The sequence below is a fragment of the Kribbella rubisoli genome (genome assembly GCF_004217145.1).
In the GTDB taxonomy this organism is placed as follows: domain Bacteria; phylum Actinomycetota; class Actinomycetes; order Propionibacteriales; family Kribbellaceae; genus Kribbella; species Kribbella rubisoli.
This window is the reverse complement of sequence record NZ_SHKR01000015.1, coordinates 1-56537: the sequence shown is the minus strand read 5'-3', so window position 1 is coordinate 56537 and position 56537 is coordinate 1. Positions and strand designations below refer to the sequence as shown.

General features: G+C 67.9%; 53 protein-coding genes. 21 read left to right on the top strand and 32 right to left on the bottom strand.

Annotated elements, in window-relative coordinates:
- Positions 1-83: 83 nt before the first annotated feature.
- The gene (locus EV645_RS29820; protein ID WP_242000751.1) at positions 84-2171 is read left to right on the top strand and encodes a M6 family metalloprotease domain-containing protein; all 2088 of its coding nucleotides are present in this window, start codon (positions 84-86) and stop codon (positions 2169-2171) included.
- Here EV645_RS29820 and EV645_RS29815 read toward each other — a convergent pair.
- From EV645_RS29815 to EV645_RS29795, 5 genes are read right to left on the bottom strand one after another with little or no spacing between them, the layout of a single operon-like run.
- A complete protein-coding gene (locus EV645_RS29815; protein WP_130447384.1) occupies positions 2139-2777 on the bottom strand; it encodes a histone deacetylase in 639 nt (212 codons plus the stop codon). The two genes, EV645_RS29820 and EV645_RS29815, sit on opposite strands and share 33 nt — an antisense overlap.
- Before the next feature lie 9 nt (positions 2778-2786).
- Positions 2787-4376 (bottom strand): peptide ligase PGM1-related protein, encoded by a 1590-nt coding sequence (locus EV645_RS29810; protein WP_130447383.1) that lies wholly within the window; start codon positions 4374-4376, stop codon positions 2787-2789.
- Entirely contained in the window at positions 4373-5503 is a 1131-nt protein-coding gene (locus tag EV645_RS29805) for an adenylate/guanylate cyclase domain-containing response regulator (RefSeq protein WP_130447382.1), read from the bottom strand. Before EV645_RS29805 ends, EV645_RS29810 begins: the two co-directional genes overlap by 4 nt.
- Complete coding sequence (locus EV645_RS29800) at positions 5500-5886, bottom strand: response regulator (RefSeq protein ID WP_130447381.1); 387 nt, start codon at positions 5884-5886, stop codon at positions 5500-5502. Before EV645_RS29800 ends, EV645_RS29805 begins: the two co-directional genes overlap by 4 nt.
- Positions 5883-8078 (bottom strand): hybrid sensor histidine kinase/response regulator, encoded by a 2196-nt coding sequence (locus EV645_RS29795; protein WP_198681941.1) that lies wholly within the window; start codon positions 8076-8078, stop codon positions 5883-5885. Before EV645_RS29795 ends, EV645_RS29800 begins: the two co-directional genes overlap by 4 nt.
- A gap of 212 nt (positions 8079-8290) precedes the next feature.
- On the opposite strand from EV645_RS29795, the gene EV645_RS29790 reads away from it, so the two are divergent.
- The 3 genes from EV645_RS29790 to EV645_RS29780 all read left to right on the top strand — a co-directional run bounded on the left by EV645_RS29790 (position 8291) and on the right by EV645_RS29780 (position 11794).
- Positions 8291-10324: a phosphocholine-specific phospholipase C gene (locus EV645_RS29790; protein ID WP_130447379.1), complete on the top strand. Its 2034-nt coding sequence runs from the start codon at positions 8291-8293 to the stop codon at positions 10322-10324.
- A gap of 94 nt (positions 10325-10418) precedes the next feature.
- Positions 10419-10913, top strand: a complete 495-nt coding sequence (locus tag EV645_RS29785; RefSeq protein WP_130447378.1) for a SigE family RNA polymerase sigma factor — start codon at positions 10419-10421, stop codon at positions 10911-10913.
- Positions 10910-11794: a hypothetical protein gene (locus tag EV645_RS29780; protein ID WP_130447377.1), complete on the top strand. Its 885-nt coding sequence runs from the start codon at positions 10910-10912 to the stop codon at positions 11792-11794. Before EV645_RS29785 ends, EV645_RS29780 begins: the two co-directional genes overlap by 4 nt.
- 15 nt (positions 11795-11809) lie before the next feature.
- Here EV645_RS29780 and EV645_RS29775 read toward each other — a convergent pair whose 3' ends face one another.
- The 7 genes from EV645_RS29775 to EV645_RS43250 all read right to left on the bottom strand — a co-directional run bounded on the left by EV645_RS29775 (position 11810) and on the right by EV645_RS43250 (position 20671).
- On the bottom strand, positions 11810-12697 hold the full coding sequence (locus EV645_RS29775; protein WP_130447376.1) for an ABC transporter ATP-binding protein: 888 nt from the start codon (positions 12695-12697) through the stop codon (positions 11810-11812).
- Positions 12694-13515, bottom strand: coding sequence for an ABC transporter ATP-binding protein (locus tag EV645_RS29770; protein ID WP_130447375.1), 822 nt, complete (start codon positions 13513-13515; stop codon positions 12694-12696). Before EV645_RS29770 ends, EV645_RS29775 begins: the two co-directional genes overlap by 4 nt.
- Positions 13508-14383: an ABC transporter permease gene (locus tag EV645_RS29765; RefSeq protein WP_242000750.1), complete on the bottom strand. Its 876-nt coding sequence runs from the start codon at positions 14381-14383 to the stop codon at positions 13508-13510. The genes EV645_RS29770 and EV645_RS29765 overlap by 8 nt, the downstream gene beginning before the upstream one ends.
- Positions 14384-14388: 5 nt before the next feature.
- Positions 14389-15483 carry an ABC transporter permease gene (locus EV645_RS29760; RefSeq protein ID WP_130447373.1) on the bottom strand — a complete coding sequence of 365 codons (1095 nt, stop codon included), beginning with the start codon at positions 15481-15483 and terminating at the stop codon, positions 14389-14391.
- Positions 15480-17318 (bottom strand): ABC transporter substrate-binding protein, encoded by a 1839-nt coding sequence (locus EV645_RS29755; RefSeq protein ID WP_130447372.1) that lies wholly within the window; start codon positions 17316-17318, stop codon positions 15480-15482. The genes EV645_RS29760 and EV645_RS29755 overlap by 4 nt, the downstream gene beginning before the upstream one ends.
- A gap of 250 nt (positions 17319-17568) precedes the next feature.
- On the bottom strand, positions 17569-20526 hold the full coding sequence (locus tag EV645_RS29750; RefSeq protein ID WP_130447371.1) for a sacsin N-terminal ATP-binding-like domain-containing protein: 2958 nt from the start codon (positions 20524-20526) through the stop codon (positions 17569-17571).
- Between the two features lie 16 nt (positions 20527-20542).
- Positions 20543-20671 carry a hypothetical protein gene (locus EV645_RS43250; RefSeq protein WP_277877115.1) on the bottom strand — a complete coding sequence of 43 codons (129 nt, stop codon included), beginning with the start codon at positions 20669-20671 and terminating at the stop codon, positions 20543-20545.
- Between EV645_RS43250 and EV645_RS29745 the strand changes: the two genes are divergently transcribed.
- Positions 20662-21456, top strand: coding sequence for an SGNH/GDSL hydrolase family protein (locus tag EV645_RS29745; RefSeq protein WP_198681940.1), 795 nt, complete (start codon positions 20662-20664; stop codon positions 21454-21456). The two genes, EV645_RS43250 and EV645_RS29745, sit on opposite strands and share 10 nt — an antisense overlap.
- Entirely contained in the window at positions 21453-22031 is a 579-nt protein-coding gene (locus tag EV645_RS29740) for a GNAT family N-acetyltransferase (RefSeq protein ID WP_130447369.1), read from the top strand. Before EV645_RS29745 ends, EV645_RS29740 begins: the two co-directional genes overlap by 4 nt.
- On the opposite strand, the gene EV645_RS29735 is transcribed toward EV645_RS29740, so the two are convergent.
- From EV645_RS29735 to EV645_RS29730, 3 genes are all read right to left on the bottom strand, one after another.
- Complete coding sequence (locus EV645_RS29735; RefSeq protein ID WP_242000749.1) at positions 22028-22816, bottom strand: GNAT family N-acetyltransferase; 789 nt, start codon at positions 22814-22816, stop codon at positions 22028-22030. The genes EV645_RS29740 and EV645_RS29735 overlap by 4 nt on opposite strands.
- Positions 22813-22977 carry a hypothetical protein gene (locus EV645_RS41960; RefSeq protein WP_157997180.1) on the bottom strand — a complete coding sequence of 55 codons (165 nt, stop codon included), beginning with the start codon at positions 22975-22977 and terminating at the stop codon, positions 22813-22815. The genes EV645_RS29735 and EV645_RS41960 overlap by 4 nt, the downstream gene beginning before the upstream one ends.
- A gap of 73 nt (positions 22978-23050) precedes the next feature.
- Positions 23051-23545: a MarR family winged helix-turn-helix transcriptional regulator gene (locus EV645_RS29730; protein ID WP_242000748.1), complete on the bottom strand. Its 495-nt coding sequence runs from the start codon at positions 23543-23545 to the stop codon at positions 23051-23053.
- 66 nt (positions 23546-23611) lie between these two features.
- On the opposite strand from EV645_RS29730, the gene EV645_RS29725 reads away from it, so the two are divergent.
- Entirely contained in the window at positions 23612-24388 is a 777-nt protein-coding gene (locus EV645_RS29725) for a hypothetical protein (protein WP_130447368.1), read from the top strand.
- Here the strand turns inward: EV645_RS29725 and EV645_RS29720 are convergent.
- The 9 genes from EV645_RS29720 to EV645_RS29680 all read right to left on the bottom strand — a co-directional run bounded on the left by EV645_RS29720 (position 24327) and on the right by EV645_RS29680 (position 33729).
- Positions 24327-25043 (bottom strand): YqjF family protein, encoded by a 717-nt coding sequence (locus EV645_RS29720; protein ID WP_130447876.1) that lies wholly within the window; start codon positions 25041-25043, stop codon positions 24327-24329. The two genes, EV645_RS29725 and EV645_RS29720, sit on opposite strands and share 62 nt — an antisense overlap.
- Positions 25044-25046: 3 nt before the next feature.
- Positions 25047-25367, bottom strand: coding sequence for a hypothetical protein (locus EV645_RS29715; RefSeq protein WP_130447367.1), 321 nt, complete (start codon positions 25365-25367; stop codon positions 25047-25049).
- 39 nt (positions 25368-25406) lie between these two features.
- Positions 25407-26408 carry a sugar phosphate isomerase/epimerase family protein gene (locus EV645_RS29710; RefSeq protein ID WP_130447366.1) on the bottom strand — a complete coding sequence of 334 codons (1002 nt, stop codon included), beginning with the start codon at positions 26406-26408 and terminating at the stop codon, positions 25407-25409.
- A gap of 12 nt (positions 26409-26420) precedes the next feature.
- Positions 26421-27581: a xylose isomerase gene (gene xylA, locus EV645_RS29705; protein ID WP_130447365.1), complete on the bottom strand. Its 1161-nt coding sequence runs from the start codon at positions 27579-27581 to the stop codon at positions 26421-26423.
- A complete protein-coding gene (locus EV645_RS29700) occupies positions 27578-28741 on the bottom strand; it encodes a Gfo/Idh/MocA family protein (RefSeq protein ID WP_130447364.1) in 1164 nt (387 codons plus the stop codon). The genes xylA and EV645_RS29700 overlap by 4 nt, the downstream gene beginning before the upstream one ends.
- A 10-nt stretch (positions 28742-28751) precedes the next feature.
- On the bottom strand, positions 28752-29792 hold the full coding sequence (locus tag EV645_RS29695; protein ID WP_130447363.1) for a substrate-binding domain-containing protein: 1041 nt from the start codon (positions 29790-29792) through the stop codon (positions 28752-28754).
- Positions 29793-29802: 10 nt separating this feature from the next.
- Positions 29803-30867: an ABC transporter permease gene (locus EV645_RS29690; RefSeq protein ID WP_130447362.1), complete on the bottom strand. Its 1065-nt coding sequence runs from the start codon at positions 30865-30867 to the stop codon at positions 29803-29805.
- Positions 30867-32369 (bottom strand): sugar ABC transporter ATP-binding protein, encoded by a 1503-nt coding sequence (locus EV645_RS29685; protein WP_130447361.1) that lies wholly within the window; start codon positions 32367-32369, stop codon positions 30867-30869. Before EV645_RS29685 ends, EV645_RS29690 begins: the two co-directional genes overlap by 1 nt.
- A 97-nt stretch (positions 32370-32466) precedes the next feature.
- Positions 32467-33729 (bottom strand): ROK family transcriptional regulator, encoded by a 1263-nt coding sequence (locus tag EV645_RS29680; protein WP_130447360.1) that lies wholly within the window; start codon positions 33727-33729, stop codon positions 32467-32469.
- Between the two features lie 157 nt (positions 33730-33886).
- Between EV645_RS29680 and EV645_RS29675 the strand changes: the two genes are divergently transcribed.
- Complete coding sequence (locus EV645_RS29675) at positions 33887-35110, top strand: glycoside hydrolase family 99 protein (RefSeq protein WP_242000747.1); 1224 nt, start codon at positions 33887-33889, stop codon at positions 35108-35110.
- Here EV645_RS29675 and EV645_RS29670 read toward each other — a convergent pair.
- The 3 genes from EV645_RS29670 to EV645_RS29660 form a co-directional block, all read right to left on the bottom strand.
- Positions 35107-35727, bottom strand: coding sequence for a hypothetical protein (locus EV645_RS29670; RefSeq protein ID WP_130447359.1), 621 nt, complete (start codon positions 35725-35727; stop codon positions 35107-35109). The genes EV645_RS29675 and EV645_RS29670 overlap by 4 nt on opposite strands.
- A 379-nt stretch (positions 35728-36106) precedes the next feature.
- Positions 36107-36904, bottom strand: coding sequence for a dienelactone hydrolase family protein (locus EV645_RS29665; protein WP_130447358.1), 798 nt, complete (start codon positions 36902-36904; stop codon positions 36107-36109).
- A 9-nt stretch (positions 36905-36913) separates the two neighbouring features.
- Complete coding sequence (locus EV645_RS29660; RefSeq protein ID WP_242000798.1) at positions 36914-37282, bottom strand: YciI family protein; 369 nt, start codon at positions 37280-37282, stop codon at positions 36914-36916.
- A gap of 163 nt (positions 37283-37445) precedes the next feature.
- On the opposite strand from EV645_RS29660, the gene EV645_RS29655 reads away from it, so the two are divergent.
- Positions 37446-40316: a S8 family serine peptidase gene (locus EV645_RS29655; RefSeq protein ID WP_242000746.1), complete on the top strand. Its 2871-nt coding sequence runs from the start codon at positions 37446-37448 to the stop codon at positions 40314-40316.
- A 49-nt stretch (positions 40317-40365) separates the two neighbouring features.
- Here EV645_RS29655 and EV645_RS29650 read toward each other — a convergent pair whose 3' ends face one another.
- Both EV645_RS29650 and EV645_RS29645 read right to left on the bottom strand, forming a co-directional pair.
- Positions 40366-41691 carry an amidohydrolase gene (locus EV645_RS29650; RefSeq protein ID WP_242000745.1) on the bottom strand — a complete coding sequence of 442 codons (1326 nt, stop codon included), beginning with the start codon at positions 41689-41691 and terminating at the stop codon, positions 40366-40368.
- 5 nt (positions 41692-41696) lie between these two features.
- Positions 41697-42098 carry a VOC family protein gene (locus EV645_RS29645; RefSeq protein WP_130447355.1) on the bottom strand — a complete coding sequence of 134 codons (402 nt, stop codon included), beginning with the start codon at positions 42096-42098 and terminating at the stop codon, positions 41697-41699.
- Between the two features lie 210 nt (positions 42099-42308).
- Here EV645_RS29645 and EV645_RS29640 point away from each other — a divergent pair, with 210 nt between their 5' ends.
- The 3 genes from EV645_RS29640 to EV645_RS29630 all read left to right on the top strand — a co-directional run bounded on the left by EV645_RS29640 (position 42309) and on the right by EV645_RS29630 (position 44904).
- Positions 42309-43133, top strand: coding sequence for a MarR family winged helix-turn-helix transcriptional regulator (locus tag EV645_RS29640; protein WP_130447354.1), 825 nt, complete (start codon positions 42309-42311; stop codon positions 43131-43133).
- Positions 43134-43277: 144 nt separating this feature from the next.
- Positions 43278-44183: an aminoglycoside phosphotransferase family protein gene (locus tag EV645_RS29635; RefSeq protein ID WP_130447353.1), complete on the top strand. Its 906-nt coding sequence runs from the start codon at positions 43278-43280 to the stop codon at positions 44181-44183.
- A gap of 67 nt (positions 44184-44250) precedes the next feature.
- Positions 44251-44904: an alpha-ketoglutarate-dependent dioxygenase AlkB gene (locus EV645_RS29630; protein ID WP_130447352.1), complete on the top strand. Its 654-nt coding sequence runs from the start codon at positions 44251-44253 to the stop codon at positions 44902-44904.
- A 243-nt stretch (positions 44905-45147) separates the two neighbouring features.
- On the opposite strand, the gene EV645_RS29625 is transcribed toward EV645_RS29630, so the two are convergent.
- On the bottom strand, positions 45148-45627 hold the full coding sequence (locus EV645_RS29625; protein ID WP_130447351.1) for a hypothetical protein: 480 nt from the start codon (positions 45625-45627) through the stop codon (positions 45148-45150).
- A 120-nt stretch (positions 45628-45747) separates the two neighbouring features.
- On the opposite strand from EV645_RS29625, the gene EV645_RS29620 reads away from it, so the two are divergent.
- The 7 genes from EV645_RS29620 to EV645_RS29590 all read left to right on the top strand — a co-directional run bounded on the left by EV645_RS29620 (position 45748) and on the right by EV645_RS29590 (position 52815).
- The gene (locus EV645_RS29620) at positions 45748-47004 is read left to right on the top strand and encodes an MFS transporter (protein WP_130447350.1); all 1257 of its coding nucleotides are present in this window, start codon (positions 45748-45750) and stop codon (positions 47002-47004) included.
- Positions 47004-47642 carry an MSMEG_1061 family FMN-dependent PPOX-type flavoprotein gene (locus EV645_RS29615; protein ID WP_130447349.1) on the top strand — a complete coding sequence of 213 codons (639 nt, stop codon included), beginning with the start codon at positions 47004-47006 and terminating at the stop codon, positions 47640-47642. The genes EV645_RS29620 and EV645_RS29615 overlap by 1 nt, the downstream gene beginning before the upstream one ends.
- Before the next feature lie 78 nt (positions 47643-47720).
- Entirely contained in the window at positions 47721-48860 is a 1140-nt protein-coding gene (locus tag EV645_RS29610) for a sensor histidine kinase (RefSeq protein ID WP_242000744.1), read from the top strand.
- Positions 48861-48967: 107 nt separating this feature from the next.
- On the top strand, positions 48968-49882 hold the full coding sequence (locus EV645_RS29605; RefSeq protein WP_130447348.1) for an ABC transporter ATP-binding protein: 915 nt from the start codon (positions 48968-48970) through the stop codon (positions 49880-49882).
- Positions 49879-50643 carry an ABC transporter permease gene (locus EV645_RS29600; RefSeq protein WP_130447347.1) on the top strand — a complete coding sequence of 255 codons (765 nt, stop codon included), beginning with the start codon at positions 49879-49881 and terminating at the stop codon, positions 50641-50643. The genes EV645_RS29605 and EV645_RS29600 overlap by 4 nt, the downstream gene beginning before the upstream one ends.
- A 22-nt stretch (positions 50644-50665) precedes the next feature.
- Positions 50666-51352 (top strand): response regulator transcription factor, encoded by a 687-nt coding sequence (locus tag EV645_RS29595; RefSeq protein ID WP_130447346.1) that lies wholly within the window; start codon positions 50666-50668, stop codon positions 51350-51352.
- Positions 51349-52815, top strand: coding sequence for a sensor histidine kinase (locus tag EV645_RS29590; protein ID WP_130447345.1), 1467 nt, complete (start codon positions 51349-51351; stop codon positions 52813-52815). The genes EV645_RS29595 and EV645_RS29590 overlap by 4 nt, the downstream gene beginning before the upstream one ends.
- On the opposite strand, the gene EV645_RS29585 is transcribed toward EV645_RS29590, so the two are convergent.
- On the bottom strand, positions 52759-53970 hold the full coding sequence (locus tag EV645_RS29585) for an alpha-hydroxy acid oxidase (RefSeq protein ID WP_130447344.1): 1212 nt from the start codon (positions 53968-53970) through the stop codon (positions 52759-52761). The genes EV645_RS29590 and EV645_RS29585 overlap by 57 nt on opposite strands.
- A 74-nt stretch (positions 53971-54044) precedes the next feature.
- On the opposite strand from EV645_RS29585, the gene EV645_RS29580 reads away from it, so the two are divergent.
- Positions 54045-54764: a FadR/GntR family transcriptional regulator gene (locus tag EV645_RS29580; RefSeq protein ID WP_198681938.1), complete on the top strand. Its 720-nt coding sequence runs from the start codon at positions 54045-54047 to the stop codon at positions 54762-54764.
- Here the strand turns inward: EV645_RS29580 and EV645_RS29575 are convergent.
- Positions 54729-55172, bottom strand: coding sequence for a DUF6069 family protein (locus tag EV645_RS29575; RefSeq protein WP_130447343.1), 444 nt, complete (start codon positions 55170-55172; stop codon positions 54729-54731). The two genes, EV645_RS29580 and EV645_RS29575, sit on opposite strands and share 36 nt — an antisense overlap.
- Before the next feature lie 134 nt (positions 55173-55306).
- Here EV645_RS29575 and EV645_RS29570 point away from each other — a divergent pair, with 134 nt between their 5' ends.
- On the top strand, positions 55307-56452 hold the full coding sequence (locus EV645_RS29570) for a sensor histidine kinase (protein ID WP_130447342.1): 1146 nt from the start codon (positions 55307-55309) through the stop codon (positions 56450-56452).
- Positions 56453-56537: the final 85 nt, after the last annotated feature.

Sequence of the window (56537 nt, the reverse complement as noted above, 5' to 3'; positions counted from 1 at the left end):
CCGAGCTGTTGTGGTCAGGCCTCTCGCCAGGCATGCTCATGACTTGTTCGATGTCCCGCCCTTCGTCGATCGGATGCCCGCCCGTGTCTGAGCAACGGAAACTTCGTCGTGTCCTGCGGCTGGTCGCAGTGCTTGCCGCTGTCTCGGTGCCTTCGATGGCGCTCGCCGCACCGAGCGATCCTCCTGACCCCGTGAACGCCTGGCAGTACCCGCACTGGCCGCAGAAGCAGCCGTGGCAGGAGTCGGGGCAGGATCAGCGTGTCGCGAGGACCGTGTCCAACGGTCTGCCGGGTCCGATCGACCCGCAGAACTGGGAGAACCCGGACCACATGACGTGGGACGACTACACCAAACCGCCGGGGACGAACTGGGCCGACCCCGCGGTGAAGGGATCGCAGCGGACCTTCAAGGGGGCGCTCGTACTGCTCGACTACCCGAACCAGGACTTCGTCATCACCAAGCCCAAGGGGTCGACCGTGTTCGGCAACCCGAGCGCGGCGGCGAACGGCGTACCGCCGGATCAGGTCGCGTCGTTCTACCACGACTTCCTGAACAAGCCCGAGCCGCTGAACCACGGGCACACGCTGCACGAGTACTGGATGGAGGACTCCGGCGGCCGGTACGGCGTCGACCTCACCGCGTTCGGCCCGTACCGGATGCCCGGTAAGTCGCACGAGTACGGCATGGAGTTCCAGAGCCCCGCGGAATGCCCGGCCGGCGACAACTGCGAACGCGACATCCGGACAGACGGCAAGGCCGCGTGGGTCGCCGACCAGGGTCCCGAAGTACCGGCCGGCTATGACTTCGTGTTCTTCCTCAGCGCCGGGCAGGACGAATCGTCCACCTGGCAGGAGTTCGGGATGATGAAGTTCCCGACCAAGGAGGACGTCACCGACGACTTCGGTCCGCCGGACCCGGCACTGCCGAACTGGTCCGACACCCGGTACGTCGACTGGACGTCGTGGGCCGCCGGCTCGTCGATCTGGCCGAACGCCGGCGGCGGCTCGTCGACGCAGGCCGAGAGCTCGGGGATGGCGGTCTTCGCGCACGAGTTCAGCCACATCCTCGGGATCGGCGACAACTACAACAACCCGTACGGCGTACCACCGAGACGCGCGTACACCGGCATCTGGGAGATGCTGTCCCGAGGCAGCTTCAACGGCCCGGGCGGTCCACACAGCCGGTGGATGATCCCCGCGACCGGCGGCGCCTCGATGGGCGCGCAACACATGCTGCGCAACAAGATCAAGCTGCAGATGGTCGATGAGCAGAACGTGCTCAGACTCTCCCGCGAAACCCTCGCGTCGTCAGGGGTCGTGATCGCGAACGTCACCGCGCGCAGCGTGAACCCGGGCGCGAAGGACCTGTCCGGTATCAACATCGAGCTCGGCGGCCCCGGTGATCTCGACGCGCCGTGCGACGCTGCGACGGACCCGTTGTGCGACGGTCGCGGGTACCAGAACTACACGGTCGAGGTCGTCGATCGGATGGGCACGGATTCGTTCACGCCCGATTCCGGCGTACTGCTGGCGAAGACGAAGAACCAGGACCGGGCGCCGTTCGAGTGGGTCGTCGACGCGAACCCGCAGGACATCAACCTGACCGACTACGTCCTGCCCGACGGCACCAAGGTCCCGATCACGATCGGCGACTACCGCCAACTGTCGGACGCGCTCTTCCACGCGGGCACGAACTCCGGCAGCGAGTACGAGTACACCGACGCCGCGAACCGGCTGCACTTCTACATCACCAACATCCACCGGGACCGCAAGGGCGTGCTGTCGTACACGGTCGCGGTCCGCTCGCTCGACGGCTCGGGCGCGCAGAAGCGCGGCGTACGCGTCCTGCCCACGGTCGCGAAGCCGGACCGCAGCGGCGTACAGACGTGCAACTTCAGCCTCACGAACACCGGCAAGGCCGGTACGACGTCCGGGCCGGAGGACATCACGCAGTACCTGAAGGGCGACGTCTACCGTCTGTCCGCCAAGGCCAACGGCTGGTCGATCGCCCTGCCCAACGCCCTCGCAACCGCCAACGCCGGCCAGCAGGTCACCGTCCCCGTCTACACCAAGCCCGGCACCGGCCCGATCGGCAAGATCACCCTCACCGCCACCTCCGAAAGCGACCCCACCAAGACCTCAACCGCGACCTGCATCGCCATCAAGCACTGACCGCAACGCGCCGGGCGTCCAACCCAACTGAACGCCCGGCGCCGCATGCAGGTACTCGACCACGCGATCGATCCCCCAGCCGTGTGCTTCGACCAGGCCGGTAGCTATCCAGCGCAGGTACGACGCTGTCGGCGCGGACGGCTCGAGATCGGTGACGGTTCCGTGCGTGACGGTGAACATCGGTACGCCGTCCCGCTCGCCCAGGCGGGCCACTGTTTCGTAGCGGCCCGGGCCCATCGTGTGCAGTGAGTCGACCACGGGCAACAGGCCGGCGAGGTCCACGGCGAACTCGCCGCCCGGCTCGCGGCGCATCTCCTGCGCCGCGACGTCGCCGAGCTGGCCGGGTGTCAGGAGGTAGGCGCGACCGGCGACGATCCCGTCAGCGCTCGCGTCGTAGAAGGCGGAGCCGCCGCCCCACACCTTCGACGTACCGGAGAAGACGAGGCCGCCGGGGACCTCGACGCCGGCGATCTCCTCCGGGTCGGTGTGGTCCCGGCAGCCCGGATACACGCGTGCTCCGCCTTCGGGGCGGCCGCCAGAGAGGTAGCAGCGGAATCGGGCGAGGGCGAGGTTGGATCCGTAGGCGACGTACCAAACTCGCTGCATATAGGCCCTTCAGAGTGGGAGCGGGCGCTCGGCGAAAGCCTTCTCGGCCTCGGCGAGCACGATGCGGGAGGCATCACGGTACCGGCGATCCGCCTCCGCCGGGCTGTCCCCTACCGCGGTCAGTCCGAGCCGGCCGCACTCGGTCAGGCAGCTGATCATGTGGAAGACGATCCCCACCTGCCGCGACTGGTCGAAGTGCAGCCCGTTGCGCGCGACGATGTCGAACAGGTCCGCCGGCCCGAGCCCGGTCAGCAGCTCCGACTCGAGGTGATCCGTCGCGACCAGGTGTTTCTCATGTCCGCTCGGCGTCAGGAACATCGCCGTCCGCGGGTCGTACCGCCCGTCGGTGAGGAACTGCAGCGTGAGGAACGGATGCGTCGTACCGCCCTTGCGCAGGTTCAGTTCGATCGCGTACGCCGTCCAGCCGCCGTCCGCACCGCGCACCACGACGAAGTCGACCGCGAACCGCCCGAGCGCACCCTCGTCCGCCAGCCGCTGCCCGATCGTCGCCGCATGATCGGTGATCATCCGTGCGTACTCCGGGGCCGCGGGGAACACGCAGCCCAGATAGCTCTGCCCGCTCGCGCCGCCGAGCAACTGATCGTGGGTCGACAGCAACTCGACCTTCCCACCGGGGACGACCCGCAGCTGAACACTGGGACTACGCAACTCGTCGCCGACGATCCGCTCCTCGACGATGCCGCCGTTCTCCGCGAACTTCGCGATGTACACGTCGAACGACGTCGTCAGGGACTCCAGTTCCATCTCGCGGAGTCGCTGCAGCACCTCGTCGCGCTCCCCCGGCGCGCCGGGCGTCGGCAGTCCCTTCAGCCGAACCACCGCATTGCCCTCACCGGACACGCCTTCATTCAGCTTCACGATCACGCTGTCCATCGCCGGCCGTTCGGCTCGCATCGTCAGCAGTGCGTCGGCGAGCTCGTCCATACTCCGCAGGTCCTCCTGACCCAGCGGATGCGGTACGCCGACCTCCGCGAACATCCGCCTGCACCCCGACTTCGACCCCAACGGCGCGAGCCGCGGATCGGCGGCGTACATCGGGATGCCGAGACTGATCGCGACATCGCGCTCGAGTTCGGTCGTGTTGTACGGAATCAGATGCGACCGCATCCGGTTCGGGATCAGGTCGGCGATCCGCTGCAGCAGCCGCGGCCGGGCCAGCAGCTTCTCGCTGAGCGACACCGGCGACGCATCATCAACCGAGACCAGCGACAGCCGAGCCCGCGCATGACTCGGAATCACCCCGGGCAGCAACGACAAGTAGTACTCGATAATCTCGGGCGCGATCGGAAGCGAGGTCACATACACCATCCGCAACCGCGGCTCCCGCAACAGAATCAACAAGAACAGAAACCGCTCCTCGTACGCCTGCATCAATGTCCCGGACTCCGACGTCGTCTTGTCTAACGTGAGCGACGGTATGACGATCACGGTCTCGTCGTCGTAGTTCCGCCGCATCGCGTCCCACACCCCGGCCATCCGCCCTTGCAACAGGTCGAACCGCTCGTACCGCTCCCCCTCGGTCAACGCCGACAGTACGGGCTCGTTCTGTTCGGGCCCCGCCCACAGATCGCCGCTCATGACGCGATCCTCGAGTTGTCGAGCCCGCGGATGCTGTACGCGTGCACGGTCCGGCTGAAGCCGCGAACCTCCCGGAGCCCGGCGTCCTCACCCAGGACCCCGTCGCCGGCGGCGCTGAAGACTCGTTCCGTCGCGAGGATCTGCCAGGGCTCGGCGTCCGCACACAACCGCGCCGCGAGGTTGGTCACGCTGCCGATCGCCGCGTAGTCGAGCCGTCCGTCGAAACCGATCGTGCCCAGCGTCGCGTACCCCTGCGCGGCGCCGATGCCCAGGGAGAGATCGTGTCCACGCCGGCTCCAGGCCTCGGCCAGTCCACGGACCCTGGTGCGCATCGCGACGCTCATCCGCAACGCGCGCAGCGGAGCGTCCTCGCACCGGACCGGATCGTTGAAGAACACCATCAGGCCGTCGCCCGCGAACCGCTCCAGCGTCCCCTCGAACCGGAAGATCAGGTCGCCGAGCGCGTGGTGGTACTCCTCCAGCACGCCCATCACTTCCTCGGGCTCGCTGGCCTCCGCGAACGTGGTGAAGCCGCGCAGATCACAGAACACCACGACGATCTCGCGCCGGTGACTGGCCAGGAACGACTCGTCGCCGGAGTCGACGATCAGCTCGGCGAGTTGCGGGCTGAGGAAGCGCCGCAGCCGGCCCATCCGCTGTAGTTGCGAGACCTGATGCTCGACCCTCGACTCCAGTTCCTGGTTCCACCCGGCCAGCTCGGCGGCCTGCCGTTTGATCGTGTCCTGGTAGCGCTTGATCCGCGCGAGCGACGCGACCCTGGCCAGCAGTTCGCTCTGGTTGATCGGCTTGGTGAGGAAGTCGTCGGCTCCGGCCTCGAGCGCCTTCACCTTCTGCTCGTCACCGCTGGCCGTCACCATCACCACCGGCAGGTACGCCGTGTCCACCTGGTCGCGGATGCGCCGGCAGACCTCGTAGCCGTCGATCCCCGGCATCAGGATGTCCAGCAGGACGAGATCGATCTCCTCGGCGCCGATCAGCTCCAGCGCCTGCTCACCCGAGGACGCCGTCACTACGTCGTACCCCCGCGGGCTGAGGATCGCCTCCAGCAACCGCACGTTCGGCGGCTGGTCGTCGACGACCAGAACCCTGGTCCCGTCAGCAGTCATGTCGTCGCACCGCCGAGCTGGAGAAAGTCGCGTACCTGCTGCGGCAGCCGGCGAATGCTGATCGGCTTCTCGACGTACCCGGTGAAGCCCGATGCGAACGCGTCATGCCGGTCGTTGTCCATCGCGAACGCCGTCACCGCCACCACAGGTACGGCGTGCTCGCGCTCGCCGGCCCGGATCCGGCGCAGGGCCTCGGCACCGTCGATACCGGGCAGCTGCAGGTCCATCAGGATCAGGTCGGGATGCTCGGACGCGGCCAGCCGAACCCCGTCCTCACCCGACGTCGCCTCGATCACCTCGTAGCCGGAGAACCGGAGTACGTCCCGGACCAGCTTGAGGTTCTTCGGATTGTCCTCCACCACCAGGATCCGGCCTGGATTCATCGATTCTCCCCCTCGTCATGGGCGAGCGCTCCCACCGCCCGCAAGGCCTGCGGCAACACGTCCCGGCTGACCGGTTTGACCAGGTAGGCGGCCGCGCCGAAGGCCGCGCCACGAGCCCGTTCGTCGACGATCGAGACGATGATGATCGGGATGGCTCGGGTCGCCTCCTCGGCCTTCAGCGCCTGTAGTACCGCCCACCCGTCGATCCCGGGCAGCCGGATGTCCAGCAGCACGGCGGCCGGTCGAACCCGTCGTACTGCGTCGAGCCCGGACTGACCGTCGCCCGCGACGGTCACCCGTACCGCCGGGCCGGACAGGTATGCGGTGATCAGCTCGAGCGACGCTCTGTCGTCCTCGATCACCACGATGTCCGTGACCGCCCGGGCCGGGTCGGCGCGGACCTCGTTCTCCCTGCTGCGCAAGGAGAATCCGAAGGTGCTGCCGACACCGACCTCGCTCTCCAGCCACATCCGCCCGCCGAACAGTTCGACGATCCGCCGCGACAGCGTCAGCCCGAGCCCGGTGCCCTCCTCCCGGGACGGACCGCGGCCGCCCTGCTGGAACGACTCGAAGATCCGCTCCCGGTCCTCCGCGGGGATGCCGCGGCCGGTGTCGGTCACGGTGATGTGGACCTCGGCGCCGGACCGCGTCGCCCGCACGACGACCGAACCGCCGTCGTCGGTGAACTTGACCGCGTTCGTCATCAGGTTCAGTACCACCTGCTTCAGCCGGAGCTCATCGACGTACACCTGGTCGATGCCGGGTCCGACCTCGACCCGCAGGTCCAGGCCGTGGGCGATGGCCCGCTCCCGCAGCATCGCCACGGTGTTGTCGAGCAGCCGCCGCAATGGGAACGTCGTGTACTCCAGCTCCATCCGCCCGGCCTCGACCTTCGACAGGTCGAGAATCTCGTTCAGCAGTTCGAGCAGGTGCTGGCCGGAGCCGTGGATGTCGCGCAGGTACTCCTCCTGCCGCTCGTTCAGGTCCCCGAACATCCGCTCCAGCAGGACCTCGGAGAATCCCAGTACGGCGTTCAGCGGCGTACGCAGCTCGTGCGACATGCTCGCCAGGAACTCGGACTTGTGCCTGCTCGCCACCTCCAGCTCCGCACTCTGCTGCTTGAGCTCGCGATACAGCTGAGCGTTGAGCAGTGCGAGGGTCGACTGATAGGCGAACATCTCCAGCAGCGCGAGGGTCTCGGCCGAGAACTCGCCGGGCCGTTTGCGTCGTACGACGAGTGACCCGACGATCTGGCCCTCCCGCAACAGCGGTACGGCGACGAGCGATCGCCAGCCGGCGTCGTACAGGACGGCCAGGTGCGGATCAAGCTCGACCTCGCCGAGATCGGCGATCGCCAGCGGCCGGCCGAGTTTGGCGGCGCGACCGACCAGCGTCTCGTCGAGATGGATCCGGGTCGTGCGCAGCTGTTCGATCACGCTCGGGTCGGTCCGGTACACGCTGCGGACCAGGAAGCACTGCTGGTCCTCGTCGTACTCCATGATCGAGCCGCCGTCGGTCGCCGAGATCCGGACGGCATGCTTGGCGACGGTCGAGAGCACGTTGGAGACGTCGAGACTCGAGTTCACCGCCTCGCCGACCTCGCGCAGCGCCTCCAGCTCACCGAGCCGGCGGGCCAGCTCGGCGCCGCGCGCCTCGAGCTGCTGCACCAGTTTCACGCTGTTCACCGCCATCGCGGCCTGGCCGGCGAACGCGGTGACGAGGTCCTGCTCACCCTGCCCGAACGGATTGACCTCGTTGCGCCAGACCGCGAGTGCTCCGACAACCTCGTCGTCGATGAGCATCGGCGCACCCATCGTGGTCCGGAAACCGGCGATCTGCTGCAGCTCCTGACGGCTGTAATCGGGGTCCGCGAGGACGTCCGCGATCTGCTGGGTCGTGCGATCGAGACCGACCCGCCCGACCAGCGAGCCGCGATCGACCGCGATGAGGTGTTCCTCCAGGTACCGGATCGCCTCGGCCGACATACCGACCGCCTTGATCAGCCGGTAGCGCCCGCTCTCGAGCAGATACAGCTGCGCGGCCTGGGAGCGGCACAGGCGGCAGGCGCTCTCGACGATCGTCGTCAGGACGGCATCCGGATCGCCGGCCGAGCGGCCGACCGCGGACAGGACCTCGTTGGCCGCTGCGAACTGTTCGCGCAGCGCCGTCAGCTCCGCCTGAAGCTGTTCCATCCTGGTTTCCCTGGCGCCGAACAGCGCCCGCCCGCCCATCGCAGCCTCCCCCAATCCCCCAGGCCGCGCTAGTCCAGTCTCCCGCCGATCGTCGCCGTGAGCAATCGGGGCAGAGTTCATCTTCCATCGTTTAAACGTTCAGATTAGGGTGCCTCCGTCGCAGTGCTGGTGTTTCAGACTCCATCCGCCCCACCGCCTGTCAGGAGACTTGCATGCCAGACATCAATCGCCGGAGGTTCCTCCAACTGGCCGGAGCCTCGGCCGCGTTCGCCGCGATGGCGAACAGTATCGAGCAGGCGGCCGCCATCCCGGCGCATCGCCGGTTCGGCACCATCCAGGACGTCGAGCACATCGTCGTACTCATGCAGGAGAACCGGTCGTTCGACCACTACTTCGGCACGCTCAACGGTGTCCGCGGGTTCGGTGACCCGCGGCCGGTGACGCTGCCGAGCGGTCAGCCGGTGTGGCACCAGAAGAATGCCCTCGGCAAGGAGATCCTGCCGTTCCACCCCGACGCCGACGACCTGGGCATGCAGTTCATCCAGGACCTCGCCCACAGCTGGGGTGACGCGCACCAGGCCGTGAACGGCGGCAAGTACGACCAGTGGATCCCGGCGAAGACGTCGACCACGATGGCGTACCTGACCCGCGAGGACATCCCGTTCCACTACGCGCTCGCCGACAAGTTCACGCTGTGCGACGCGTACCACTGCTCGTTCATGGGCTCCACCGACCCGAACCGGTACTACATGTGGACCGGCTACACCGGGAACGACGGCACCGGCGGCGGCCCGGTCCTCGGCAACGACGAGGCCGGCTACGGCTGGACGACGTACCCTGAGCGGCTCGAGCAGGCCGGTGTCTCGTGGAAGATCTACCAGGACATCGGCGACGGCCTCGACGCGGCCGGCGGCTGGGGCTGGATCGACGACGCGTACCGCGGGAACTACGGCGACAACTCGCTGCTGTACTTCAACAACTACCGCAACGCCGCGGCCGGGAACCCCTTGTACGACAAGGCTCGCACCGGCACGAACGCGAAGGCCGGCGAGAGCCTGTTCGCGCGGCTCGCCGCCGACGTGAAGAACAACCAGCTGCCGAAGATCTCCTGGATCGCAGCGCCGGAGGCGTTCACCGAGCACCCGAACTGGCCGGCCAACTACGGCGCCTGGTACATCTCGCAGGTCCTCGACGCGCTCACCGCGAACCCCGAGGTCTGGAGCAAGACCGCGCTGTTCATCACCTACGACGAGAACGACGGCTTCTTCGACCATGTCGTACCGCCGTTCCCGCCGCTCGACGCGAACCAGGGCCTGTCCACGGTCGATCCGGGACCGGACCTGTACACCGGTACGAAGGCCGCCCACGGAGCGTACGGTCTGGGTCAGCGGGTGCCGATGCTCGTCGTCTCACCGTGGAGCACCGGTGGGTACACCTGCTCGCAGACGCTCGACCACACGTCGATCATCCGGTTCATGGAGTCGCGGTTCGGCGTCCACGAGCCGAACATCTCGCCGTGGCGCCGCGCGGTCTGCGGCGACCTGACGTCCGCGTTCGACTTCGGTACGACGGCCACGCGGCCGGCCAAGCTTCCCGACACGACCGCGTACCAGCCGCCGGACAACAAGCGGCACCCGGACTACGTGCCGACGCCGCCCGCGGTCGGCAAGGTCCCGGTGCAGGAGCGCGGCTGCCGCCGTACCCGGCCGTTGCCCTACGCACCGGTCGTCGACGGAGCCGTAGCCGACAGCAAGTACAAGCTGACCTTCAGCTCCGGGCCGGATGCCGGCGCGCAGTTCCTGATCACGTCCGCGAACCGCACCGACGGCCCGTGGACGTACACCGCCGAGGCCGGTAAGACCGTCTCCGACAGCTGGAACCCGGTCTACTCCGGCGGCGTCACCGACCTCACCGTGCACGGCCCGAACGGCTTCCTCCGCACCTTCAAGGGCAAGCCCGCGACCGGCCTGGAGATCACCGCCCGCGAGAACGCCGGCACCGGCAACGTCGACCTCACCATTACCTCCGACGCCGCCCGCAAGGTCACGATCGCCAACGCGTACGACGGCAAGAAGAAGACGCTCAGCGTTCGCAAGGGCAAGACCACCTACACGGTCACCACCACGAGCCGGTGGTACGACGTCTCGGTCACCACCGACGCCGACACGACCTACCTCCGCCGCTACGCCGGCCACGTCGAAACCGGCGCCCCCGGCCAGAGCGACCCCGCCATCAAGACCGCCTGAGGAAGGACCCTCCACCAGACTCCTCCGTACTGCGATGCAACCATCTTCGGCCTGGTAGGCGTGTTTAACCCGGGAATCGAGGATGGGAGAGCAGATGAGCGATCGGGACGCCGAGTTCGAGGCGTACTTCGCGGCACGTTCCGATGCCATGCGCGGCACGGCCTACCTGCTCTGCGGGGACTGGCATCGCGCGGAGGACCTGGTCCAGCAGACGTTCACGAAGATCTACCTGGCCTGGCCCCGGATTCAGCGGCACGGGGCGATGGACGGCTACACCAGGCAGACACTCATCCGCACATTCCTGTCCGAGCGGCGCCGAGGGTGGTTCCGGCACGAGTCGGTCGGGTCCGAGCAGGCCGACCGGGCCGTGCCGTCACCCGACCACGCCGACGAACGGCTCCTGTTGCTGGAGGCACTCGTGAAGGTGCCGCCGAGGCAACGCGCCGTGCTGGTCCTGCGGTACTGGGAGGACCAGTCGGTCGAGCAGACGGCCGCGCTGCTCGACTGCTCGGCCGGAACGGTCAAGAGCCAGGCCGCGCGCGGGCTGGCGACGCTGCGGGGGTTGCTTGAACAGGAGAAAGTTCGATGAACGAAGAGGATCTCAACGAGGCATTCCACGACGTGATCGTGCGCAGCCGTCCGCCGGAGTCGATGGATCCTGGGCGCGCGCTCGAGCGGGCCCGCCGGGCGCGCAAGCGGCGCCAGGTGAGATGGGCCGGGGCCGCCGTCGCGGCGCTGGTGGTCGCCGCCGGGGCCGGTCCCGTGCTGATCGCGAACTACACCGGTAACCGGTCGGAGGCTCCGCTGGTTGCAGGCGACACGGGCACGACCCCGTCAGCCTCCACCCCGACGCCGGTGCCCACGCCGACAGTCGTCGGCACCGTGGCGCCGAAGACGCGGAAGTCCAATGATCCGTGGCCGGAGGGCCAGGTGGACCGGACGGCGACCGTAGGCCCTCGCGCAGACCGGGCCGTGACATTGATGAACAATCTGAGCTCGTCGGTGCCGGCGGGGTTCAGCACGCCGAGCCTGAAGTTCCCGGATGGCCGCTCGATGAGATGGCCGCAGGCCCAGTACGCGTCCAACGACGGCGAGCCGGACTATTGGGAGTACATGGCCACCATCCCCGTACAGAAGGGCGACCGGGCCGGGAAGCTGCTGGTGCAGTCGACCACGCCCGACGGGAAACCGGCGACGGACCCCTGCACGCTCGCCCGGAAGTTCTGGGGCGGTACCGGTGCCTGCACCGTGACCGACGTCAGCGGCAAGAAGGTCGGCGTACTGACGACCAACGGGCATGGCAGCTTCGACCAGTGGGCCGCCTACCGGTACGACGACGGCACCGTCGTCTATCTCGCGCAGGCCAAGAAGATCGACGACTCGGGGCGATCGCCGCTGACCCAACCGGTGTTCACCAACCGCCAGTTGGCCGAGCTCGCGACGTCGGCGAAGTTCAAGATCAGCGCCTGATCCAGGCCGCGGGGGCTAGATGATCGGCGCCTCCGGCTTGGTGGCGTCGACGGGGGTGTTGTCGTCCAGGCGTTCGAGTTCGTCGACCTGGATGCGAGTGGTCCAGCGCTGGTCGGGGTCGGGCGACGGGATCGAGTCGAGCAGGAGCTTCGTGTACGGGTGGGTCGGCTCGTGCATGACCGTTGCGACCGGGCCGCGTTCGACGATCTGCCCCTTGGTGATGACCATGACCTCGCCGCCCAGGTAGTACACCGTTGACAGGTCGTGGGTGATGAACAGCGTGGTCATGCCGTGTTCACGCTGGAAGTCGAGCAGGATGTCCAGGAAGTGCCTGCGAACCTGGGCATCCAGCATCGACACCGGCTCGTCGGCGATGATGAACGACGGGCGGAGCATATGGACCCGGGCCAGCATGATGCGCTGGCGCTGCCCGCCGGACAGCTGGTGCGGATACCGTCCGAGCACGTTCTCCGGCTCCAGCCGGACCGCCTGCAGCGACTCCTCGATGAGCTGCAGGCCCTTCGCCCGCGTGTCGGCCAGCTTGAACTTCTTGACCGCCTTCCAGAGCACGCGATCCACCCGGTAGAACGGGTTGAAGATCGCGTACGGGTCCTGGAAGACCGGTTGCACGTCGCGCCGGTAGGCGTCGTACTCCGATCGGCTCAGCTTGAAGATGTCCTTGCCGCCGTAGAGCACCGAGCCGGCTGTCGGCTTCTGCAGGCCGAGCACGTTCCGCGCGATCGTGCTCTTCCCGCTGCCGCTCTGTCCGACCAGACTGACGATCTGCGGTGGCGACGCGAGCAGGCTGAAGCTCACGTCGTCGACCGCGGTCACGTAGCCGTCGGCGACCCCACGGGCGTGGAATCGTTGCTGTACGCCACGAAGTTCGAGCTCGGACTTCATGATGCCCTCCGTCCTAGCTTCGGGATGGATTCGATCAGCTGCCGGGTGTAGGGATCCCGCGGATCCTTGAACACCTGGCGTACGTCGCCGACCTCGACCAGCCTGCCCTCATACATCACGGCGACCCGGTCGGCCAGCTGCGCGTGCACACCCATGTCGTGCGAGATGACCATCAGCGTCACGCCGAAGTCGGTGCGCAGATCCGCGAGCGACTGCAGGATCACCCGCTGGATCGTCACGTCCAGCGCGGTGGTCGGCTCGTCCGCGATCACCAGGTCGGGTTCGAGTGCGACCGCGATCGCCATCAGCACCCGCTGCTTCATCCCGCCGGACAGCTCGTGCGGGTACATCCGGCCCACCCGCGGTTCGAGACCGACCTGGCCGAGCAGCCGCGGAATCAGTTCGCCGAGCGAGTCCTTCCGCGCCGGGGCGTGCTCGAGGATCACGTCCTTGAACTGCTCCTCCACCCGCATCACCGGGTTGAGCGAGCTCATCGAACCCTGCGGGAGATACGAGAGCGCGCTCCAGCGCAGTACCCGCAGCTCTTCGCCCTGCACCTTGAGCAGGTCGACCGGCGATCGACCGGCCGGGTGGAACATCACCGAGCCGCCGTTCACCTTGCCCGGCGCCTTGAGGAGCCGCAGCAGCGCAACCGCGAGGGTGCTCTTGCCGCTGCCCGACTCCCCCGCGATCCCGAGGATCTCACCGCGGCGTACGTCGAGGTCGATCCCGCGGACGGCCTTCACGTCGCCGCGGTTGGTGGAGTAGACGACTTCGAGGCCCTTGACCTCCAGGACATTGCCAGGGACGTTATTCACCGGCCACTCCCCTCAGTCGCGGGTTGTAGACCTCTTCGAGGCCGATGTTCACCATGTTCAGCGCCGCGAACAGCAACGTCAGTAGGGCGATCGGTACGACGAACATCGGCCAGGCGCCCAGCGTCAGCGCGCCGGTGCCGATCGCGTTGAAGATGATCTGGCCGAGGTCGATCACGCCGCCCGGCCCGAGGCCGATGATCTCCAGGCCGACCAGGCCGAAGATCGCGCCCAGCGCCGACGACGCGAAACCGACGCCGATGAACGGCAGCAGGTTCGGCAGCAGCTCGGTGACGATGATCTCGATGTCGCGCGCCTTGCTGACCCGCGCCAGATCGACGTACGGCCGCGTTCTCAGCGAGAGCACCTGCGAGCGGATCGTCTTCGCCGCGAACGGCCAGGAGAAGATCGAGATCATCACGCCGACCTGGAACAGGCTCACGTTCTTCGCGTACGCCGACAGCGCGATCAGCAACGGGAACGTGGGGATGACCAACAAGATGCCGGTGAACGTCGAGAGCACGTTGTCGATCCAGCCGCCCTTGTACCCGGCGACGAACGCGACGATGACGCCGGCGACGGTCGAGATCACGCCGGCGATCGCGCCGATCTGCAGCGAGACCGACAATGCCTTCACCACCATCGCCAACACGTCCCGGCCGAATTGGTCGGTACCGAGCAGGTGTTGCGGGCTGGGCACTTGCCACTTGTCGTACGCCGCCAGCTCGATCGGGTCCTGTCCGCCGCCGATCGCCTTCACGATCAACGGGCTGAACAGCGCGACGAGGATGAGCACCGCCAGGACGATCAGCCCGGTCGCCAGGCGCCGGCTGTTGCGGATCGTCCGCAGTACCGCGGTCAGAAGTCTCATCGTCATCACTTCCAGTACTTGACCCGCGGGTCAAGCAGCGGGAGCAGGAGGTCGAGGAGCAGGACGGCGGTCAGCACCGAGAAGATCGCGATATCGGTGACGCCGAGGATCGTGTTGAAGTCGAGCTGCTGGATCGCGGTGACCAGCGTGGTGCCGAGCCCCGGATAGTTGAACAGCTGCTCGACCAGCACGTTGCCGTTGAAGATGAAGCCCAGCGAGATGCCGAACGCGGTGATCTGCGGCAGGTAGCAGTTCCGCAGCGCGTACCGGGTCAGGATCCGCGAGTTCTTCAGTCCCTTGGCCTCGGCGTACACCAGGTAGTCCTCGCCGAGAATGGGGATCATCAGCATCCGGGTCGACAGGATCCAGCTGAACGTTCCGATGATCACGATCGACAGACCGGGCAGCAACCCGTACTTCAGCACGCTGCCGATGAAGGCGAAACTGATGCCGGGATTGATGTTGGAGTCGTACGCCGATCTCGCAGGCAACAGTCCCATCGAGTACGCGAAGACGTACACCAGGATCAGCGCGACGAAGAAGTACGGCACGTGCGACAGCGCGATCGACAGGTTGGTGGCGATCGCGGAGCCCAGCTTGCCGCGCCGCCAGCCGGCGATCGCGCCGATGATGACACCGAAGATCCAGGCCATCACGGCCGAGATCCCGAGCAGACCGATTGTCCAGGGCAACGACCGCAGGATCACCGTCTGGGCCGGCGTCGGGTAGTTGATCAGGCTCGGCCCGAGGTCGCCGTGCAGGATCAGCTTCTGCATGTACACCAGGTACTGCGTCAGCAGGTTCCCGTCCAGGCCGAACTCGTGCCGGTAGCGGGCAATGAGCTCGGTGCTCGCCTGTGCGTTGTACACATAGTTCTGCTGCAGAGTCTGGATCAAGGTCTGGACCGGATCGCCGGGCATCAGCCGGAAGAAGAAGAACGCGATCGTCAGCGCTCCCCACAGTTCCACCAGGTAGAGGCCGAACCTGCGGATGGCATACGCCGCCAGCGGATGCCGGGACAGCCAGGCCCGCACCCCCGTCCGGGGTGCGGAGTCCTGGCTCTTGTCAACGGCTACCGCGGGCGGGGCTTCCGCCGTCACGCCGGTCCCTTCTGCCCGGTGGCGCTGATCTTGCCGAGCACGAAGATGAAGTGCGGCCACCAGTTCAGCGGCACCTCGTACACGTTGTCGTCCGTCGGCCAGTCCTTCCAGAAGGCCGTGTTGAAGTACGACGGATAGCCGGTCTGGATCGAGGCGAGCAACGGCAGCTGCTGGAAGTAGATCTCCAGCGCCTTGTCGAGCAGCGGCTTGGCCTCCGGCGAATCCGGGTTGAGCTGGCCCAGCTGATCGACGATCTTGTCGAAGTCGGGATTGCGGAACCGCATCTTGTTCTTGCCGGCCGAGTTCTTGCCGATCGGCTGGTACTTGTCGCTGGTCCAGTCGGTGTAGAGCTGCACCGGGTCGATCGCGAAGCCGGCCCAGTTGGAGTCGATGTCGTACTGGCCACGCTGGAACTTGTCGTCGTGGACGCTGCCGGCCAGGCTGCGCAGCGTGGAGGGGACGCCGACCTTGGCGAGCGCGGTCTTCAGCACGTTGGCGATCGCGTACTCGCCGCCGTCGACCGGCGAGACCGTGATGATCTCGAGGTTGATCTCCTTGCCCTTGTACGTCCGCTTGCCGGCGCCGTTCTTCGGCGCGATCTCGTCCAGCAGCTGACTCGCCTTGTCGGTGTTGAACTCGAACTTGTACTTGTTCGCGAGCTCGTCGTTCTTCCACTTGTCGTTGGTCGGGTAGTCCGCCCACGGGTACTGGGCAGGAGGGACCTTGACCGGCCAGATCGAGTTGCCGATCTTCTCCCGGTCGATGCAGTAGTTGATCGCCCAGCGCATCTTCGGCTCCGACATCACGCCCCGCGCCGGGTCGCAGTTCAGCCAGAAAACCCGTGGGTTCGGGTCATGGAACTGTGTCGTCACGAGGTTCGGGTAGCCGGTGTTGCGCAGCTGCTTGGCGTGCGGCTCGTCGACGGAGCCGACGTCGAACTCTGCGCGCTCGAAGGCCAGGGACGCCTGGTCGAGCTGCTTCGACGTGCTCTGGTAGACCGCATACTGCGGTTTGACGTCGAGCTTGTCCTTGTTCCAGTAGTTCGGGTCCTTCTCCCAGACGAACATCTTCTGGTTCCGGATCGCCTGCTTCAGCTTGTACGGGCCGCTGCCGACCGGTGGGTTGTTCTTGTACTTCGTCGGGTCCTGCGACTTCCAGATGTGCTCCGGCATGATGTTGTTCGGGGCACCGGCGATCGCGGCGATGAAGTTGTAGTGGAAGCGCGGGGCCGGCTTCAGGAAGGTGACCACCGCGGTGTGCGGGTCGGGAACATCGACGGTCTTGACGAACTCCTTCAGGTCACCACCACCGCCGAAGAGGTCCGGACGGTCCTTCAGCAGCATCACGGTGAACTTGAAGTCGTTCGCACCCAGCGGCTGACCGTCGTTCCAGTGGGCCTTCGGATCGAACTTCAGGGTCAGCTCTGTGAAAGCGTCGTTGTACTTGTACTCCGTCGCCAACCACGGCGTGAGCTTGCCGGTGGCGAAGCTGAGGAAGAACAACGGCTCGGTGCTCAGCTCCACGCCGGCGCCCGAGGGCGAGCCGTTCGGGATCATGCCGTTGAAGCTGTCGAAGACGGTGTACTCGACCTGGCCGACGATCACCGACTGGTCCCGTGGGACCGGGATGTTGGCCTTGCCGATCTGGATCGACTTGGTCGCGACCGGCTTGTTGTTGTTGGCGGGCTTGTCGGAGTACGAGCCACCACCGGAGCAGGCCGCGAGGAAGGCGGTCATCGCCGCTGCAGCGCCTCCGCCGATCATGCTTCGCCGACTCAGCTGATAGCGGACGACATCTTGGACGTCTTCGAACTGTGGGCGCGGTGCTTCGTTCATGACGAAAGTCACCTCCGTTTCCGTTGCGCGGACGAGCTGTTCACCGACCGAGAGGTGCCACGGACTATAAGTAGCGTTGACAACGTTGGCAAGAGTTCGTTGCCACGTTGGAAAAATGAAGTCATATCCGCAGATCAGTCGATATACCAACCTCTGACAACGTTGGTTCGCTCTGAGTGACGCCCGGAGGCGGAAACGCTTCCAACGGCGGTCACAGGGCGTGCTGATCCGCCCCCGCGGCCGGTTCCGGTCAGTCGTAGACGGCGTCGACCAGAAGTTCGGTGCTGCGGTCCGGTTCGTTGAGAACCGCGCGGATCACATGCCGCCGGTCCCATCGGCCCGCGGACCAGGCCAAGGCCTTCGCGAGGCCGTCGAACGTTGCTGCGTGCGGGGCGCCGTCGGCGTCCACCCACCACGAGACCTCGACGCCGTCGACCGTGAGCTCCTCGTGCTCCCACCAGGTCGCCGGCACCTCGGGGACGAGTTCACGGACGATCGGCGGTACGTCGGCCGCCGTACCCTCGCCGTCGATCTTGCCCTCGGCAATCTCCTGCGCCATCGGTACGTCGAGGAGATCGCTCAGCCCGTCGGCCGCGGCGCCGGACCCGATCACGAACCCGCCGAGGTCGTCCCGCTGCACCCACATCGGGCCGTCGATGACGACGGCCTGGTCCGCGTCGATCACCCGGGTCGTGCCGTCCGCGTCGAGCACACGGGTCTGCTCCGGGGCATCACCAGGGAAGAGGGCGAGCGTGCCGAGCCGCGTCCACAACCGGAGGATCGAGGCCGCGTCGACGTCACGCTCCGGGTCGGCCAGGCGGTCCAGGACCAGGCTGATGCCGTCGGCGTCGAGGTCGCCGACGTCGCGGACCAGCCCTACCGCCGTACGGACCTCAGGATCGAGGGCGGCGGTCCAGGCGGGAGCTTCGTCGAGGAAGGTCGCGAGCACTGGTTCGGCGTCGGGGTCAGCGCGTCCGGCCAGCGGTTCGCCGTCATCCAGGATGACGTGCTCGCGGATCCACCAGGCGGCGTACGACGGTACGCCGAGCGGCCGGTCGTCCGGGCCGACCACGCGGACCTGGGTGACGAGCGCGCGACGGAGATCGGGCTCAGAACCCATGATTTGCAGGGCTTTCGGCCAGTTGGCGTCGGTGATCCAGTCGAGGTCGCGGATCGCCTCGAGGTCGCCGACAGTCGCGCCGTACCGGGAGCCTTCGGGGGCGACGTCGTACGCCCAGTCCTCGATCGCGTCGAGGTCCTGGACGGCTTCGGGGAGTTGGTCGAGCGCGACGTCGGACGCCGAGACGACGCCGAGGGTCGCGAGCACGCCGACTGCTTCGAGAGCGGGCAGGCCGTAGCGGTCGAGTAGATCGCCGGCGATGGGTGCGACCTCGACGGGGTCGAGGATGGCTTGTGCGTCGGAACCGTCGACAACCAAGGCGTTTGCGGGGACCAGCTCGCCATCGGCGTCGCGCAGTACGAGGTCGTTCAGCCACCAGAGGCCTTCGGCTTGGGCTGGGTCGGCGGCGACGAGGCTGAGTACGGCGTGGGCGATCGCGTCGGGGTCGTCGGACTCGGCGGAGTGCTCGACCGCGGTGCGGACCGCGCCGTCCTCGAGAAGCGATCGCGGGGTGGCGGGGATCGCGCCGAGTCGTTCGAGGGCTGGGTCGACGGCGTTGGGATGCACGACACGTACGCCGTACTCGCCGAACGCGGCCAGAATGTCGACCGGGATCTCCGGGCCGGGCAACAGCAACCCGCGCGCACCCCGCACCAGCCGCCCGTCAGCAAGCGGCACAGGAAGCGTGCCGAGCGACTCCCGAATCAGCGCATCGGTGACCATGCTGGTGAGCGAGGTGTACAGCCCACGCCACCACTCGGCCGGCTCGTCTCCCCCAAGCTGATCCACCACCTCAGCCAGCTCCAAACGCCTTACCTGCAAGGCATCCAACGCCAGCCGATCCTCCCGCCGCGACCTGATCAGGCCCGGCACGATCGGCGCCAGCTTCTCGTTGAACGCGTCGTCCGCACCCTCTACCACCACGGCATCCCGCGGCGGTAGCAGCGTGGCGTCCTCGACGGCTCTCACCATCGGCGTAGCTGGCAGACGACTCAGAATCTCTTCCCGCAACATCCGGTCCAGCACCCCGGCCGCGAGCCCAGTCGGCACCAGCCGCAGTACGTCGTCGCCGTCGCCGGATCGCTCGCCCAGGAGCTCGGCGAACGCCGCCGCCGCTTCCTGCACAAGCCAATCCGTCAACGGCCCCTTCGCGACGTGCCGCCGGGTCGAATCGAGCGGGAACGTTGCCAACAGCAACACACCGAGCGCCACCGGCTCGTCAGTGGGTGTAGGCGCATGAACAACGCCCGGCACGTCTGTCGTCGGTTTGCGGGGCAGGGCCCAGACGACCGACCAGTTCGGGCGGGAGCGTTCCTCTGTTGGGCGATCGGCGAACAACTGCTCGCGTTCGGCGGTGCCGAAGACCCCGCCGGCGCGGTGGATGTGCCAGCGGGACTCGGCGTCCTGGAGGACTCGGTGGCCGTCGTCGGTCTCGATTTCGATGCGTTGGAGGCCGGGTAGGGCGAGGAGGAGCGCGTCGTCGGCTTCGGTGAGTAGGCGGCGGACGAGTGCGGCGGCCGCCTCGTCGCGGAGGGGCAGGATGACGGCTGTGTCGTAGTCCGCGGGCGGTTCGCCCTCCGCTTCGAAGGGGAGGCGAAGAACAGGCACTTGCCCGTCACGCCGACGTACCTCGGTGTCGAGGTCAGCTGCGAGTCCGGCGATCGCAGCCGCGGTGTCGGCCTTCGAGAACCGCACGCCGCCGGTGCGCGACAGCACGACCGGTTCGTCGGTCACCGCCAGCACAGCCGAGAAGCCGACCCCGAACCGACCCACCGAAGGCTCTTCGCGCTTCGCTGATGCCCTCAGGGTCGCGAGCGACTCGACGCCGTCGGCATCCAACGACGCACCGGTGTTCGCCACGACCAGCGTGTTGTTCTTGAACTCGAACACCACCCGACCCGGTACTCCGGCGCGTGCGGCCGCGTCGGCGGCGTTCTGGGCCAGTTCGATGACCAGCCTGTCGACGTACCCGCCGAGCGCCAGCTCCTCCTCGGCGTTCGCGTCTTCGCGGAATCGCACGGGTGCGGCCGTCCATCCGGCCAGCACCCGTTCGCGGATTCCCGCCGTACCGAACACGTCATCAGTCACCGACGAAGTATGACGTTTACTGGAACGAACACCCCGGGTTGGGTGCGTCTTCGGACAGCGGTTTGCCGTGCGGCAGGACGTACAGCACCTCGAGAACGATCGGCTTGCTGCCGAGGGTTCGACTATCGTGGTCCGGTGATCGCATCTGGCAGCCGGTACGTCGCCCTCGGTAGTTCGTTCGCGGCCGGACCGGGGATCAGCCCGATCGTGCACCCGCCCGCAGGCCGTTCGGGCAACAACTACGCGCATCTCGTCGCCGCAGAGCTCGGCCTCGACCTGACCGACGTCTCTTACTCCGGCGCGACCACCGCACATCTGCTCGACACCCCGCAGGACGACGCGCCACCGCAACTCGAGGCGCTCACTCCGGACACCGCGCTCGTCACGATCACCGTCGGCGGCAACGATCTCGAGTACGTCGGCACGTTCCTTCGCGGGAGCTTCCTGAACACGATCGCGAAGCCGGCCACGATCCTCGGCCGCCGGGTCGCGAACCGGATCCGGGCGCGGGTCAGCTACCTCAAGGACGAAGCGTCGTACCAGACCGTCGCGGATTCGCTGACCAAGGTCGTCGAGCAGGCGCAGGAGCGTTCACCGGACGCGCGCATCCTGCTCGTCGACTACCTCAGTCTGGTCGGGCCGGGTACGCGGGCACGCCTCGACGTACCGCTGAACGAGGAGCAGCTGCCGAGCGTCGCGATGATGGCGGACGGTCTGGCCGGCGCGTTCGCGAAGGCCGCGGCGGCGACGGGTGCCGACCTGATCGCGGCGTCGGCGGCGAGTCGCGATCACGCGATCGGTTCGGCCGAGCCGTGGACGACCGGGTTCACGATGCTGCCGCCCAACCTCGGCGGCTTCGTTCCGTACCACCCGAACGCGGCGGGTATGCGCGGCGTCGCCAACCTGATCGTCGAGGTACTGCGGACATGAAGGTGCGCGAGGCAACCGCATCGGACGTCGACGCGGCAGTCGACACGCTCACCCGCGCGTTGTTCGACTATCCGATGTCCAGGGCCTGCCTCGACCCGGACGGGTACGGCGAACGACTCACGCAGTACCACCGCTTGTTCGTCGAACGTATCGGGCTCCCGCACGGGCGGATCTGGGTGACCGACGACGTAAGCGCCGTCGCCCTCTGGTTCCCACCGGACATGCCGGCCGACGCGTTTGCGCCACATGCCGCCGCGTTCGAGGAACTCACCGGCTCCCGCGCCGCGCTCAATGCGGAGTACGGCCAGGCGATCGGCGACTTCCACCCGCGCGAACCGGTCTGGCTGCTCGCGCTCGCCGCGGTCGATCCCGATCGCCAACGCCAAGGCCTGGGCCACGCGGTCATCGAGCCGGGTCTCGCAGCGGCCGACGCCGCCCACTCCCCTGCGTTCGTCGAGACCCAGGACCCCGCAAACGTGGGCTTCTACGAGTCCTTCGGCTTCACCACGACCGCCGAACTGGAGCTGCCACACCGCGGCCCCACGCACTACTCGATGTACCGCGCCGCCCGCTAGGCAGGCTTGTGCACGTACGGCGTGGTGGTGGTGACCGCGAGGAAGCCGAGGCGCTGCAGGATCGGGGAGCTGTCGTCGGACGCATCGACGTGGAGGTACTTGTAGCCGAGCTCGACGGCACGAGCGGCCCGTACTGCGACGAGCGCCTTGTAGATGCCCTTGCCGCGCCACTCGGCGAGCGTTGATCCGCCCCACAGACCGGTGAACTCGGTGCCCTTCTTGTACACGGCCCAGGCGGCGGAAACCACCTGACCGTCGACCTCGGCGACGAAGATGTCGGTGCCGGCGGCGTGCCGGCGTACCAGGTCGTCGGTGAGCCAGGACCAGTCGTCGTTCCAGACGGTCGACTCCATCGCGGCGATCCGCTCGAAGTCGGCGCGGTCGGAGACCAGGCGGATCGTGACACCCTCGACCGGGTCGCGGCCGCGGAGGCGCTCGGCGATGTCGGCGCTCTCGGCGACCAGCACGGTCTCCTGCTCCTCGGGCTCGAACCCGGCGGCGCGCAGCCGATCCGGCAGGTCGGCGGGCTTGTCGTGGCCGCGGAGCTTCCACTCGACCGCTTGGCCCTTCGCCGCGAAGTAGTCACGCTGGCGGGCGATCAGGGCGTCGAGCTCGGCGCCCTCGAGGCCGTCGAGCGTGCAGTAGCTGACGAACCCGCGGCTCGGGTACTCGACCCGGATCACCGGGCCGTCCATGCTCGTCGGCACGTCCGCGGTCTCGCTGGTTCCGCGCAGTTGGTCGTCGTACACGGCGAGCAACTGCTCGCGCTTCGAGGCATCGGTCACGAAAGGACTCTGACACGCGATCGGATCACCCACCAGCTGTGGCGACGGGCGCTCTTGTTCGTACGACGACGGCGGCCGGCGCGCTCGCTCAGGCCGTGCTTGGTGTCACGGTTGTCGTTGGCGAAGTGGCTCAGCGAGACCATCAGGTTCAGCGGTTCCATCGGTCGGTCCTCCAGGTTCTCGGCGCTAATACCCAGAGGTCGGAGCCGGCGGGCTCAGATTGACATGCTGCCGCTAAGAATCTTTCTCGGTGACGAGAACCAGTTGCCGCAGCAGGTCGTCGAGCCGGGTGCGGTCAGCGGCCGGCAGCTGGTGGATCAGCTCCTCCTCGACCCGGCTGATGTCGCCGATGGCACGCTCCCAGAGGTCGCTCCCGGTCCGGGTGAGTGTCGCGACCACCTTGCGCCGGTCGTCGCGGTCGTGCGCGCGCTCGATGAACCCACGCCGCTCCAGGGCATCCAGCCGATTGGTCAGCGCTGCCGCGGACATGCCGAGCTGCTTGGCCAACCCACCCGGTGTCTCTCGGTACGGCGTACCGCCGCGTCGCAGCATGTGGAGCGTCTTGAACTCCCACAGCTGCAGCCCGTACTCCGCAAGCACGGCCTCCCGCCGGCGCTCGAGGTACCGCGTCAGGACCTGCATGCGGACCGTGATCCCTTCGACCTCAGGATCCAGCCCGGGCAACTGACCGGCCCAGAGATCGACATGAGCATCCACGAAGTCCTTCACCCGCCTAACTTTTCAGCCAGTGAAGGTTAGTTGTCAAATATTTCGACGTCGAAATACTCTTTCAGCATGAGCCAGCTTGCAGCAGCAGATGTCGTCACCGCCGCCACTCACCTCATGCGCGCCGGCCAGTGGCCCGCCGCCACCGCCCTCCTGAACGCCGCCTCACCCGACGATCCGACCGAGCGTCTGACTCTCACGCTGGCCCGGGCCGAGGTGGCTACCGACCAGGACTTCGCCCAGCAGACAGACCACGCCCCCGCCGCCATCGCCGCAGCTGAAGCCCTTGGCGATCAGTCCTGGGACCTCGCGATGCTGAAGCTGCGGAAGGACTATTCGACCGTGTTGTTCGGCTCACGTGCTGACGACGGGGACCTCGCAGCGCGCGCCGGGCAGTTGATCGCCGACGCCCCGGACGATGCCCGCCGAGGCGCCGTCAGCTTCTACGCGGGTGTGATGGCGGACAACCTTTACAGCCAGCCTGACGAAGCGTTCGCGCACTACACAACGGCGTTCCAGCTCGGCGAGAAGGCAGGCGACGAGCTGCTGATGTCGCTCGCGCTCAGGCATCTCGGCGACCACGCACATACCGCAGGCGATCTCGTGCTGGCCAGGCAACACTGGGAGCGATCGACCGAGCTGCGACAGAAGGTCGGGCATCTGCTCGGTGCGCTCGCCCAGCAGACGCTGCTCGCCGTACTGCTGCGCGACGAAGGCGACACCGCCGGCTCGCAGGCACTGGCAGCCGAGGTCAACCGCTGGGCGACCCAGGTCGACCTGCAGTTCATCGTCCGGGAGACGGCTGCCCTGATGGCAGACCGAACGCAGCGGGCACCCCAGCACTGAACGCGACGTGATCCGGCGGCCGACCCGGAGGCACCAGACCGACGGACTTCAGCAAGGCGTCAGCCTCCAGCGAAGTCAGCGTCGCGGAGTGCAGGATCCACGGAGGGTGTTCATTGGGCAGGTACCAGGTGCGGCCGGCGCGCTCGATGTGCAGACCCCAGCGCGCGGTGAGGAAGTCTTCGAGCGGCCCGACAGGCAAGCGCTCCCCCAGTGAGACCCCAACAGCTGACTCGATCCCACGCAACCTCGACGTGTAGGTGTGGTGGTTGCCGTCGCGCGCATGACTCATCCGAGCCCACCGATACGGCAGGCCGAAGACAGTCCGTGCCGCCGCGACCACAGCCAGCCGGTTCGCGTCGAGGCTGAGGAACACGACACCACGCCGACCGGTCTCGTCGATCGAGTAGAGCCGGATGTTCGTTTCCAGGAACGAGCCGAAGTACGGCACGCCCGGACCGTGCGGCAGCCCGGTGTCGACCATGCGGAACGGCACGAGACCGACGTACGTGCGTCCCTCGAACGTGTCCGGACGCGTGCCCGGCGGGAAGAAGTGCGCGACCGCAGCCGGCTCGACAGCCCAGTGCAGGAAGGTCAGATCGAGCCAGCGCTGCCGCAGGATCAGCGGTTGCTGCAGCGCCGGAGCCGCCGGCCACATCACCTAGTCAGCTGTGGGACGGACCTCGCAGGTTGGCCGCCCGTCGTTCAGCTCACACACGATGTACGCCGTACTCCCTGCCGCGGCCGGCTTCCAGGGCATCACCGCATCGCCGGCAAGCAACGCGTCCAGCGTCTGCAGCTCGGGGTCGCGCTGCTCGGCGTGGTGGTGATACCCCGCCGCGCCGAGCGCCAACGCGATCGACATCCCGAGCAGGTTCACCTCGTTGGGCCCGTCCGGGACGGTCGTGCCCTCGACCGGCTCCAACTTGATGCCGTGGTCCGGGACCTCCACGATCTGCGCGGCGTACTTTCCAGCACTCATAGGCCGAGCGTAACCGCTGGAGGTCCCGGATCTACGGCGCTACGACGAGAATGCCGCGTCGAAGGATGCCGTCGGGGCGTCGAAGGCGAGCGAGCGGACGAACTGGACGGCTTCGGCAGCGCCGACCAGGCGGTCCATGCCGGCGTCTTCCCATTCGACCGAGATCGGGCCGTCGTACCCGATCGTGTTGAGCATCCGGAAGCACGCCTCCCACGGGACGTCCCCGTGACCGGTCGAGACGAAGTCCCAACCGCGCCGCGGATCGCCCCAGGCGAGATGTGAACCCATCCGCCCGTTGCGGCCGTTGCCGACCTGACGCTTCGCGTCCTTGCAGTCGACGTGGTAGATCCGGTCCTTGAAGTCCCACAGGAACCCGACCGGGTCGAGGTCCTGCCAGACAAAGTGCGACGGATCCCAGTTCAGCCCGAACGCCGGCCGGTGCCCGATCGCCTCGAGCGTGGCGGTCGTCGACCAGTAGTCGTACGCGATCTCCGACGGGTGCACCTCGTGCGCGAACTTCACGCCCACCTCGTCGAACACGTCGAGGATCGGGTTCCACCGGTCCGCGAAGTCCTGGTACCCGGCCTCGAGCATCGCCGGCGGCACCGGCGGGAACATCGCGACCGTCTTCCAGATCGACGACCCGGTGAACCCGACCACGACATCGACGCCGAGCGCACGCGCGGCCCGAGCGGTGGTCTTCATCTCCTCAGCCGCGCGCTGCCGGACACCTTCCGGATCACCGTCGCCCCAGATGTGCCCGGGCAGGATCGCCTGGTGCCGCTGGTCGATCGGATCGTCGCAGACCGCCTGCCCGAGCAGGTGGTTGGAGATCGTCCAGACCTTGAGGTTGTGCTTCTCGAGGATGTCGAGACGATCCTGCACGTACGCCGCATCCTCGGCGGCACGCCGTACGTCGAGATGGTCGCCCCAGCAGGCGATCTCAAGTCCTTCGTAGCCCCACGACGCGGCCAGCCGGGCGACCTCCTCGAACGGGAGGTCGGCCCACTGCCCGGTGAACAACGTGATCGGTCGAGCCATGTCGTCTGCTCCTTACCGGACGCCGAGGAGGTGTTCCATGGCCAACTGGTCCAGACGTTCGAACCCGAGGCCGCGGTTGCCCAGCGCGTCCGGGTCGTACGACGCGCCGCGGAGGTCGGCCAGCGACTCGCCGTCGGCGAGCGTCGGCTCGTTCAGCTCCCCGACCCGCGCGGCTTCGAGCGCCTCGACGACCTCCGGGTCCGCCCGGAACGCGTTCACCTTCTCGCGAAGGATCAGGTAGTTCCGCATGCAACCGCGCGCGGTCTCCCACACGCCGTCCTCGTCCTCGGTCCGCGGCGGCTTGTAGTCGAAGTGGATGTGCCCGTCGTAGGCCGGGTAGCGTCCCGCCCCCTGCAGTACGTCGACCGTCCAGAACGCCTCGCGCAGGTTGCCGGCGCCGAACCGCAGGTCCTGGTCGAACCGCGGACCGTGCTGCCCGTTGAGGTCGATGTGGTACAGCTTCCCGTGCCACAACGCCTGCGCGATGCCGTGCGCGTAGTTCAGCGACGCCATCTGCTCGTGCCCGACCTCGGGGTTGATCCCGACCAGCTCCGGGTCGGCGAGGTCGTTGATGAAGGCAATCGCATGGCCGATCGACGGCAGCAGGATGTCACCGCGCGGCTCGTTCGGCTTCGGCTCGATCGCGAACCGGATGTTGTACCCCTGCTCGCGAACGTACGCGCAGAGCAGGTCCATCGACTCCTTGTATCGATCCAGCGCGGCCCGCACGTCCTTCGAACCGCCGGACTCGGCACCTTCACGACCGCCCCACAGCACGTACGTCGTCGCGCCAAGCTCGGCGGCGAGATCGACGTTGCGCAGCACCTTCGCCAACGCGTACCGGCGTACCTGGCGGTCGTTGGCGGTCAGGCCGCCGTCCTTGAAGACGGGGTGGCTGAACAGGTTCGTGGTCATCATCTCGACGCCCATGCCGGTCTCGGCGAGGGCCTTCGTGAAGCGCTCGAGCACCTGCCCGCGAGTGTTGTCATCGGGTACGACGTCGTCGTCGTGGAACGTGACGGCCGCGGCGCCGAGCTCCGCGAGCTTCTCGACGGCGTGGACCGGGTCCATCGCCGGGCGGACCGCCGTACCGAAGACGTCGACGCCCTGCCATCCGACGGTCCACAGGCCGAAGGAGAACTTGTCGTCCTTGGTCGGGGTAAAGCTGTTCATGCTGCAATCTCCTGCCATTGACGGGTTGTAGAGCTGGTCTCGACCGCGGCCAGCACACGCTGGACCTGGAGTCCGTCCGCGAACGACGGCGCCGGATCGGTGCCTTCGGCAATCGCGGTGACGAGGTCGACGACCTGGTGGGTGAAGCCGTGCTCGTAGCCGAGCAGGTGGCCCGGCGGCCACCACGCGGCGACGTACGGGTGGTCGGGTTCGGTCGCGAGGATGCGCCGGAAGCCGGCGATCCTCGAGTCATCGGTTGCGTCGTAGTAGTGCAGAAGGTTCATGTCCTCGAAGTCGAACGCCAGGCTGCCGAGGCTTCCGTTGATCTCGATCCGGATCGCGTTCTTCCGGCCGGTCGCGAAGCGGGTCGCCTCGAAGACGCCCAGCGCCCCGGAGCGGAACGTCGCCAGGAACACGGCCGCGTCGTCGACAGTGACCGGTCCGCGCTCGGTACCCGCCGTACCGGCCAGACCTGAGTGCTCGGCCGCGACCGGACGCTCCTTCACGAACGTCTCCAGCCGCGCGCTGACCTCGCCGATGGTGTCACCGGTGATGTACTGCGTCATGTCGATGATGTGCGCGCCGATGTCACCGAGCGCACCCGAACCGGCCTTCGACTTGTCCAGCCGCCACGACAGCGGCGCCTCCGGGTCGGAGATCCAGTCCTGCAGGTACTGCGCGCGCACGTGCCGGATCGTCCCGATCTTGCCCTCGGCAACGAGCTGGCGGGCCAGCGCGATCGCCGGCACGCGGCGGTAGGTGAACCCGACCATCGACCTGATCCCCTTGGCCCTGGCCGCCTCGGCCGCCGCGGTCATCGCCTCGGCCTCCTCGACGGTGTTGGCCAGCGGTTTCTCGCAGAGGACGTGCTTGCCGGCCTCCAGGGCTGCGATCGCGATCTCGGCGTGGCTGTCGCCCGGCGTACACACGTCGACCAGCTGGACGTCGTCGCGGCCGAGCAGCTTGCGCCAGTCGGTCTCGGTCTCCTTCCAGCCGAGCTTCGTCGCGGCCGCTTGGACAGCCTCGGCGTTGCGACCGCAGAGCACGTTCATCGCCGGGTCCAACGGCAGGTCGAAGAAGCGCGGCGCGCTCCGCCAGGCCTGCGAATGGGCGGCACCCATGAACGCGTAGCCGATCAGGCCGATGCCCAGGTTCGTCATTGCTCTCCTCTTAGCTCTCGAATGCGGTGGGCAGGTACTGGTCCACGTTGTCCTTGGTGACCACCGGCGCGTACAGCCGGACGGTGCGCGGCACCTCGACCTCCACCAGGTCGCCGAGAGCCTTCTTCTGCACCAGCAGGCGGGCCAGCCGGATGCCGTCGGCACCCTGCGTGGACGGGTAGATGACGGTGGCCTTCAGCAACGAGTTGCCGGACTTGATGTCCCGCATCACGTTCGCCGAACCGGCCCCGCCGACGACGAAGAACTCCTTGCGGCCGGAGTTCTTGATCGCGGCCATCACGCCGACGCCCTGGTCGTCGTCGTGGTTCCAGATCGCGTCGATCTTCGGCGCCGCCTGCAGCAGGTTGGCGGCGGCCTTCTCGCCGGACTCCACGGTGAACTCCGCGGCCACCCGGTTGCTCACCTTCAGGCCGCAGTCGGCGAGCGCTTCCTTGAACCCCCGGCTGCGGTCCTGAGTCAACGGCAGCGAGTCGATGCCGGCGATCTCGGCGACCACCGCGTCCTTCTTGCCCTTCAGCTGATCGCAGATGTACGTGCCCGCCGACACGCCCATCCCGTGGTTGTCGCCGAGCACCGTCGTCCGGGCCGCGAACGAGCTGTCGAACTCGCGGTCGACGTTGATCACCGTGATGCCGGCCTCCATCGCCTTCGTCGCGACCGGGGTGAGCGCGGCGCCGTCGAACGGAAGCAGGACGATGGCGTCGACCTTCTGGTTGATGAACGTCTCGACCTGGCTGATCTGCAGGTTCACGTCGTTCGTGCCCTCGGCGACGACCAGCTCGACGTCGGAGTACTTCTTGGCCTCGGCCTGGGTCGCCTTGGTGATGGCGCCCATCCAGCCGTGGTCGGCGGCCGGTGCGGAGAAGCCGATCTTGACCTTCTTGCCGGGCTCGTCGTTCTTGACCGCGGCCTGGTTGGCCGGCGCCTTGTCGGCAGTGTCTTCGGCCTTCGGGGTGTTGCTGGTACAGGCCGTCAGGGCGACCGCAGCCAGACCTGCGACCACCAGACTTCGCGCGGAACGTTTGGACATCGTTGTCCTCCTATGAACTCGTCGTGCGGGCGGCCAGACGTTGCTGCAGCAGGACGGCGACCACGATGATCGCGCCCTTGGCCACAGACTGGGCGGAGATGCTCAGGTTGTTGAGCGTGAAGACGTTGTTCAACGTCGTGAAGATCAGTACGCCGATGACGGTGCCGACGATCGTGCCGCGGCCGCCGGACAGCAGCGTGCCGCCGATGACCACCGCCGCGATCGCGTCCAGCTCGTACAGCTGTCCGTGGGTGGAGCTCCCCGTCGTCGTCCGCGCCATCAGCATCACCGCGGCGATCCCGCAGCAGAGGCCGGCCACGACGTACAGCGCCACGGTGTGACGCTGGACCTTGATCCCCGCCAGCCGGGCGGCCTCGGCGTTGCCGCCGACGGCGAAGGTACGGCGGCCGAACGTGGTCCGGTTCAGCACCACCCAGCCGGCCGCGGCGACCAGCAGGAAGATCCAGACCAGTACCGGTACGCCGAGCAGCGAGCCGCCGAAGAAGTCGACGAACGAGTTGACCGTGATGATCTGGGTCTTCCGGTCCGAGATGATCTCGGCCAGACCGCGCGCCGCCGCGAGCATCGCCAGCGTCGCGATGAACGGCACGATCTTGCCATAGGCAACCAACAGGCCGTTGACCAGGCCGCAGGCGGCGCCGACTGCGAGCGCCGTGCTGACCATCAGGATCCAGTGGTAGTCGGCAGCCAGCTGCTGGGTCGCCAGCGTGGTCGCCCACACCGAGGCCAGTGCGACCATCGCGCCGACGCTCAGGTCGATCCCGCCACCAGTGATGACGAACGTCATGCCGACGCTGACGACACCGATGACGGCGGCGAGCCGCAGGATCGTCAGTACGTTGGCGCCGGTGGCGAACGTGTCGCCGGCGGTGATCACGCCGACGATGCAGAGCACGACCAGCGCGACCACCAGGCCGAGGTTGCGTCCGATGCCGGACGTGAGCAGGTTCGCCGATCGTTGCGCGGCCGGCGGAGTCACGGTCGCCTGGGTCGACGCCGTCGTGTCCGGCCGGGTTTCCGGCGTTGTGTCAGGTCTCGTGATGTCCTCACTCATCACACCGCACTCCCCTCCATCACCAGGTCGAGGACCTGGTGTTCGTCGATGGCTTGCGCGGGTCCCGTGTGGACGGCACGCCCCTCCCGCAGTACGACGACCCGGTCGGACAGACCGAGCACTTCCTCAACCTCGCTGGAGACCAGCACGATCGCGACTCCGTTGGCCGCGAGCGCGCGGATCAGCGCGTAGATCTCCGAGCGCGCGCCGACGTCGACGCCGCGTGTCGGCTCGTCGAGCAGCAGCACCCGGCAGTCCCGCAGCAACCAGCGCGCCAGCACGACCTTCTGCTGGTTGCCCCCGGACAGGTTGCGGACCGGATGGTCGACCCCGGCCGGCCGCAGGTCCAGCGACCTGGCCAGGCCGGCCGCTGCCTCCCGCTCGGCGCGGTTGTTCAGGAATCCCCCGCTGGCGAACCGCTGCAGCGTCGACACAGTGATGTTCTTGTACACGGCCTGATCCAGCAGCAGCGCCTGGCTCTTGCGTTCCTCCGGAGCGAGACCGACCCCGGCCTTGACCGCCGCCTGCACCCGTCCTGGCCGTAGCGCGGCGCCGTCGACGCGGACGGATCCGCTCGCCGCGCGTCGCGCGCCGTACACGGTCTCGAGTACTTCGGAACGTCCGGAGCCGACGAGGCCCGCCAGCCCGAGGATCTCGCCGGCGCGGACCGTGAAACTGATCCCGGCGAACTCGCCCGGCCTGGTCAGCTCGTCGACCTCGAGCACGACCGGCGCCGTGCTCGGGACCTCGTTGCGCGGCGGGAAGACGTACTCGATCGAGCGTCCGGTCATCAGCCGGATGAGTTCCTTCGTCGGGGTCTCGCGGGCGTCGAGTCCGGTGGCGACCGTCGCGCCGTCCTTCAGGACCGTGACCCGGTCGCCGATCCGGCGGATCTCCTCGAGCCGGTGCGAGATGTAGACGACCGCGACGCCGCGTTCGGTCAGGCCGCGGATCACCCGGAACAGGTTCGACACCTCTTCGGGATCGAGGACCGCGGACGGTTCGTCCATCACGATCAGGCGGGCGTCACGAGACAGCGCCCTGGCCATGCTCACGACCTGCTGACCGGCGGCCGGCAGTGAACCGACGGCGCGGTGGGTGGGGATCTCGGCGTGCCCGAGACCTTGCAGGATCTCGCGGGCCCGGACGGTCGCCTCGTGCCTGCGGCTGAAGCCGAAGCGGGCAGGCTCGTGGCCGAGAAAGATGTTCTCGGCAACGGTCAGCTCAGGCACCAGGTCGAGTTCCTGGTAGATCGCGGCGATCCCGCGCTGGATCGCCGCGGTCGGACTGTTCAGCTGGACCGGCTCGCCGTTCAGGTGGATCGTGCCCGCATCCGGCTGGTGCGCACCGGTCAGCACCCGGATCAACGTGGACTTGCCGGCGCCGTTCTGCCCGAGCAGGCAGTGCACCTCCCCGGCACGAACGTCGAGATCGACCCCGTCGAGCGCCCGTACGCCGGGAAACTCCTTGACGATCCCGGTCATCGTCAGCAGACCGGTCATGGGGCCTCCCGGTCTGGACTGAGGAGCGGAGCGACGAGGGAAGACCGGGAGCAACAGCCCCATGACCCGCCGCGACGGAGTCGCGGCATCAGTGCTGTCATGGTGCGACCCCGATCCTGGTCGGCTCGACGAAGACCTGGTCGAGGGATATCTGTGCGCCGCCGCGGACGGCCGCGGCGAAACCGAGTTCGGACCGGACCACCCGGCAGCCGCCGCCGTCCGGTGCGATCACGCGCTCGCGGATCGCCTTCTCCAGTGGTTCTTTGAGCCATGGCCCGAGCACGGCGAAGTATCCGCCGAGCACGAGCACGTCCGGGTTCAGGATGTTCACCAGGATCGCTCCCCCAATCCCCAGCCAGGTGCCGACGTCCTTCAGGGCGGACAACGTCCGCGCCTCCCCCGCTTCGGCCCGCCGGGTGATCCCGGCCAGCCGTTGCTCCACGTCCAGCGACGGATCCCGTACTGGGTCGTCCCTGTCTGTTGCCTTGTGCAACAGTGCGGTCAGCCCGACGACGGTCTCCCAGCAGCCGGTCCGGCCACAGCCGCAGGTCCGCCCGGGCGGTGCGACGGGCATGTGCCCGACCTCGCCGCTGTACCCGTGCCCGCCGCGTAAGAGCTGCCCGCCGGCCACCACGCCACCGCCGACACCGACCGCGCCGGTCAGCAGCACCAGGTCGTGCACCGGCTCGTCCTCGGTCCGGCGCAGATCGGCGTACGCCGCCAGTGCCGCGAGGTTCGCCTCGTTGTCGACGTGCAACGGGTACGTCGGCTGGCCCAGCCGCGACCGCATCTCCTGGGCGACCGACAGCTCGCCCCATCCCAGGTTCGGCGCGAGCTTCAACTCTCCGGTCTCGCCCTGGACCAGGCCCGGCACGGCCAGGGTGACCCCGGCCAACTGCCCGCCACGGACCTCCACGGCCGCGACCGCTTCCTGCACCAGGTCCGCGAAGCGGTCGAGCGTCGTACCGGGATCGAGGTGCGCGACGTCGACCGGCACGCGCTTGTCGTGCACTACATTGCCGGCCAGATCGAGGGCGGCGACTGCCAGGTAGTCGACGTTGATCTCGGCGCCCACACCGCAGACGCCGGAGCCGTCGAGCTCGACAAGCAGTCCGGGACGACCGAGGGCGCGGGAGGAGTCCGCGGATCCTTCACGCAGCAGCCCGCGCTCCACGAGCTCGGCAACGAGGCTGCTGACGGTCGCCTTGTTCAGCCCGGTCTCATCGGCGATCCGCGCCCGCGACCGCGGGCCGAGGTCGCGGACGTGCCGCAGTACCACGGACAGGTTGTTCCGCCGAAGCGAGACGTGATCCGCAGCAACACCCCGACTACCCGGGCGCCGGCCATCGGTCAACGTCATCTGCCTGCCCCTCGCCCGACTTTGTCTGTTGATCCAACAAACTAAGTTCAGGCCGACCAGACGTCAAGAGTTCCGTAACCGTGAAGTTCTTGCAGGGCTCTGTTCAGATTTGTACGCTCGCGGCGCACCTCCTGTCCGCCCCCACCAGGAGCCACTCATGAAACTCACCCGCCGTACCCTGCTCGCCACCACCGCGGCAGCTGCCTTGACCGGCCGATCTCAGCTCACGTTCGCCGCGAGTCCGCCCGGAGACGTGGTCGGCAAGATCACCGTCGGCTATCAGGGCTGGTTCGCCTGCCCCGGCGACGGCGCCCCGATCAACGGGTGGTGGCACTGGAGCAGCAATTGGGGTCAACCGCCCTCGCCGACGAACACCGCGATCGTGAGCTGGCCGGACGTCCGCGACTTCAGCTCGACGTACCAGACGGCGTACGCGAACCTCGGCAACGGGCAGCCCGCGAAGCTGTTCTCGTCGTACGACCAGCAGACCGTGAACACGCACTTCCAGTGGATGCAGCAGAACGGCTGCGACACGGCCGCGCTGCAGCGGTTCAACCCGACCGGCGGCGAAGGCCCGACCCGCGACGCGATGGCCGCGAAGGTGCGCCAGGCCGCGGAACAGTACGGGCGGAAGTTCTACGTCATGTACGACGCGACCGGCTGGACGAACATGCAGTCGGAGATGAAGGCCGACTGGACCGCGAAAATGAGCGCGTACACGTCGTCACCGGCGTATGCGCGGCAGAACGGGAAGCCCGTGGTGTGCATCTGGGGCTTCGGGTTCGACGAGGCGAACAAGGACTTTCCGGCGTCGGTGTGCCTCGACGTCGTGAACTGGTTCAAGGGCCAGGGCTGCTACGTGATCGGCGGCGTGCCGACGCACTGGCTCCCAGGCAACGAGGACTCGCGCCCCGGATACCTGGACGTGTACCACGCGTTCAACATGATCTCGCCGTGGATGGTCGGCCGGATCAGCGACCTCGCGGGCGCGGATCACTACTACAACAACGTGAATCAGCAGGACCAGGCCGACTGCATCGCGAACGGGATCGATTACCAGCCGTGCGTCATCCCCGGCGATCTACAGTCGGGGCACCGGCTCCACGGCGATCTGATGTGGCGGCAGTTCTACAACCTGACGCGCGTCGGCGCACAAGGCATGTACATCTCGATGTTCGACGAGTTCAACGAAGGCAACCAGATCGCGAAGACCGCGGAGAGCGCCGCTTGGGTGCCGGCCGGCTCCAACATCCGCGCGCTCGACGAGGACGGTACGGCGTGCTCGTCGGACTACTACCTCCGCCTGACGAACGACGGAGGCCGGATGTTCAAAGGGCAGGCGCCGCTGACCTCGGTACGACCGACAGCGCCTCGGATCTAGAACAGCTCCATGCTGTCGGCGGTGGCGGTGATGACGGGGTTGTCGAAGTACATCCGGCAGGCGATGGCGTGGCCGGAGCAGGTGAGCAGGGCCGGGCCGGCGGCGTCTACGACCTTGTAGGCGACCGGGTGCTCGCAGCGCTCGACCTCGCCCTCGTTCTGCCGGCCGCAGCCGAGGACGTGGCAGGTCGCGGTGTCGCCGATGTTCATCAGCGTCAGGCCGTGCTCGGGGCAGACACCCCAGCCGACGCCGCAGACCTGGCCCTCGTTCGCCGCCAGCCGGACGAGCTTGCCGGCGGTGGCCTCGAGCTTCGACGCCATCTCGCGGAACGTGGTGGCAGCCTGGTCGAGCTCCTGCCGGAACCGCCGCAACTCGGTGGAATCGGGCATGCTCTGCGTCGCCGCCTGTAGGTCCTCGGCCAGCGTCATCGCGGCAACCGCGATCTCGTCGACCCGGACCGGGGTGTTGAACTGGCGCAGCGTCGTACCGTTCTGCACCCTTGGCCGATCACGTACCTCGGACAGCCATTCCGAGCGCGGCGGCTGGTCGGTGCGGATCTCTGCGACCTGCTCCCCCGGCTGCCAGCTCGACTGCTTCGGCTGAGGATTGTCGCCCACCGAACCTTCGGACTGGTCCGCGGCCGGTGGTTGAAGGTGTGTGGTTGATTGCGGACCGTGACCGTTCGTACCGTTGGCCGACCCATTCACCGGGATCCGGCTCTCTTGCGCTGTCCGCCCGTTCATACAGCCTCACTCGTCCAGTGCCTGGCACCCGCCATATGCGATGCGTCCCCTGTTGTGCCCTCGGTGGCCGATCGTGCCATGTCTCAGGTACCCACGACCAGAGGAAACACAACGGCGTCACCCACCGCGCCCCCGTACTTGCAGACCGCAACGACCAACCCCCAGGCATGAGTAGATTCCCCCGCGTGAACGCAACCGAATCACACCGGACGAGTTACTCAACGTGGTTTTGACATTTCCGCACGGAATGTCGTCAAGCGGTCGCTGTGAGGTGTTCTTTGAGGAATTCGACTGTCCGGGCCCGAGCAGCGAAGGCCGAGTTCGGCGGATTGTCGCGAACCTCGGCGGTGAGCACCGCGTGCGCGCCTTTGCCGAACCCGTCGGGGTTGCCCGGCGACGAATCGAGCTCGATCACCTCGAACGCATCGCCGAGGTGGGCACGGAGCGTATTGAACCGCTCGGGCGGCACCGCGCGGTCGCCGCTGAACCGCAGGCCCAGCACACACAACCCGTCGGTCCGCGTGCGCTCCTTCACGACCTCGAGCTCCTCCTGCGACAGCCCCGGATCGCGACGCATCCTCGCGCTCACCGGGAACGGCACGGCCGGCTGACTGAGCACCGACGCGTTGACGTCGTCCTCCACGGCGGCAGCGAGCGCGAATCCCCCGGTGAAACACATGCCGATCACGCCGACGCCGCGGCCCGGCGTCCGCGCGGCCAGGTCCTTCGCGACGGCACGCAGGTACTTCGTGATCGGCCGCTCGGCGTTCACCGCGAAGCTGCGGAACTCCTTCGAAACGCAGAGCCGCGCAACGACTCCCAGCGTGTAGCCGGTCGTGATGGGGCGTCCCGGCGTACCGAAGGGCGACGGGATGACGACCGTGAAGCCCGCGGCGACGAGATGCTCGCCGAACTCGGCCACCTCGGGACTCAGACCCGGGATCTCGGGGATCAGTACGACGCCCGGTCCCTGGCCCTTCTCGAAGCAGTCGTAGGTCAGGCCGCCGCCGGTGAACGGCGCCCTCCGCCAGGAGCCCAGGTCCACAGTCATGGCCTGAGCCTAGGGTGTGCGGTCGGCGACAGCCTGTTGTCCCAGCGAGGCCAACTCTTCGACGATCGGACGAATCTCGACCATCCCAGCCTCGGCGGCCGGATGACCGGCGGCGATCTCGATCGCCTCGGCGAGGGTGTCGCACTCGATCAGGTCGAAGCCGCCCATCTGCTCCTTCGACTCGGCGAACGGGCCGTCGGTCGTGACGACCTTCGCGCCCCGCCGCCGTACGCCGGTCGACTGCGCCGGCGGATAGAGTGCGCCGCCGGTCAGATGGACGCCGCGGGCCTTCACCGCGGCGACCCAGGCCTCGGTCTTCCGGATCGTTTCGTCGGGTACGCCGTCGGGATAGTCGTTGTCGGGCCGGATCAACAGCATGTACTTCACGGATCACCCTCCGTTGCTCCTGCGCCGCGTGGTCGGCGCTCGAGTGGAACGTCGTTGCCGGATTGCAGCTTTGGACATCGATTCCGGTCTGCACTGGAGTTCCGGGCTCTGAAATACTCCGCAGGTCTATCACTTTGACCTGCTGGGGGGTCCTGTGAGTTTCCGCCCTGCTCATCTGCTGCGCCTCGGGGTGCCTGCTGCCCTGGTCGCCGGTTCGCTGATCGTTCTGACCGGCTCGTCCGGTTCGGCCGCGCAGCCGAAGCCGTACAGTCCGCCGTTCACCGCCCACCCGTCGGCGAAGGCCGAGTTCGAGCCGAACGCGGTGATGGTGAAATTCAAGCCCAAGGCAACGACCGCGGCCCGCCGGGCCGCCGTCTCGAAGGCCGGCGGCAGCACCGAGGACTCGGTCGCGTCGAACGTCGTGAAGGTGAAGGGCGAACTGTCCGCGCCCGATCTGCTGAAGAAGATGAAGGCCGACCCGAACGTCGAGCTGGCCTCGCTGAACTACAAGCGCTACATCTCAGCGGTCCCGAACGACGAGTACTACAACACCGACCAGAAGACCTACCTGGGCACTGCCCGGGTGCCGCAGGCCTGGGATCTCTCGAAGACAACTGGCAGCCAGATCGTCGCCGTCCTCGACACCGGCGTCGATGCCGGCCATCCGGATCTCGTCGGCCACTTGGTCACCGGCTACAACGCCACCTCGCCGAACCGCGGCCCGATCGACGACAACGGCCACGGCACTATGACGCTCGGCATCATCGCAGCGGCCGCCAACAACGGTGTCGGCGTTGCCGGAGTCGGCTGGAACGTGAAGGCGATGCCGGTCAAGGTCCTGGACTCCAACGGCGGCGGGTACGACGTCGACATTGCCGAGGGCATCGACTGGGCAGCGGCGCACGGTGCCAAGGTGATCAACATGTCGCTCGGCGGACCGGGCGACAACCCCGTGCTGCACGACGCCGTCAAGCGCGCCGTGGCCAAGGGCGTCACCATTGTGGTTGCTGCCGGCAACAGCGGGACCGATGAGCTGCAGTACCCGGCGGCGTACCCCGAGGTGATTGCGGTGGCTGCAACCAACGCCGGCGGTGTACTGACCGACTTCAGTTCGTACGGCGACTGGGTCGACGTCGCCGCACCGGGATGGAACATTCTCAGCACCGGCCCGCGGGACCTGACTCCCCCGCAGTACGCGCCGTACTGGTACTGCACCGGTACCTCCTGCTCGGCGCCGATCGTGACCGGCATCGCGGCGCTGGTGAAGAACAAGTGGCCGACGTTCACGCCGGCGCAGGTCGCACAGCGGCTCGAGGTCCTGGCCCGCGATGCGGGTCCGCGCGGCATCGATCCGTACTACGGACACGGGATCGTCGACGCGTACGCCGCCCTCGGCGGGCGTTTCACCTCGGACTTCCCGGTCAACCCTGAGGACGGAAACGACCAGCCTGTGCGGGCCACGAAGGTAGCAGTCCCGGCCACGGTCAGTGCGCCGATCAGTGTCGAGGGTGAGGTCGACTGGTACCAGGTCACGTCGGACACGGACCGCAACCTCAAGGTGTCGGTGACCGGGCCGGTGTTCAGTTGCGGCTACTCGGTGAACTTCGGACCGCGGATCACCGTCTACAACAGCAACCTGCTCCCGGTGGGTAGTGCGGTGAACTCGTATCCGTCGACGCCGACCGACCCTGCGACGGGATGTCCTCAGGCCACCACACTGACCGCGTCAACGAATGTCAGCGCGGCGGCGGGCACCACGTTCATTGCTGTGCGCAACGACAACGGCTCGCGGGACACGCGCAAGTACACGATGACAGTCTCGCAGGAAGGCACCGGCTCGGCGCCGAGCGGGACGGCGTACCCGGTGCGGGACGTGAAGCCGGACGACCTCTCCGCGGATGCAGCGCTCGCGGCGACGCCGACAGTGACGTTCGCGCGGACGGTCGTTGCCGCCAGCATCAACTCGACGACGGTTCGGCTCGTGAACGGCAGGACGGGTACGACGGTCGGTGCGGCAGTCACGTTCGATGCCGCGAGCAACGTGGCGACGATCACGCCGACGGTGCCGTTGCTCGACAACACGCCGTACCGGATCGTGGTCAGCGGCGTACAAGGCGACGGCGGGACGATCGCGCCGTTCACCAGCGTGTTCTGGACGGTGGACCAGGTGCCGGCCGCGGTCGGGTCGTTCGATGCTGCGGGCGCCTATCTGACCGCGAACCTGGCCTGGAAGGTCCCCCCGACCGGCGACCTCGACCAGGTGATCGTCCGACGGAACCCTCTCAGCAAGCCGCCTACGCTGACCACGGGGACGCTGGTTTACGCAGGCACGGGTTCCGCGGTGAAGAACACCGGGCTGGCGCAGGGCGTGACGTACACGTACGCCGCCTGGGTCAAGGATCGTGGCGGCAAGGTCAGCCCGATGGCGACGACGCAGTTGCTCGGTATGAAGACCGGGATCTCGGCGACGTCGACGCTGATCAACTACGGCGGGACGATCACGCTGCGCGGAAGCACGCTCCGGATCGACAACAAGGCGTACGCCGGGTTGCCGACCAACTTGTACGTGCGGCCGAAGAACTCGTCGAAGTTCACGCTGCTCGCGGCGCTGAAGACCTCGTCGACGGGAGCCGTCAGCTTCGCGTACAAGCCGCTGGTGTCGTCGGTGTTCATGATGACGTTCCCGGGCAACGCCGATCTGATGGGGACGCGGACGCCGGACATCACTGTCCAGGTGGCGCCGACGATCTCGGCCACGATGACGCCGACGTCGATCAAGCTCGGGAACACCACGGCGGTCAGCGGGTACGTCGCTCCGGCGCATGCGGGCCAGTCGGTGTACCTGCAGCAGTACGGGAACAAGGTGTGGAAGTCGATCGCGTCGGTGAAGCTGATCTCGTCGGGCAAGTACGCGTTCGGCATCCGGCCCGCGGTTCGGGGCCAGATCGCGTACCGGATCTGGTTCCCGGGCGACGCCGATCATGCGCAGGCGTTCTCCGCGAACAAGATCGTCACGATCAGCTGAACGTCTCGTCGCGCCATGCCCCGGTCGCTGCGGCCGGGGCATGCGTGTTTCAGGGCGCGTAGTGCTGGATCGCGCCGCCCTTCGAGAGGTCCACGAGTGTGTGAGCCAACGACTTCGCGTCGGCGAGGACTTCTGCGAGATCCATCGTGGTGAGTTGCCGGTCGCGGACCACGACCTTGCCTGCGACGAGAACGGTGACGACGTCGGAGGCTCGGACGGAGTACACGAGGGCGGCTCGTGGGTCGTGGACGGGTTGGTTGTGGGGTGCGCTCAGGTCGACCAGGGCGATGTCTGCTTGGCGGCCTGGCTCGACAACGCCGATCTGGTCGGTGAGGCCGGGTGCTGCGGCGCTGCCGCGGGTGGCGAGGCGGAGGGTGTCGGACAGGGTCATCCATTCGGCGTCGTGCTCGCGTTGTTTCTGGGTGAGGGCGACCATGCGGATCGCTTCCCAGACGTCGAGGGTGTTGTGTACGGCGGCTCCGTCGGTGCCGACGCCAACTGGTACGCCGGCTGATCGGAGGCCCTTGATCGGGGTGACCTCGCCCATCGCGAGCTTGAGGTAGACCTTCGGGCAGGACGCGACGGCGGTGCGGTCGGCGTACCGCTCGAGGATCGGGAGGTCGCCGGGGCGGATGCCGCAGCCGTGGGCGATCAGGGCACCGGCGTCCAGCACGCCCGTCCTTTCGAGCACCTGGACCGGCGTGACGCCGTGGTTGTCGAGGGACGCTTGCGTTTGGTCGTCGGTCTCCGCGGCGTGCAGGTGGATGCGGAAACCCTCTGCACGCGCGATGTCCGCCGTACGTTTCAGGTCGTCGTCGGTGACGGTGTACGTCGCGTGTGGGCCGAGGCTCGCGGTGATGCGCGGATGGAGCCGGCTGAGCTCGCGGGTCGTGTCGACCGCTGCGTTGATTCCGTCCGCGCCTGCGGAAGAGAAGTACGTCGGCGCCAGGTCGGCGCGGATGCCGGACTCGATCGCGGCGGCGGCGATCTGGTCGGCGTGGAAGTAGTGGTCGACGAACGTGGTGACGCCGGCGAGCAGCATCTCCGCGCACGCGAGTCGTGCACCTACCCGCACGCGCTCCGGGGTCAGGTTCACCTCCATCGGCCAGATCCGTTGGTTGAACCAATCCTCGATCGAGAGATCCTCCGCCGCACCGCGCATCATGACCATCGGGCTGTGCGTATGGGAGTTGACCAATCCCGGGACCGCAACCAGCCCTGTGCCGTCAATCACCTCCTCGTCTGTCGGACTGCTTGTGGTTGTCGGGGTGATTGCGGTGATGCGGTCGTCCTGGATGTGGATGTCTTGTGCCTCGTCGACTCGGCACTCGCCCTGCTCGGGGACCACCAGCACAGCTACGTTTCGGATCAGCATGCGAATCAGGGGTGTCGGCTCGCGAGGATGCAGAACTCGTTGCCCTCGGGGTCGGCGAGCGTGACCCAGCTTTCCTCGCCGGTCTGACCGACGTCGGCGGGACGGGCGCCGAGGTCGAGCACCCGACGTACCTCGGCTTCTTGATCTGTGTCGGTCGGGTTGAGATCCAGGTGGAGCCTGTTCTTGATCGTCTTGCCCTCCGGCACCCGAGCGAACGTCAGCGTCGGCGGCACCGGACCGGGACGGCTCCTGCCTTCGGGCACCTGCGGCGAACCGATCGTGACCACGCCTTCCTCCGCGTCCTCACCGTCGTCCAGCACCTCGTAGCCGAGGACCGCGCACCAGAACCGCGCAAGGCCGCTCGGATCGGCACAGTCGATCGCCAGCTCGGTGAACTTGCTGGTCATTGCACGACCTCCAGGTCGAGTAGCGGGACGTCGAAGTCACCAAACTACGGCGAAGGTGTACTACGGGCCGGGCGAATTTCCGTGAACCTGTCGGATTCGAGGCCTCGGGATCGTTGCAGGGATGAGAGACGGCCAGGCCGTCCGGACAAGGAGTGCCGGGGCCCAACAGTTGACCGACCGACCCGCACGCGACCGAAGGAGATACCAGCGATGCCGCACCCACAGGCCAAGATTCACCGGATGTTCGAGCTCGTCGAGCCGATCGCGACCGTGACCTTCTCCGACGTACCGACCGAGGCGTTCCTGGCCGTGGGCATGCGGAACTACTGGGACGGGTACTTCGCGGGCCGGGCCGCGCCGCTCGGACTGGTGCCGGCCGAGGTGGTGCACGCGGTCTTCTACAACTTCGCCGACGGCGAGGTCGCGCGCCATATCCCGTGGGTCTGGGGAAAGACCACCCCGGAAGAGGCGATCGCCATCCGCGAGCGAGGCAGCGCCGCCGCACTGCGGGAATGGATCGGGGAGCTTGCCAACTCCCCCGACCTGGTGCGGGTCGCCGATCTCGCCACTCGTGCAGCGGTCAGTGCGCCGACCGCGGGCCGGGTGCTGTACGCCGGACTCCGGGCGCTCGACGTCCCCGAAGAACCGGTCGCGAGGCTCTGGCATGCGGCAACGCTGCTGCGGGAGTTCCGCGGGGACGGCCACAATGTCGCACTGGTTGCGCACGGCATCGGCGGCACTGAGGCCCACGTCCTGATGGCGCTGGCTCTCGGGATGAGGGCGGAGGAGTTCGGCCGGATCCATCACCTGCCGAAGGCACAGCTTGATGGTGTCGTCGACGGGCTGCGCGAGCGTGGCCTCGTGGACGCGGCCGGCCGGTTCACCGACGCCGGCCGTGAGACCAAGTCGCGGATCGAGGCGCTCACCGATGAGCTGGCGGCGCCGGCGTACGACGTCCTCAGCGCCGACGAACTGGACGAGCTGATCGCAGGGCTCGAGCCGATCGCCGCCGCGGCCCTGGCCGGCGACGACTGACGGGCACCCGTTGGCCTGAGTGGACATGGCGCAGGACCTCGGTGACGGTTCGGGGTGGTGACGCTTCCGTAGCCTGCGTGCTGTTGACCCACTCGGTCCGAAACCGGATTGACAGCGGTCGGGCCGACCGGTCCGATGGGGCTCGTGAGTCCCCGCAAGGTCTACGCCGATCAGGCCGACATCGACACACCGCTCGTCCGCGAACTGGTGGACGCGCAGTTCCCGCAGTGGGCAGCGTTGCCGCTGGAACCGGTCGACTCCGGCGGACTGGTGAACGCGATCTACCGACTCGGTTCCGACCTGTCCGTACGGCTGCCGCTCCGGCCCACGAACATCGACGCAGTCCGACGGGAGCAGGCGAAACTCGCGGCACTAGCGCCCTACCTGCCTGTGGCCATCCCCTCTGTCGAGGCGATCGGCTCGCCCACCGACACGTTCCCGGGCGAGTGGTCCGTCCACCGCTGGCTCACCGGTACGCACCCCTCCGCCGACGCGCTCGCCGACCCACGCGGGCTGGCGACAGACCTCGCGGCCTTCGTCGACGCGTTCCGGCGGATCGACCTGCTGGACCGGCCACCGGCGTACCCGGGCGAGCGCCGCACGCGGGCTCCGATGGTCGAGATGGACTCCTCGACGCGGAAGGCGATCGGCGAGCTGGACGGCCTGATCGACACCCGCGCAGCGCTGGCGTCGTGGGAGGAGTCGCTCGCGGCGCCGTACGACGGGCGCGAGGTGTGGGTGCACTCGGACCTGACGCCGGGCAACCTGCTCGTGTCGGCGGACGGCCGGCTGACCGCGGTGCTCGACTTCGAGACCTGCGGCGTCGGCGATCCGGCCTGCGACCTGTTCCCCGTGTGGCACCTACTGCCCCCGAACGCCCGCGACGAGTTCCGCGCGGCCCTGGACGTGGACGACGCGACCTGGCTCCGCGGACGCGGCCGCGTACTGTCCCAGGCCCTGATCGTGTGGTCGAACCAAAAGGCCACCAACCCGCCGATCGCGAACTACGCCCGGCACCTCATCGGCCAGGTACTCGCAACTCCTCGATGAGATCTCCTGCGTGGGCATCGTCCGCCGGCAGGGGAACAGGTGTTCGAGTTTCATGTATGGTGGGGGGATGGGTGCTGATCTCCAGGGCTCGTTGCTGGATGCTTTCGAGGATCCGGCGTTGGGCTCGTTGGACGGGCTGACACGGACCGAGCTGGGCCGCGGGGCCTGGATCGATGTGCTGCCGGGGTGGTTGACCGGCGCCGATCAGGTGTACGGGCGGCTGGCGCGGGACGTGCCGTGGCAGGCGGAGCGGCGGCAGATGTACGACCGCGTGGTCGACGTACCGCGACTGCTCTGCTTCTACGGTGAGAACGTCGACCTGCCACTACCGATCCTGGACGAGGCGCGAGACGCGCTGACCGAGCGGTACGCCGAGGAGCTGGGCGAACCGTTCCGCACGGCGGGCTTGTGCTTCTACCGCGACGGCCGGGACAGCGTCGCCTGGCACGGCGACCGCATCGGCCGCGGCGATCGCGAGGACACGATGGTCGCGATCCTGTCCGTCGGCGAACCACGCGTCCTGGCACTCCGCCCGCGCCCCGGCGGCTCGGGCGGTGCGAGCGGCCCGGTAGGTTCGACGGTCCGCTACCCACTGGGCCACGGCGACCTCATCGTGATGGGCGGCTCCTGCCAACGCACCTGGGAACACGCAATCCCCAAGGCCTCCGGCCGCGTAGGCCCCCGCATCAGCATCCAATTCCGCCCCCGCGGAGTCCGCTAGTAAGCCCCGCCGAGCAGCACTCGGCACCCAAGAGCAGCCAGCCGCATCACCACAGCACGCGGAGCAACCGCAGCCACCGAACCCGCGCGCGGGAGCACACAGCAGGTCGGTCCCGGGTACGTCGGCGCCATCATCGCCGGCATCGGTACGGCACCCGCGCCCACACCTCCTACAGCAGGACGCAGCTGGACGCAGCAGACGCAGTACGGCGGGGTGGGTTGGGTTGGTGGGGAGGGTGGGTGGTTAGGCGGCGCTTGGGGTGGCGAGGGGGTGGTTGGTTGGTGAAGGGGTGGTGAGGGGCTGATAGACGCCTTCGGGGGTGGCTATGTGGAAGGTGAGGAGGCGTAGATGGGCGGCTTGGCAGATGGTTGTGGCGGCGGTGGCCCAGGCGTGGTCGAGGGCGGGTGAGCGGGCGGGGCCCGGGCGGCCGAGGGCAAGGATCACGGCTGTGTTGGGGGCTGTTTGGATGGCGGGGACGATTGGGTTGAGGGCGGTCGAGCAGAGTGTGTGGGTGTCCAGGGGCGAGGCCAGGCGGTCGAATTCCGCTGGCAGGTCGACGGTGATGGTGGCTCGGTAGTGGTCGTCGGGGTCGCAGAGGATTACTGCGAAGGTGCCGCGTCGGCGGTCGCCCAAGGTGAGCATCAGGTCTACGACGTCGGCGGCGACGTCTGGGTCGGTGAGTGGCTGGTCGGTCCAGGTGGGTGTCAGATCAAGGAAGCTCATGCCTAGAAGGTGCCGCGATTTCACCCCCGGATCAGGGTTGTCCACAGACCAAAAGTGGCCCAACATTCTGCGCCCAGAGTGGACCTGCCTGCTGGGCCGCTGAATACCTAGGCTCAAGTCATGAGCAGCAGAATTGGGCAGATGCTTCCCCCGGCCGGAGCGCCGCGGGACCTGGCGATGGCGCAGTTGGCGAACTCGGTCGGCGACGGTGCGTTCGTCGTCACCTCGGCGTTGTTCTTCACCCGGGTGGTCGGCCTGTCGACTGCGGAGGTCGGCCTCGGGCTGACCGTCGCCTGGCTGGTCGGCTTCCTGACGGGCGTCCCGCTGGGCAACCTCGCGGACCGGCGTGGAGCGCGCGGCACCGCAGTACTCCTGGCGCTGCTGACCGCCGGCGGAGTCGGAGCGTTCCTGTTCGTTCGGAGCTTCGCGGGCTTCCTGATCGCGGCCATCGTGTACGCCTGCAGCCAGACCGGACTCACCGCAGCCCGCCAGGCGCTCCTCGCGGGCCTGGTGCAGCCGGCTGAGCGCACCCGCATCCGCGCCTTCCTGCAGTCCACGGTCAACGCAGGTCTCGCGGTCGGCGCGCTCCTCGGCGGTATCGCGCTCCGCTTCGACACCGAAGCGGCGTACCTGACTGTCTTCGCGATCGACGCGCTCAGCTTCCTGATCGCCGCCGCTCTCATCCGCCGGGTGCCCTCGATCGCGACCACGATCCGGGTCAAAGGCGAGCCCCGCCTCGCGGTCCTGCACGACCGTCCGTACGCCGTCCTCGCGCTGCTCAACGCGATCATGCTGCTCTTCATGCCGCTGATCAGCCTCGTCGGACCGTTGTGGATCGTCACCCGGACAAGCGCACCGAGCTGGGTCGTCGCCTCGCTGATGATCGTGAACACCCTCGGCGTCACGTTCTTCCAGGTCCACATCGCCAAGCGCGTCAAGGACCTGCGCACCGCCGCCCGCTCGGTCCGGTACGCCGGTGTCGCGATGCTGGCCGCCTGCGGCGTGTTCGCGACGACCGCCGCCCACCTGACCCCGGCAGCCACCGCGGGAATCCTGGTGGTCGCCGCTGCGCTGCTCACCCTGGGCGAGATGAAGCTCGCGTCCGGCGCCTGGGAGATCAGCTTCGGACTCGCCCCCGCCGACAAGCAGGGCCAGTACCAGGGCTTCTTCGGCACCGGCCCCGCGATCGCCAGGATGCTCGGCCCGGCGCTACTCACCACGGTCATCCTCGGCTGGGGTCCGATCGGCTGGATCGTCATCGGCGCCCTGTTCCTGGGGACCAGTTGCGCAACTGGTCCCGCCGTACGATGGGCTGCGCGGACGAGGGCCGTCAAGGAGGACGCCACGCCGTCGCTGGTAGAGGAGAACGTCGCCTGATGGAGATTCCCGGACTGGTCGAGATCACGTCGTACGACGAGCTGCGCGAGCTCGTGCCGCAGCCGCTGGCAGCAGCCGCGGCGAAGGAGCGCACGGAGCTCCACGACCTGGATCTGCAGTGGCTCGACGCCTCCCCGATCTGCCTGATCGCCACCTCCGACGCCGACGGCAACTGCGACGTCTCCCCCAAGGGTGACCCCGTCGGCTTCACCAAGGTCCTGGACCGTTCGACGATCGCGATCCCGGACCGGGCCGGCAACCGCCGCGTCGACGGCTTCACGAACATCCTCAGCAACCCGCACGTCGGCCTGATCTACTTCGTCCCCGGCCGCACCGACACGCTGCGGATCAACGGCCGCGCCCGGATCGTCAGGGAAGCGCCGTTCTTCGACGACATGATCGTCAAGGGCAACCGCCCCCAGCTGGCGCTGCTGGTGGAGATCGAGCAGATCTTCCATCACTGCTCGAAGTCGTTCCTGCGCTCGAAGCTGTGGAAGCCCGAGACTTGGAACCCGGATGCCCTGCCGCGCCGCGCGGTCATCTCCCAGACGCTGGAGCGTCCGGACGACGACCTCGACACGCTCGACAAGCATTACGGCCCGCAGTACGAGGAGTCGATCTACAAAGTCAAGTACTGAACTACTGCAGGAGGAGCAGGCCGAAGTACTCCGTGGCGACGATGACACCCGGCCTACCGCCCTCTACGGTTTCGTACTGTGACCACGACTGAGCCCGTCGACGTCCCGACCTTCGGGGCGCGTGCGCGTCGTGTCCTCCTGCCCGTGGTGCTGTCGTTCATCACGGTGGTCGGGACGTTCGGCTCGGCTCAGGGGCAGCCGGACCGGCGCCAACCTGACTGGTTCATGGTCGTGCTGCTGCTGATCGGCACCATCTCGCTGTACTGGCTGCGCACCCATCCGGTTCCGGTGCTGTGGGCAACTGTCGCCACCACGCTGATCTACATGCTCCGCGAGTACCCGTGGGGTCCGGTCATCCTGACGTTCGTGATCGCGGTCTTCACCGTGATCAGGCTCGGCCACCGGGCCGCTGGGTGGGCCGGCCTGATCTCGCTGTACGTCCTGCACGTCGGCGGCCGGATGATCCTCGGCATCAACCAGGACGGCGTGTATCAGGTCCTGCTCGTCGGCACCTGCTTCTGCGTTCTCGGTTTTGTCGCCGAACTCTTCCGCGCTCACCGCGACCGGGTGATGGCCGCAGCGCGCACCCGTCGAGAGGAGGAGCTGCGGCGAGCCGGTGAGGAGCGGCTGCGGATCGCGCAGGAGCTCCACGACGTCGTGGCCCACCACATCTCGCTCATCAACGTGCAGGCCTCGACCGCACTCCACCTGGTCGACCGGCAGCCCGAGCGGGCCGAACCGGCGCTCGCGGCGATCAAAGACGCCAGCAAGGAGGCCCTGGTGGAGCTCCGCTCGATCGTCGGCATCCTGCGGCAGTCCGACGAGTCCGCGCCGCGCCAACCGGTCGCCGGTCTCGACCATCTCGACCTCCTGGTCGCCCGTACGTCGCGGGCCGGCCTCGAGGTGCACAAGATCGTCCACGGCGATCCCCGTCCCCTGACGGCGGGACTCGACCGCGCCGCGTTCCGCATCATCCAGGAGTCGCTCACCAACGTCGTACGCCACGCGAAGGCCACGTCGGCGACCGTGAGGATCCAGTACGGCGAGCAGGCGCTCGTGCTGCAGATCGACGACGACGGCGAATCGCTCACCGGGCCACCGAAGGAAGGCAACGGCATCGGCGGCATGCGGGAACGGGCCACCGCGCTCGGCGGCACATTGTCGGCGAACCGCACTCCCGCCGGCGGATTGAGGATCACGGCGACCCTGCCGCTGTAGGTTTCCTGTGAATGCGCCCGGCCGTACGACGCCGCCCCGCTGAGACTCACAGAGTTCTCCCAGAAACTCCCACCGGACACCCAGATCGCCCCGTCAGGCTTCGAGCCATGACAACGATCGAAGTGCGCGGGCTGACCAAACGGTACGGCTCCGACCTCGTCGTGGACGACCTGTCATTCTCCGTCGAGCCCGGTCAGGTCACCGGGTTCCTCGGGCCGAACGGCGCGGGCAAGTCCACGACCATGAAGATGATCATCGGCCTGGCCGCACCCACTCGCGGCTCGGTCACCGTCGGCGGCCGGCAGTACCGGGACCTGCCGGTGCCGCTGACCGAGGTCGGCGCGCTGCTCGACGCGAGTGCGGTCCACGGCGCGCGTACGGCGTACAACCATCTGTTAGCGCTTGCCGTGAGCAACGGTCTCCCGAAGCGCCGCGTCGGTGAGGTGCTCGCCCGGACCGGCCTCGAAGGCGTGGCCGGCAAGCGGGCCGGCGGGTTCTCGCTCGGCATGCGGCAGCGGCTCGGGATCGCGGCGACGCTACTCGGCGATCCGCGGATCCTGATCTTCGACGAACCCGTCAACGGGCTCGATCCCGAAGGCATCCGCTGGATCCGCGACTTCATGCGTTCGCTGGCCGCCGAGGGCCGGGCGGTCCTGGTGTCGAGTCACCTGATGAGTGAGATGGCGCTGACCGCGGACCACCTGGTCGTGATCGGACGCGGTCGACTCATCGCCGACATGGGGATGGCCGACTTGATGCACGCGAACGGCGACGGGACGGTTCTCGTACGAACCGCCGATCCCGGTTCGTTCGCGTACCACCTCACTGCGGCCGGCGGGACTGTGCGAGACGGTCTCGAGGGGTCGCTCGTCGTCACAGGTCTTTCAGGTGAGGAGATCGGCAAGCTGGCGGCGTACCACGGCGTACCGCTGAGTGAACTGACGCCGCAGCGGGCGTCGCTGGAGGACGCGTTCATGGAGCTGACCAAGGACAGCGTCGAATACCAGGGGGCGGTTGTATGAGGTCGGTGCACGCAGAGTGGATCAAGCTGCGCAGCCTGCGATCCACCTGGTACACGGTGAGCTGCCTGTTCGTTCTCGGGCTCGGTATCACGACACTGTCGACGCTCGGCGCGAACAAGGACTACTGGGGCAGGACGGACGCCGATCGAGCTGTGTGGGATCCGACCGGCCGCAGCCTGAAGACGTTCATCGTGGCGCAGTTGGTCATCGGCGTACTCGGCATCCTGGTCGTGACGTCGGAGTTCGCGAGCGGGCTGATGCAGACGACGCTCGCCGCCACGCCTCGTCGCAACAAACTCCTGGCCGCGAAGGCGATCGTGGCCACCGCCGTCGCGGCGGTGGCCGGCCAGGTGTTGATGTTCGCCTCGTTCTTCCTCGGCCAGGCGGTGATGAGCGCGGGGGACGTCCCGTACGCACACCTCGGCGATCATCGGGTGCTGGCGTCGATCGTCGGCGGCGGTCTGTATCTCTCGGCGATCGGCTTGCTGGCGGTCGGTCTCGGCACGATCATGCGAGCCACCGCGGGCGCGCTCACGACGCTGGTGGGCGTGGTGTTTCTGGTTCCAGCCCTGTCGGGACTCTTTCCGTCGTGGATGCAGGGGATCTTCGACTTCTGGCCGACTCTCGGTGCTGCCGCGATCTTCGGCACGGTGCCGGACGCGAACTTCCCCCATCCCTGGGTCAATCTGGGCGGGCTGTGGCTCGGCGTCCTCGCGATCCTGACCGCCGCCTTCGTCGTCTTCCGACGACGTGATGTCTGAGCGCGTCCGTATTCTGGCGACCATGACCCGGCTACTCGTAGTTGACGACGAAGCAACGGTGCGCGAACTGCTGTCCGCGACGCTGCGCTTCGCCGGCTTCGAGGTGACCTCCGCGGCGACCGCTACCGAGGCGGTCGCCGCGGCCGTCGAAGAGCCGCCGGACCTGGTTCTGCTCGACGTGATGCTGCCGGACCTCGACGGTTTCGAAGTGGTACGGCGCTTGCGCGAGCAACCGACCGCTGCGGGACCGGTGCCCGTGTTGTTCCTGACCGCCCGCGACCGGCAGGCCGACAAGATCCAGGGACTGTCGCTGGGCGCGGACGACTACGTCACCAAGCCGTTCGACCTGGAGGAGCTGATCGCTCGCATCCGCGCGATCCTGCGAAGGACGACAGGCCAGCACAGCGACGTACTGACGGTCGGGCCGCTCACACTCGATGCCGAGGGCCACCAACTGACGCGGGCCGGCGCTCCGCTCCGCGTCTCCCCCACCGAGTTCCGCCTGCTGCATTACCTGATGGAGAACGCCGGACGGGTTGTCTCCAAAGGGCAGATCCTCGAACGCGTCTGGCGCTACGACTTCAACGGAGACACGAGCATCGTGGACACCTACATCTCGTACCTGCGCCGCAAGGTCGACGACGAGGAGCCCAAGCTCATCCACACCGTGCATGGCGTGGGCTATGTGATGCGGGCGCCGAAGCCGTGAAGCGACTGTCGCTGCGAGCCAGACTGCTGTTGCTCACGACGGCGCTGCTGCTCGCCGGCTTGAGTCTGATCAGCACGTTCGTGTCGCACCAATTGGAGCGGTACCAGCTCGATCGGCTCGACAGTCAGCTGCGATCGTTCACCGAGATCATCGCGCAGGTGTCGCCCAACGGACCGGATCGGAGCCAGCCGGCGCGACCACAGCTGATCGACCCGGCGCTGGATCTGATCGGTGCGCCGTACCTGGCGTATCTCGACTCGAACGGCGCGGTCGCCGGGACTCTCCGCTCGTCGCGGGTTGCTGCCACGTCCTTCCCCACGGACGACTCGCTGCGGTCGATCCCGACAGACACCAAGGCCGTCGTGCTGCGCTCGGCCGACGGATCCGGCCGGTGGCGTGCCGTCGCGCGACCAGCCACAGGATGGAAAGGAACAGTCATCGCGGCGGCGCCGCTCACCGAGGCCGATGCGACGATCGCCCAACTGCGGACCAGCAGCCTGATCAGTGGGACCGCACTGCTCGTCGTACTCACGCTGGTCGGATGGTGGGCACTCGGGCGTGGACTGCGTCCGCTGCGGCGGATCGAGAACACGGCAGCCGCGATCGCCGATGGTGATCTCGCGCAACGCGTACCGGGGTTGGCTGCGCCGCAGACGGAGATCGGCCATCTGGCGACGTCGTTGAACACGATGCTCGGTCAGCTGGAGCAGGCGTTCGCGGACCGGTCCGCCGCCGAGGCTCGGATGCGCGCGTTCCTGTCGGACGTGAGCCACGAGCTTCGTACGCCGCTTGTCGGGATCAAGGGATCGACCGAGCTGTACCGGATGGGCGGATCGGGCGCGGACGAAGCGATGGAGCGGATCGATCGGGAAGCGACGCGGCTGACGCGGCTGACCGAGGAGCTGTTGTTGCTGGCGCAGTTGGACGAGGCGCCGGAGGGGCAGGTCGACCTGGCACCGATGGATCTGCGCACTCTGGCGAACGACGCGCGGCACGACGTACGGGCGTTGGATCCGTCGCGGCGCATCAGCCTGACCGGGGTCGACGGCGAGGATGCGCCTGGGCCGGCCGCGGTGTTCGGTGACGAGGATCGGCTTCGGCAGGTGGTGAGCAACCTGGTGGGGAACGCGATCGCTCATACGCCAGCCGGGACAACAGTGCGCGTCGGTGTCGGGACGGTCGACGGAGAGGCCGTACTGGAGATCTCGGACGACGGGCCGGGAATGACCGAGGAGCAGGCCGCGCGGGTGTTCGACCGGTTCTATCGAGCTGACCGGTCCCGCAACCATTCGGCAGGCGCAGGGACCGGTCTCGGGCTCGCGATTGCCCGTTCGATCGCGCGGGCGCACGGCGGGGATCTCGTCGTGCGGACGGCGTTGGGCGAAGGGGCGGCGTTCCGGCTGGTGTTACGGCAGGCGGACGTGGGACGGGTTGAGGTCGGCCACGCTCGAGACGCCGAGTAGCGCCATCGTGCGGCGTACCTCCTTGGTCAGGATCTCCGCAGCGCGGGCGACACCGCGCTGGCCGCCGGCCATCAGGCCGTACAGGTACGCGCGGCCGACCAGGCAGGCGTCGGCGCCCAGCGCGATCGCCGCGACGATGTCCGCGCCGGACATGATGCCGGTGTCCAGGTAGATCTCGGCGTCGCTGCCGATCGCCTTGCGTACGTCGGGGAGGATGCGCAGCGGTGTCGGCGCCCGGTCGAGCTGACGGCCGCCGTGGTTCGACAGCACGACCGCGTCCGCGCCGGCGTCGACCACGCGACGTGCATCCGCGACGGTCTGGATGCCCTTCACGATCAGCGGGCCGTCCCAGATCGAGCGGAGCCAGGTGAGGTCGTCGATCGTCATGGTCGGGTCGAAGAGCTTGTCGAGAAGCTCGGCGACCGTGCCGTCCCAGGTGGACAGCGAGGCGAACGTCAACGGTCGGGTGGTGAGCAAGTTCGCCCACCAGGCCGGGTGCAGCGACGCGTCCAGGACCGTCTTGGCGGTGAGCGACGGCGGGATCGTGAAACCGTTGCGTACGTCGCGAAGGCGAGCGCCCGCGACCGGTACGTCGACGGTCAGCATCAACCCCTCGTAACCGGCGGCGGCCGAGCGCTTCACGAGGTCCTCGCCGGCGTCGCGGTCCTTCCAGACGTACAGCTGGAACCACTTCCGCGCGTTCGGAGCGGCGGCCGCGACGTCCTCGATCGAGGTGGTGCCCATCGTGGACAGCGCGTACGGGATGCCGATCTGCTCGGCGACCTTCACGACCGCGCTCTCGCCCTCGTGGTTCATCATCCGGGTGAACCCGGTCGGTGCGAACGCGAACGGCAGCTCGGAGCGGCCGCCGAGGATCGACGTACCAAGGTCGATCTCGGAGACGTTGCGCAGGATCGACGGCTGCAACTCCATCTCCGCGAACAGCCGGCGGGCGCGGCTCAGGCTGATCTCGGCCTCGGCGGCGCCGTCGGTGTAGTCGAAGACCGAGCGCGGCGTACGGCGTTTCGCGATCCTGCGCAGGTCCGCGATCGTCAGCGCCTTGTCCAGCCGCCGCTCGGTGGCGTTCACCGTGATCGGCTTCGGCCGGAGCAGCGGCTTCAGCTCGGACCATTTGGGCATCTGGCGATCGGTCATCACAACTCCCGGCTCAATCTGTGGTCGGACCACACCCTACCCTGTGGTCCGACCACACCGGTAGGCTGGTCCGTATGAAGAACTACGAGCTGGTCCTGCACCGGGTCGAGGCCGATCTGGCCGCGGGGCGGCTGCGGATCGGCGGGCGGCTGCCCGGCGAGCGGACGCTGGCCGAGCAGCTCGGGATCAGCCGGCCGTCGGTGCGCGAGGCGGTCCGGGTGCTCGAGGCGATGGGAGTGGTGCGGACGGCGACGGGGTCCGGGCCGGAGGCGGGTGCGGTGATCGTGGCGGAGCCGGTGTCGCCGTTGACCGCCGTACTGCGGTTGCATCTGGCAACGAATCACCTGCCGATGGGGGACGTCGTACAGACGCGTCTGCTACTCGAGTCGTGGTCGGCGCGGGAGGCTGCGGGGCGTGAGCTGGAGGCGGATGAGCTGAAAGCGGCGGAGGGGCTGCTGGATCGGATGGACGACACCGGGTTGTCGCCGGAGGAGTTCCATCTGCTCGATGCGGAGTTCCACGTCGCGCTGTCGGGGTTGGCCGGGAACGTGTTGATCGCGGCGGTGATGACCTCGTTGCGGTCGGCGATTCACGGGTACGTGCTGGCCGCCGTACCTAACCTGCCCGACTGGGAAGCGGTGGCCGTAGGGTTGCGAGCCGAGCATCGCGAGATCCTGGCCGCGGTGCGCGGTGGGGAGCCGGAGCGCGCGGCCTCGTTAGTGACCGCGCATATCCGCGGGTTCTATCAGGCGGCGCAGCTAGCACCGTTCGGCGGAGAGGGCGGTACGGCGTAGGCCGAGGATCACGGTCACGCCGACGATCAGGTGGAGTGAGGCCAGGCCGAGCTTGGCGCCGAGGCCTATGCCGTTGGTCAGCGGGCTGCCCAGCGACAGGACGCAGACGATGGTCGCGATGACGGTCCAGGCGTCACGGGCTCGCGGGCTGCGGCGTTCGAGGATGGCCAGGAGGCCCCACCCGGCGAAGGCGACGACGATGGTGGCTGCCAGGACGGCCGCGGCGCCGATGTGCTGGATGCCGCCCTGACGTGCGGTCAGGGTGAGGCCGGCCAGCGGGGCGAGGATTGCCCAATCAGCAAGAGCCGCAGCTGCAGCCACCGCGACCACGACAAGCCGGCTACGCCCGGGAACGCGCCGCGCATCCGTGGCCGGAGTGGGGTCGGAGATCCTGATGGGAGTTGGCATTGTGGGCTCCTTCGGCGAGGTTGGTGGGAACACCTTGCGGGACTCGGGGTGGGAGCGGCATCGGTCGGGTGGCCGGGGTGGGTTCGACTTTGGTCGGTGGTGGAGACGGCGGCGGGCCGCTTAGTCTCGGCGGCATGGAACAGTCGTGTGCCCGGCGGAAAGCGCCTTGGTGGGTGAACGCCGTGGCGGTCGGATTGATCGGCGTGCTCGTCGCGATGACGATCGTCGGCCGGGCGTCCGACCCCGAGCACCGGAAGTTCTTGGTGCTCGACGTCGCGGTCGGTGTCGTGTCGGTCGCGCTGGTCCCGATCATGTTTCGCCGCCCGGTGCCGGGCGCGATCGCACTGGCCGCCCTGGCCGCCCTCTCCCCCGCCGCCACCCCGCCATCCACCGTCGGCACCCTGAATGTCGCCCTCACGCGCCCGTTCCGCACCGCCGCTCTCGTCGCACTCGCCGGCACCGTCGGCCACTTGATCCAGGGCCTCTGGCAACCGATCCACGGGCTGCCGTTCCTCTGGTTCGCGATCCTGGACGTCGTCGTCCACGCCGCCCTGCTCGGCTGGGGTCAAGGTACGCAAGCGCGCCACCAGTTGCTGGAGTCGCTCCGCGAGCGCGCCGACCGGGCCGAGGCCGAGCAGGGCCGCCGGGTCGCCGAAGCGCGCACCCTCGAACGCACCAAGATGGCCCGCGAGATGCACGACGTACTCGCGCATCGCCTGTCCCTGCTCGCGACGTACGCCGGCGCGCTCGAGTACCGCCCCGACTCGTCACCCGAGCGCCTCGCGAAGGCAGCCGGTGTGATCCGCACCGGCGTACACCAGGCGCTCGACGAGCTGCGCGAGGTCATCAACGTCCTCCGCGACGAGGACGTCTACGAAGGCCGGCCGCAACCCACCTTCGACGACGTCCGCGCACTCGTGGACGAGTCGCGCGAGGCAGGTACGACGGTCGCGTACGAGGACCACGTCACGGATCCCACCTCATTGCCCCCGGCAACAGGACGTACGGCGTACCGGATCGTGCAGGAGGGACTGACGAACGCGCGGAAACACGCCGCCGGGCGACCCGTGACGGTCACGGTGGACGGACGACCGGGCGACGGCTTGCGGATCGAGCTGACCAACCCGGCATCGAACGGGATCACAGTGACGCCCGGAAGCGGGACCGGCCTGGTCGGACTGACCGAGCGCGTACAGCTGGCCGGCGGGACGCTGGACCACGGGCAGGTGCCCGGTGGCGGGTTCCGGCTCGAGGCCTCGCTACCGTGGCCCTCAGTGTGAGGGTGGTGCTGCCGCTGGATGCGGTGGTTGGATCCCGATCACCTGATGCCTGGCTCGTACCGTGGCTGCCGTCTTCGGATTGGCG

What these genes read in the sequence shown, in the direction of transcription:
- EV645_RS29585 (WP_130447344.1), bottom strand. Translation starts at nt 53,970, where the DNA reads ATGACCGATCGCCAGATGCCCAAATGGTCCGAGCTGAAGCCGCTGCTC.
- EV645_RS29625 (WP_130447351.1), bottom strand. Translation starts at nt 45,627, where the DNA reads ATGAGCTTCCTTGATCTGACACCCACCTGGACCGACCAGCCACTCACC.
- EV645_RS29640 (WP_130447354.1), top strand. Translation starts at nt 42,309, where the DNA reads ATGCCGCACCCACAGGCCAAGATTCACCGGATGTTCGAGCTCGTCGAG.
- EV645_RS29620 (WP_130447350.1), top strand. Translation starts at nt 45,748, where the DNA reads ATGAGCAGCAGAATTGGGCAGATGCTTCCCCCGGCCGGAGCGCCGCGG.
- EV645_RS29575 (WP_130447343.1), bottom strand. Translation starts at nt 55,172, where the DNA reads ATGCCAACTCCCATCAGGATCTCCGACCCCACTCCGGCCACGGATGCG.
- EV645_RS29780 (WP_130447377.1), top strand. Translation starts at nt 10,910, where the DNA reads ATGAACGAAGAGGATCTCAACGAGGCATTCCACGACGTGATCGTGCGC.
- EV645_RS29795 (WP_198681941.1), bottom strand. Translation starts at nt 8,078, where the DNA reads ATGGAACAGCTTCAGGCGGAGCTGACGGCGCTGCGCGAACAGTTCGCA.
- EV645_RS29600 (WP_130447347.1), top strand. Translation starts at nt 49,879, where the DNA reads ATGAGGTCGGTGCACGCAGAGTGGATCAAGCTGCGCAGCCTGCGATCC.
- EV645_RS29570 (WP_130447342.1), top strand. Translation starts at nt 55,307, where the DNA reads ATGGAACAGTCGTGTGCCCGGCGGAAAGCGCCTTGGTGGGTGAACGCC.
- EV645_RS29710 (WP_130447366.1), bottom strand. Translation starts at nt 26,408, where the DNA reads ATGGCTCGACCGATCACGTTGTTCACCGGGCAGTGGGCCGACCTCCCG.
- EV645_RS29700 (WP_130447364.1), bottom strand. Translation starts at nt 28,741, where the DNA reads ATGACGAACCTGGGCATCGGCCTGATCGGCTACGCGTTCATGGGTGCC.
- EV645_RS29740 (WP_130447369.1), top strand. Translation starts at nt 21,453, where the DNA reads ATGAAGGTGCGCGAGGCAACCGCATCGGACGTCGACGCGGCAGTCGAC.
- EV645_RS29790 (WP_130447379.1), top strand. Translation starts at nt 8,291, where the DNA reads ATGCCAGACATCAATCGCCGGAGGTTCCTCCAACTGGCCGGAGCCTCG.
- EV645_RS29815 (WP_130447384.1), bottom strand. Translation starts at nt 2,777, where the DNA reads ATGCAGCGAGTTTGGTACGTCGCCTACGGATCCAACCTCGCCCTCGCC.
- EV645_RS29680 (WP_130447360.1), bottom strand. Translation starts at nt 33,729, where the DNA reads ATGACGTTGACCGATGGCCGGCGCCCGGGTAGTCGGGGTGTTGCTGCG.
- EV645_RS29650 (WP_242000745.1), bottom strand. Translation starts at nt 41,691, where the DNA reads ATGCTGATCCGAAACGTAGCTGTGCTGGTGGTCCCCGAGCAGGGCGAG.
- EV645_RS29685 (WP_130447361.1), bottom strand. Translation starts at nt 32,369, where the DNA reads ATGACCGGTCTGCTGACGATGACCGGGATCGTCAAGGAGTTTCCCGGC.
- EV645_RS29715 (WP_130447367.1), bottom strand. Translation starts at nt 25,367, where the DNA reads ATGAGTGCTGGAAAGTACGCCGCGCAGATCGTGGAGGTCCCGGACCAC.
- EV645_RS29595 (WP_130447346.1), top strand. Translation starts at nt 50,666, where the DNA reads ATGACCCGGCTACTCGTAGTTGACGACGAAGCAACGGTGCGCGAACTG.
- EV645_RS29605 (WP_130447348.1), top strand. Translation starts at nt 48,968, where the DNA reads ATGACAACGATCGAAGTGCGCGGGCTGACCAAACGGTACGGCTCCGAC.
- xylA (WP_130447365.1), bottom strand. Translation starts at nt 27,581, where the DNA reads ATGAACAGCTTTACCCCGACCAAGGACGACAAGTTCTCCTTCGGCCTG.
- EV645_RS29580 (WP_198681938.1), top strand. Translation starts at nt 54,045, where the DNA reads ATGAAGAACTACGAGCTGGTCCTGCACCGGGTCGAGGCCGATCTGGCC.
- EV645_RS29800 (WP_130447381.1), bottom strand. Translation starts at nt 5,886, where the DNA reads ATGAATCCAGGCCGGATCCTGGTGGTGGAGGACAATCCGAAGAACCTC.
- EV645_RS29810 (WP_130447383.1), bottom strand. Translation starts at nt 4,376, where the DNA reads ATGAGCGGCGATCTGTGGGCGGGGCCCGAACAGAACGAGCCCGTACTG.
- EV645_RS29675 (WP_242000747.1), top strand. Translation starts at nt 33,887, where the DNA reads ATGAAACTCACCCGCCGTACCCTGCTCGCCACCACCGCGGCAGCTGCC.
- EV645_RS29660 (WP_242000798.1), bottom strand. Translation starts at nt 37,282, where the DNA reads ATGCTGTTGATCCGGCCCGACAACGACTATCCCGACGGCGTACCCGAC.
- EV645_RS29785 (WP_130447378.1), top strand. Translation starts at nt 10,419, where the DNA reads ATGAGCGATCGGGACGCCGAGTTCGAGGCGTACTTCGCGGCACGTTCC.
- EV645_RS29630 (WP_130447352.1), top strand. Translation starts at nt 44,251, where the DNA reads ATGGGTGCTGATCTCCAGGGCTCGTTGCTGGATGCTTTCGAGGATCCG.
- EV645_RS43250 (WP_277877115.1), bottom strand. Translation starts at nt 20,671, where the DNA reads ATGCGATCACCGGACCACGATAGTCGAACCCTCGGCAGCAAGCCGATC.
- EV645_RS29755 (WP_130447372.1), bottom strand. Translation starts at nt 17,318, where the DNA reads ATGAACGAAGCACCGCGCCCACAGTTCGAAGACGTCCAAGATGTCGTC.
- EV645_RS29665 (WP_130447358.1), bottom strand. Translation starts at nt 36,904, where the DNA reads ATGACTGTGGACCTGGGCTCCTGGCGGAGGGCGCCGTTCACCGGCGGC.
- EV645_RS29775 (WP_130447376.1), bottom strand. Translation starts at nt 12,697, where the DNA reads ATGAAGTCCGAGCTCGAACTTCGTGGCGTACAGCAACGATTCCACGCC.
- EV645_RS29690 (WP_130447362.1), bottom strand. Translation starts at nt 30,867, where the DNA reads ATGAGTGAGGACATCACGAGACCTGACACAACGCCGGAAACCCGGCCG.
- EV645_RS29720 (WP_130447876.1), bottom strand. Translation starts at nt 25,043, where the DNA reads ATGTGGCCGGCGGCTCCGGCGCTGCAGCAACCGCTGATCCTGCGGCAG.
- EV645_RS29725 (WP_130447368.1), top strand. Translation starts at nt 23,612, where the DNA reads ATGAGCCAGCTTGCAGCAGCAGATGTCGTCACCGCCGCCACTCACCTC.
- EV645_RS29645 (WP_130447355.1), bottom strand. Translation starts at nt 42,098, where the DNA reads ATGACCAGCAAGTTCACCGAGCTGGCGATCGACTGTGCCGATCCGAGC.
- EV645_RS29695 (WP_130447363.1), bottom strand. Translation starts at nt 29,792, where the DNA reads ATGTCCAAACGTTCCGCGCGAAGTCTGGTGGTCGCAGGTCTGGCTGCG.
- EV645_RS29805 (WP_130447382.1), bottom strand. Translation starts at nt 5,503, where the DNA reads ATGACTGCTGACGGGACCAGGGTTCTGGTCGTCGACGACCAGCCGCCG.
- EV645_RS29615 (WP_130447349.1), top strand. Translation starts at nt 47,004, where the DNA reads ATGGAGATTCCCGGACTGGTCGAGATCACGTCGTACGACGAGCTGCGC.
- EV645_RS29765 (WP_242000750.1), bottom strand. Translation starts at nt 14,383, where the DNA reads ATGAGACTTCTGACCGCGGTACTGCGGACGATCCGCAACAGCCGGCGC.
- EV645_RS41960 (WP_157997180.1), bottom strand. Translation starts at nt 22,977, where the DNA reads ATGGAACCGCTGAACCTGATGGTCTCGCTGAGCCACTTCGCCAACGAC.